Raw genomic sequence first — 53,920 nt, forward strand, 5'->3', positions numbered from 1 at the left:
TAGCGCCGATGGCGGGCACGTTCGCACCGGGCGAGGCCGGTGACCGGCGCTTCATGGCCGCAGCCATCCGCCTGTCGCGAAGCCATCTCGGCCTGACCGGCACCAATCCCTCCGTCGGCACGCTGATCGTGCGCGACGACGGCGCGGGACCCGTCATCGCCGGGTCGGGTGTCACAGCGATCGGCGGCCGGCCCCATGCCGAGCCGCAGGCCCTGGAAGAGGCCGCAGGCCGCGCGCGCGGCGCCACCGCCTATGTCACGCTGGAACCCTGCGCCCATCACGGGCGCACGCCGCCCTGCGCCAACGCCCTTGTCGATGCCGGCATCGCCCGCGTGGTGATCGCCGCCAGCGACCCCGACCCGCGCGTTTCCGGCAAGGGCTCGGCCATCCTGCGTGCCGCCGGCCTGGATGTGACGGAAGGCGTGCTGGCGCGCGAGGCGGCGGACCTGATGGCAGGCTACCTGACGCGTTCCTCCGCCATGCGGCCGGAAGTCACGCTGAAGATGGCCGTCTCCGCCGACGGCATGATCGGCCTGGAGGGCAGGGGACAGGTCGCGATCACGGGAGAGATTTCCCGTGCCCAGGTCCATGTCATGCGCGCCGAGGCCGACGCCATCCTCGTCGGCGCCGGCACCGTGGCCGCCGACGACCCGGAACTGACCTGCCGTCTGCCGGGCATGGAAGACCGTTCGCCCATCCGCATCGTGCTCGACAAGGGGCTGCGCACACCGGTTTCGTCGCGCATCGTCCAGTCGGCACGCACCGTTCCGGTCTGGATCGCGGCCGCAGCCGATGCCGGTCCGGACCGCCGTCAGGCGCTTGCCGATTGCGGCGTGGACTTCCTCGCCGTCGATCTGCTGGACGGCCGCATCTGCCTGCCCGAACTGCTGGAGGATCTGGCCGCGCGCGGCATCTCGACGCTGTTCGTCGAGGGCGGAGCCACGACCGCGCGCCGCTTCCTCGACGAAAACCTCGTCGACCGGATCTGCCTCTTCGAAAGCCGGATGCGGATCGGCAAATCCGGCGTGCCGGCGCCGCTGGTCCCGGCGGCAGTGCCGCCGGATTTCGCCTTGCAACGCCAGGCCACGTTCGGCCATGACACCTTTCGGGAATGGACGAGGACACACTGATGTTTACCGGGATTGTCACCGATGTCGCGAGGGTGGAGCGGATGGAGCCGCGCGCCGGGGGCGTGCGTATCCGCATGGCGACCGCCTACGATCCGGCCACCATCGCCATCGGCGCGTCCATCGCCCATGCCGGCGTCTGTCTGACCGTCGTGGCCCTGCCGCAGGCCGGTGACGACAAGCGCTGGTACGAGGTCGAGGCCTGGGAGGAGGCCCTGCGCCTGACCACCATCGGCGGCTGGAAGCCGGGCACGCGGGTCAACCTGGAGCGCGCGCTCAAGGTGGGCGACGAACTGGGCGGGCACATCGTTTCCGGCCATGTCGACGGCAAGGCCATGATCCTCGCGCGTCAGGCGGAAGGCGATGCGGTGCGCTTCACGCTGGAGGCGCCGCGCGAATTTGCCCGGTTCATCGCGCCCAAGGGATCGGTTGCGCTGGACGGCACCTCGCTGACGGTGAACGGCGTCGACGGCAACCGCTTCGACGTGCTGCTGATCGACCACACGCTGGGCGTGACCACATGGGGCGAGCGACAGCCCGGCGACGCGGTCAATCTCGAGGTCGACACCATGGCCCGCTACGCGGCGCGGCTTGCGGACGCGGACAAAGCGTCCTATTGACGCCTCGCGCTTGCGCGCCTGAAATTCTCGCATTCTTCGGAGCACCCGTCCCATGGCGAAAGCCCCCCATCTCCTCGTTGTCGAGGCCCGTTTCTACGACGACCTGTCCGACGCCTTGCTGGAAGGCGCCACCGCCGCGCTGCAAGAGGCCGGCGCTTCCTGGGATGTCGTGACGGTCATGGGCGCGCTGGAAGTGCCGGGCGCCATAGCGCTGGCCGCCAAGGGCAAGAAGACTTATGACGGTTATGTGGCGCTCGGCGTCGTCATCCGCGGCGAGACCTATCATTTCGACATTGTCGCCAACGAGTCCTGCCGCGCCATCATGGACCTGACCGTGGACAAGCGCCTGGCCATCGGCAACGGCATCCTGACCACCGAGAACGGTGACCAGGCCTGGGTCCGCGCCCGCAGGTCCGATCTCGACAAGGGCGGATTCGCCGCGCGCGCCGCGCTCGCCATGATCGACCTGAAAAAGACGTTTGGAGCCTGATCCCGTGACTGACGAGAACGGCAAGCCGGTGCGTGAGACAAAGCCAGCCAACAAGCGCGGCGCAGCCCGCCTCGCGGCGGTGCAGGCGCTCTACCAGATGGACGTGACCGGGGCCGGCCTGCTGGAGATCGCCTCTGAATACGAGACCTTCCGCCTCGGCAAGGAAGTCGACGGGGACCTCTACCGCGACGCCGATCCGCAATGGTTCCGCATGGTCATTGCCGGCGTGGTCGACAACCAGCGCCAGATCGACCCCGTCATTCATCAGAGCCTGCCGGAAAGCTGGCCGCTCTCGCGGGTCGATTCCACCCTTCGCGCCATCCTTCGCGCTGGCGTCTACGAACTGATGAAAAAGCAGGACATACCGGTCGCCGTCATCGTCACCGAATATGTCGATATCGCCAGGGCCTTCTACGACGCGGAGGAGCCCGGCCTCGTCAATGCGGTACTCGACCGGGTCGCCGGGCGGGTGAGACCTGACACGAAAGGACGGACGCGATGACAACGGCACTCGAGCGGGAAGCCCGGCGCACCGCGCTGATCCTGGCCGCGGCCCAGTCCGTCGTGGGGGCGGCCGCGCCGGTCGCCATTTCCATGGGCGCGCTGACCGGTGTCTACCTGCTCGGTCCCGACAAGTCGCTCGCCACCGCGCCGGTGACGGGCTACAACCTCGGCGTGGCGCTGGGTGCCCTGCCTGCGGCCGCCCTGATGCGCGCGGTCGGACGGCGCTACGGCTTCATGTCGGGTGCCGGCATCACGGCGCTGGGCGGCGCGCTGGCCGCGCTCGCCATCTTCCAGGGCTCCTTCTGGGCCTTTGCTGCCTGCCTGCTCCTCGTCGGCCTCGGCGGTTCCTTCGTCCAGCAATACCGTTTCGCCGCTGCCGACAACGCGCCCCACGCGTTCAAGCCGCGAGCCATTTCCTGGGTGCTCGGCGGTGGGGTGTTTGCCGCCATCATCGGCCCGCAGATGGTCATCTTTTCCCGCGATGCCTTCGCGCCCGTCAGCTTCGCCGGCGCCTATGCCGGAATCATAGCGCTCGGCCTCGTCGGCGTCGTCATCCTCTCCTTCCTGCGCCTTCCGCGCGACCAGGTGACGGACCCGGCGGTGCTGGACGACGCGCCGGCCCGCCCGCTTCCGGTCATCATGCGCCAGCCGCGTTTCGTCGTGGCGCTGATCTGCGCCATCGGCTCCTATGCGCTGATGAGCTTCGTCATGACCGGCGCGCCGCTGGCCATGGTCGGTTGCGGTTTCACGCCGGACGAGGCAACGCTTGGCATTTCCTGGCATGTCATGGCGATGTTTGCTCCCTCCTTCTTCACCGGCCGGCTGATCGCCCGTTTCGGCAAGGAGACCATCGTCGCCACCGGTCTGGCGCTGCTGATCGGCTGCGCCATCGTCGCCCTGTCCGGCATCGCCCTCTGGCAGTTCTGGCTGGCCCTGATCCTGCTTGGCGTCGGCTGGAACTTCGGTTTCATCGGCGCCACGGCCATGGTCGCCGAAACCTACACGGCCGCGGAGAAGAACAAGGTCCAGGGCGCGCATGATTTCGCGCTGTTCGGCACTGTCGCCTTCGCCTCGCTGATGTCGGGCCAGGTCTACAATGCCGGCGGCTGGGACATGCTCAACTGGATCATCTTCCCCGTCGCGCTGCTGTGCATCGGCGCGCTTGCGGCCTTGCTGATCCTGCGCGAGCGTGGCGGCGAAGCGGTCTCCTGACGCCTGTTTCACTTCGCCCATGCGAAAAAAGCGCGCGCTGCCACCTTTTCATGCCGAAAGCGGGGCATAGAGCCGCCCTGCGTTCTTGACGCGCCGGGGGGCGATAAGCATGATCCGCCCCGGTCCCGCAGGGGCAGGTTCCTCCTGCCCCGGGAATTTGTCACGGGCCGGCCTTGGGGGTATCGCAGGCCGGCCATGAGGAGGAAGTTTCTTCAATGACCATGCTTTACCTTGTCATCGCATGCGGACTCCTGTCCGTCGTATATGCGATCTGGGCAACCCAGTCGGTGATGGCTGCCGACCAGGGCAATGCCCGCATGCAGGAAATTGCTGGCTATGTGCGTGAGGGTGCGCAAGCCTACCTGACCCGCCAGTACACCACGATCGCCATGGTCGGCGCGGTGGTGTTTGTTCTCGCCTGGGTGCTCTTGTCCGGCACCGCCGCCATCGGCTTCCTGATCGGCGCCGTCCTGTCGGGCGCGGCCGGTTTCATCGGGATGCACGTTTCCGTGCGCGCCAATGTGCGCACCGCCCAGGCATCCGCCAATTCGCTGGCCGGCGGCCTCGACATCGCCTTCAAGTCGGGCGCCATCACGGGCATGCTGGTTGCCGGTCTCGCCCTGCTCGGCGTTGCCGTCTATTACTGGGTGCTGGTCGGTCCGATGGGCTATGCCCCCGGCGACCGCACGGTCATTGACGCGCTCGTCGCGCTCGGCTTCGGCGCTTCGCTCATCTCCATCTTCGCCCGTCTCGGCGGCGGCATCTTTACCAAGGGTGCCGACGTTGGCGGCGACCTCGTGGGCAAGGTCGAGGCCGGCATTCCGGAGGACGATCCGCGCAACCCGGCCACCATCGCCGACAATGTGGGCGACAATGTCGGCGACTGCGCCGGCATGGCCGCCGACCTGTTCGAGACCTATGCGGTGACGGTCGTCGCCACCATGGTGCTCGGCGCCATCTTCTTTGCCGGCAGCGAGATCCTCTCCTCGGTGATGATCTACCCGCTGCTCATCTGTGCAATGTCGATCATCACGTCCATCGTCGGCACCTTCTTCGTGAAGCTGGGCGCCAACGGCTCCATCATGGGCGCGCTCTACAAGGGCCTGATCGTGACCGGCCTTCTGTCGATCGTCGGTCTCGGCATCGCCAACCAGCTTTCCATCGGCTGGGGCGACCTGACGACCACCAACGGCACGGTACTGAACGGCACCAACCTGTTCATCTGCGGCATCGTCGGCCTCATCGTCACCGCGCTCATCGTGGTGATCACGGAATACTACACCGGCACCAACAAGCGCCCGGTCAATTCCATCGCCCAGGCCTCGGTCACCGGTCACGGCACCAACGTGATCCAGGGCCTTGCCGTGTCGCTGGAATCCACCGCCCTGCCGGCCATCGTCATCGTCGGCGGCATCATCGCCACCTTCCAGCTTGGCGGCCTGTTCGGCACCGGCATCGCGGTCACCGCCATGCTCGGCATTGCCGGCATGATCGTCGCGCTGGACGCTTTCGGTCCGGTCACCGACAACGCCGGCGGTATTGCCGAAATGTCCGACCTGCCGCCGGAGGTCCGCCAGACCACCGACGCGCTGGACGCCGTGGGCAACACCACCAAGGCGGTCACCAAGGGCTACGCCATCGGTTCGGCCGGTCTCGGTGCGCTCGTGCTGTTCGCGGCCTATTCCTACGATCTGCAGTTTTTCACCCAGAACGCGGAAAAGTATCCCTACTTTGCGGATATCGGCCAGGTCTCGTTCGAGCTGTCCAACCCCTATGTCGTCGCCGGCCTGATCTTCGGTGGCCTCATCCCCTACCTGTTCGGCGGCATCGCCATGACGGCCGTGGGCCGCGCCGGTGGCGCGGTGGTCGAGGAGGTTCGCAGGCAGTTCCGCGAGAAGCCCGGCATCATGGAAGGCAAGGAAAAGCCCGATTACGGCCGTGCCGTCGACATGCTCACCAAGGCAGCGATCAAGGAGATGATCATCCCCTCGATGCTGCCGGTGCTGGCGCCGCTGGTGGTCTATTTCGGCGTGCTGCTGATCTCCGGCTCCAAGGCATCCGCCTTCGCCGCGCTCGGCGCCTCGCTGCTCGGCGTGATCGTCAACGGCCTGTTCGTCGCCATCTCGATGACCTCGGGCGGCGGCGCCTGGGACAATGCCAAGAAGTCCTTCGAGGACGGCTTTGTCGACAAGGACGGCGTGAAGCACGTCAAGGGTTCGGAAGCCCACAAGGCCTCCGTCACCGGCGACACGGTGGGCGATCCCTACAAGGATACCGCCGGACCGGCCGTCAACCCGGCCATCAAGATCACCAACATCATGGCCCTGCTTCTGCTCGCCGTCCTGGCGCACTGATCGGGCCCATCCGGGAAAAGAAGAAACCCCGCGGAGCGATCCGCGGGGTTTTTGCATTCCGGGACCCTGGCAACGGCGGCGGCTTCCCGCCACGCCGCTGCCGGCGGTCCGCCGGGTCAGGTTCCGGGGAAGCGTCCCGGCCGCTTGCCAAGGCCGGTGAGCATCTGGCCGATGAACGAGGTTTCGCGGCTTGCGACCGGTGTTGTCCGCGACATGAAGTCGAACACCTTTCCGTCCTGCAGGCCGTAATTGGCGATGTTGGAGACGCGGCCGTCCTCGCCGAAGAAGATCGTCAGGATCCGCTGGTCCACCAGGCGCGCGTTCATGAAGGCGACGGGGCGCTGGCGTTTCTGGGAAATGTAGTAGAAGACCTCGTTCTCGAAGGTCGAGGTGGTCGATGGCGTGCCGAGCGCGAGCAGCACCTGTTCGCGCGAAGAGCCGACCGGCACCAGTTCGAGCGCCTGCTCATCCATCACGTAGCCCTGTGTCAGGGTTTCCGAGGGCGAAAGCGTTGCCGAGGCGTTGCAGCCGCCCAGCACGGCCAGCGTCGTCAATCCGGCCGCCATCGCGGCCGCGCGGGTGAAATGAAGGGTCTTGAATTCACAGGAACGCAACGCAATCTCCTTCGTTGGGGCCGCGGGATTGAAACTGCGGCTCGGGGCGTCTCTCTTGCTTGCGCCCGTGCCGAAACTCGGTAAACCAGCTTGAGCGCCGATGCAACCGCGCCCATCGGACCGCTGCGCGTCAACCAGGAGAGCAACCCATGTTCGCAAGGCTGTTCAGCCGCAAGGCCAAGGCCAACCACGAACTCACCGATGGCCTTTACGGGCAAATCGTGGCAGCCGCGCGGCAGCCGCGCTTCTATGCGCAATGGGATGTGCCGGATACGCCACTCGGCCGGTTCGAGATGATCGGCCTGCACATGTTCCTTTTCCTGCGTCGCGCCCGCGGCGAGCGGCTTGAGTCGCTGGCGCAGGATGTGACCGATGTCTTTTTCAGGGAGGTCGACCATTCGCTGCGCGAACTGGGCATCGGCGACACGTCCGTACCGAAACGCATGAAGAAGCTGGCACGCATGTATTTCGGGCGCCTCGATGCCTACGAGAAGGCGCTCGGCGAGGGCGATGCCGAGGGACTGGCCGTAGCGCTCCGCCGCAACATCCGCCCCGATGACACGTCATGGCCGCAGGCAAGCAGCCTTGCAGCCTATGTGCTGGCGGCCGATGAGGCGCTTGCCGGTCAGGGCGACGATGCCATCCTCGCCGGCCGGATAACCTTTCCCGACGTGGAAACGATGGAGGCAAGATCATGAACCAAGGTGAAGGAAGCCCCGTTTCCTGGCCCGTCCATGTTGCCCGGTTGCCGGAGAAGGGCTTGCCGGTCTCGTTTTCCGCAGATCGGGAAAGCAGGGAGGCCCTGGCGGCGCAGCACGGCCTTGAGGATGTGCTCGAATTCTCCGTCGATCTTCTCGTGACCCGCTGGAAGAAGGATGGCGTGAAGGTTTCCGGCAAGGTGAACGCACGGATCGTGCAGCAATGCGTCGTCACGCTGGAGCCGCTGGAGAGCCGGATCGAGGAGGAGATCGAGGCGCTGTTCGTGCCCGAAGGCTCCCGCCTTGCCCGCCCTCACGATCCTTCCGGCGAGATCCTCGTCGATGCCGAGGGCGAGGATGCGCCCGAACCGTTTCATGGCGACACGGTGGATGTCGGCGCCGTCGCCGAGGAGTATTTCGAACTGGCCATCGATCCCTATCCGCGAAAGCCCGGCGCGAAAATTCCGGCCGGACTGGAGCCGCAGCCGGAAGACAAGCCCAATCCCTTTGCGAAACTCGCGGCGCTGAAGGGCGGCAGCAAGGATTGAACGCCGCGACGGCGCAAAAACGAGCCCTGCCCATTGTGCGGGCGAGCAAAACCGCTATTTTCGCCGCACTTGCAAGACCGGTCCGCGAGGCCGGATCATGACGGGGAAGACGAACGCGTGATTCGCATTTCAATTGATGCCATGGGCGGGGATTTCGGTCCGTCCGTCGTTTTGCCCGGGCTTGAGCACGTGCTGGAACGGCGCGCCGACGTGACCTTTCTGCTCTATGGCCGGGAGGAGGCGATCCGCCCGGTTCTCGACGGATTGCCGCGCCTGAAGGCAAATGCCGAGGTCTTTCATTGCGAAGTGTCCGTCGCGATGGATGACAAGCCGAGCCAGGCCCTGCGCAACGGCCGCTGGAAGTCGTCCATGTGGCGGGCCATCGAGGCGGTCAAGAAGGGCGAGGCCGATGTCTGCGTTTCCGCCGGCAATACCGGCGCGCTGATGGCCATGTCCAAGTTCTGCCTGCGCACCATGGCCAATATCGAGCGGCCGGCCATCGCCGCGATCTGGCCGACCGTCCGCTCCGAAAGCGTGGTGCTCGATGTGGGCGCCACCATCGGCGCCGATGCCCAGCAACTCACCGATTTCGCCATTCTCGGCGCTGCCATGGCGCGCGCCCTGTTCGGTGTCGAGCGTCCGAGCGTCGGCCTGCTCAATGTCGGCGTTGAGGAGATCAAGGGCCAGGAGGAGGTCCGCGAGGCCGGACGGATGCTGCGCGACGCCGCCCTGCCGTCGATGACCTATCACGGCTTCGTGGAAGGCGACGATATCGGCAAGGGCACCACCGACGTGGTGGTGACCGAGGGTTTCTCCGGCAATATCGCGCTGAAGACGGCCGAAGGCACGGCAAAGCAGATCGGGGGGTACCTGCGTGCCGCCATGCAGCGCACCTTCATGGCCCGGCTTGGCTATGTCCTGGCGCGCGGCGCCTTCGCCTATCTTCGCGAGAAGATGGATGTGCGCAAGGCCAATGGCGGCGTCTTTCTGGGTCTCAACGGAATTGTCGTGAAAAGCCATGGGGGAACGGATGCTGAGGGCTTTGCCGCTGCCGTCGAACTTGGCTATGACATGGTCCGCAACCGGCTGCTCGAACAGATCGGACGCGACCTTGAGCATTTTCACGCCGGCCGGCCGGCCGCCGCGTCGGGGGAGAATACATGATTCGTTCGGTCATCCTGGGAGCAGGCTCGGCCTTGCCGCGCCGTGTCATGGCCAATACCGATTTCGAGAACATCGTCGAGACGACTGATGAGTGGATCGTGCAGCGCACCGGCATCCGCCAGCGCCACATCGCGTCCGAGGACGAGACCACGGCCTCGCTCGGCGAGGCGGCGGCCCGCGCCGCGCTGAAGGCGGCAGGGTTGCAGCCCGATGACATCGACCTCATCGTGCTGGCGTCCTCGACCCCGAACCACACCTTTCCGGCCACCGCGGTCGAGATCCAGGACCGGCTCGGGATCCGCCATGGCTATGCCTTCGACATGCAGGCGGTCTGCTCCGGCTTCGTCTACGCTATCAACACGGCCGACCTGCACCTGCGCGGCGGCATGGCGAAGCGTGCGCTCGTCATCGGCTCCGAGACCTTCTCGCGCATCCTCGACTGGAACGACCGCTCCACCTGCGTGCTGTTCGGCGACGGCGCCGGCGCGGTGGTCCTTGAGGCACAGGAAGGCGCGGGCACCATCGCCGACAGGGGCATCCTCGCCGCTTCGCTGCGCTCCGACGGCTGCCACAAGGACAAGCTCTATGTCGACGGCGGCGTATCGACCACCGGCACGGTCGGCCACCTGCGCATGCAGGGCCGCGAGGTCTTCAAGCACGCGGTCGGCATGATCACCGATGTCATCGAGGATGTCTTCAACCAGGCCGGCATCACCGCTGCCGACATCGACTGGTTCGTGCCGCATCAGGCCAACAAGCGCATCATCGACGGATCCGCGAGAAAGCTCGGCATCCCTGAGGAAAAGACGGTCGTGACCGTGGATCACCACGGCAACACATCGGCCGCTTCCGTGCCCCTGGCGCTGACCGAGGCCATCCAGGATGGCCGCATCCGGAAGGGCGACCTCGTCCTGCTGGAGGCCATGGGTGGCGGCTTCACCTGGGGCGCCGTGCTGGTGCGCATGTAGCGAATTTGCTTTTGCCTGCCAGCATTTGCAGGCGACTCTGTTGGCTTTGCACCTTGACCTTGGCTCCAAGACGCGGGTAGGTTTCAGGCTGTCAGGGAGAGGACGGGCTGGAAGCGGCGCATGAGCGGGAAAACGATAACTCGCGCTGATCTGGCGGAGGCGGTCTACCGGAAGGTGGGATTGTCCCGCACTGAATCGGCCCAACTTGTTGAAATGGTTCTTGATGAGATCTGCGACGCCATCGTGCGTGGCGAGACCGTCAAGCTGTCGTCCTTCGCCACCTTTCAGGTCCGATCGAAGAACGAGCGCATCGGGCGCAACCCGAAGACCGGGGAGGAAGTCCCCATCCTTCCGCGCAAGGTCATGACCTTCAAGGCATCCAATGTGCTGAAGAGCAAGATCATCCAGGCCCACAAGCTGTCGCGCGGCAAGGGCTGATTGTCCTGCCATGGCGCTTCGGGCGCTTGCATCCGGCCACCTCCGGCGGTCTGATGGGCAACCGTGATTCGTTGGCGGCTTCCGCCGCCTTCAAGGGAGAGCGAGCCCATGGAAAAGAGCCCGGACGCCTTCAGGACCATTTCGGAAGTGGCGGAGGATCTCGACCTGCCGCAGCATGTCCTGCGCTTCTGGGAAACGCGCTTTTCCCAGATCAAGCCGATGAAGCGCGGCGGCGGGCGCCGCTACTACCGGCCCCAGGACGTCGAACTCATCAAGGGCATCCGCCACCTGCTCTATGACCAGGGCTACACGATCAAGGGTGTCCAGCGTCTCATCAAGGAGAACGGCATCCCCTTCGTGGTGGCGCTGGGAACCGGCGACGTTTCCGCCATCGAGGCCATCGCGCAGAAGAAGCAGGCCGAAATCGAGGCGCAAAAACCCCATCCTGCACCTGAAGGGCCGGCCGATGACGACAAGCTCGTTGGCGAGGCGCGGCCCAAGCAGCCGCGCCGCTTCTTCGGGCTTGGCCGTCCGGACGACGACGGCCCCGTGGACGCCGGCCAGGCCAGCCTGTCGAGGGACAACCGGGCGCTTCTGCAGGAAGCGCTGTTCGATCTTCTGGAATGCAAGCGCCTGCTCGACCAGGTGCGCTGAGCCTTTCCCGATTCGCCTGACAGGGAGGAGTGACCCATGGCCGCCTTCATCATCGCCGACGTGGATATCCGCGACGCAGAAGCCTACAAGGACTACATGCCCAAGGCCAGGGCGCTGGCCGAGAAGCATGGTGGCCGCTACCGGGCGCGCGGCGGCGAACTGGATGTCGTGGACAGCGAGTTGTGGACGCCGACCCGCCTTGTCATCATCGAGTTTCCGGACATGAAAAGCGCACAGGCCTTCGCGCGCTCGGAGGACTACGCTCCGGTCGCGGCGATCCGTCATGCCAATTCGAAGAGCACGGTCGTCATCGTCGACGGAATGGATTGATCCACGTGGCAAGGCCGCGGGGCTGTCTGGCCTGCCTGTTGCTTCCGGTGAAATGGTCGGAGCGGCGGGATTCGAACCCACGACCCCTTGACCCCCAGTCAAGTGCGCTACCGGGCTGCGCTACGCTCCGACGGTTGGCCTTCTAGCTGGCATCGGGGCCTCTGGCAACCGGAATAATCGCACACGGCGGCAATTGGGATCAGGTTCCGGCCAGCGCCGGGTGCGCCCGCCCGGCCGCACGCGCCGCCTGGACACGGGCTTCCAGCGCGATGCCCCCCCACACCATGCCGAGCAGGATGTAGAAGTGGCGCCAGTGGTCGATGTCGATCACGGTTCCGAGCAGGATGTGGCCGAGGAAGGCGACATAGGCCGTCATGAAGAAGGGCTGCCACGGGCGCGGCCGGAACAGGATGCGCAGGCCCGCGCCGAGCGTCCAGACGGTGAGCAGGGCGAAGGATATGAAGCCGAGCCAGCCATAGTCCATCAGCGCCTTGAGCCAGATGTTATGCGTGTCCTCGCCGAAGATCAGGCCGAAATTCAGCGGGCCGATGCCGAGCGGTTTCTCCGTGGCCATGATGAAGCCGATGATGTGGCGGGCGAAGCGACCCAGCCGTGCGCCGTCGTATTCCTGCACGAGGCGCGCGCGGGTTTCGAAGAGTTCGGCGACCGACGGGATCTGGAGCGCGACGAGAATGGCGATGATCAGCAGAGCGATGGCGACGAGCGCCATGACCGCGATGCGAAGCCTGAACAGCGTCGACCTGCTCTGGATGAACATGAAGCCCACCAGCACGGTGATGCCGAGGCCATAGAGACCCCAGGCGCCGCGCGAGAACGACATGAACACGCCCAGCGTGATGAGGATGAGGGGAACGGCGACGCGGACCATGTCGTGAAAACGGCCGGCCACCAGCCGGTAGACAAGGTAGAAGCCGGGCGCGGCAAGGTAGGGGCCGAAGACGTTCGGATCCTGGAAGGCGCCGGCGGCGCGCCCGTAGAGCGTGAACACCTCGGCGCCCGGAAAGGCATGGAAGTAGCCGAGGATGCCGAGCAGCGACGTGCCCGAGGCGCCGATCACCCAGGCATGGAACATCGGCTTGAAATAGTGCGGCCGCGTTTCCAGGACCGCGGCGAAGAAGATGGCGGTGAAGCCGAGGAAGAGCGAGACCGCCAGGTAGAGCGGTGTGCCCCGGAGTTCGGCCATGGTCAGCATCGACAGGAAACCGCCGATGTTGAAGATGACGATCAGGACGATCAGCGGCGTGATTGCGCGCGAGAACGTGATGGCGCCGGCCAGCGCCCAGACGGCCATGAGTCCGACCAGATAGAGTTCATAGGGCGCGGGCTCGCGAATGACGAAGCCGGCCAGCAGCGGGCCGATGGCCACCGAGAAGGTGGCTGTCATGGCGGCGAGCCTGGCATGGACGGCGGCCCGCGGAATGTCCTGCGCGATGGCGCTCAATAGGCGTTTTCCGTTTTCAGCAGGCGGATCGGCGTGAGGAACAGGATCTTCAGGTCGAACAGCAGCGACCAGTTCTCGATGTAGTAGAGATCGAATTCCGTGCGCCGCTGGATCTTCTCGTCATTGTCCACCTCGCCGCGCCAGCCGTTGATCTGCGCCCACCCGGTCACGCCCGGCTTCACGCGGTGGCGCGCGAAATAGCCGTCCACGACCTCGTTGAACAGCAGGTTGTGGGCCTGGGCGGCCACCGCATGCGGGCGCGGGCCGACCAGCGACAGTGATCCGAACAATGCGTTGAAGAACTGCGGCAACTCGTCGATGGAGGTCTTGCGGATGAACCGGCCGACCTTCGTGACGCGCGGATCGTTCTTGGTCACGGCCTGCTTTGCCGTCGGATCGCACATCTCGGTATACATGGACCGGAACTTGAAGACCTCCACGGTCTCGTTGTTGAAGCCGTGCCGCTTCTGCTTGAAGATCACCGGTCCCTTGCTCTCCAGCTTGATGGCGATGGCTGTCGCCAGCATGATGGGCGAGAAGGCGACGATCGCGAACAGCGAGAAGACGATGTCGAAGATCCGCTTGGCGACCGAATCCCAGTCGGTGATCGGCTTGTCGAAGATGTCAAGCATCGGCACCGTTCCGACATAGGAATAGGAACGCGGACGGAACTGCAGCACGTTGGCATGGGCCGAGAGGCGGATATCGACCGGCAGCACCCAGAGCTTCTTCAACATGGTCAGGACGCGCCGTTCCGCCGTCAGCGGCAGCGCCACGATCATCATGTCGATGCGGGCGATGCGCGCGAAGTCGATCAGGTCGTCGATATTGCCGAGCTTCGGATAGCCGGCAACGATCGGCGGCGAACGGCTGTCGTCGCGGTCGTCGAAGATGCCGCAGATGCGCACGTCGTTGTAGGGCGAGCGTTCGATGGAACGGATGAGCTTTTCCGCCTCCTTGCCGCCGCCCACGATCACGGCGCGCCGCTCCATGCGTCCGTTGCGCGACCAGCGCACGATCAGGCGGGCAATGACGATGCGCAGCACGACGATGCCCGCAAATCCGGCAACCGCCCAGCCCGCGAACCAGACGCGCGAATAGTCGGCGGAGTTCTTCAGGAAGACCGAGGCGAGCGCCATGAGCGCGAAGGCGCCGGCATATGCAAGGATGGAGCGCCCGAACCGCAGGAAGGGACGGCGCAGGCGGCTGACGCGATAGCCCTCCGCGAATTCGAACGCCACGACCGTGAGAACGGAGCCGAACAGGATCGTCAGCGCATAGGCGGGTGCCGTTGCCGGTGCAAGGCCGACATAGTGGAAGAAGACGGCGAAGCCCGCAATGCTCATGGCGCAGAATTCAAGCAGCCGAACAATGCCGCTGATCATGGCCGGCGAAAGCGAATCGTCGCGGTATTGCGCCGCGACCGTCTTTGCCATGGCATTGAGCGCGCGCTTTTTCTCGCTCCGGTCGTTGTCTTCCGGCTGGAAGGCGCGAACGGAATCGGGCGAATAGGCGAGGGTCGGATCGGTCTTGCTCATCGTGGTCCCGCGAAACCGGCAGAGCCGGGATGTATGACGCGAGGGAACATATCAGCGGGGTGCTAAGAAACCCTTGACCCGGGTGAAAGGATGTCCCGGTAGATCGCGGTCACCTGGCTGGCCATCGCCGCCGCCGAGAAACGCGCCTTGAGACTGTCAATGTCCGGCATGGCCGCCTTGAATCCCGCCTCGTCGTCGAGCGCCGCCTGCATGACGGGCGCCAGGCTGTCCGGGTCCGGTGCGCAAAGTGCAGGCGAATCCGCGCCGAGGATTTCCGGAATGCCGCCGACCCGGCTTGCGATCATGATCTTGCCGGCGGCCAGCGTCTCCAGCACGGTATAGGGCAGGGCCTCGGCGCGCGACGAGAGAACCATGATGCGCCCGAGGCGAAAGGCATCGCGTGCGGGCATCGGCATGTGAAAGCGGATGCGCTCCTGGGCGCCCGTGCCGGTTACCCGCTGCATGAGCGCTTCACGGTCCTCGCCGTCGCCCACGATCGCGGCCGTCGCCGGAGATCCGTCCGGCCGCTTCACCCGAAGAACGGCATCCAGGAAGATGTCCGGCCCCTTCAGGAGCCGCAACATTCCCATGAAGAGAAAATCGGCGGCGTCCGCATCCGGGATCACCGGCTCGAACTCGTCCGGTGTCAGGCCGTTGTAGACCAGCGCCGAGCGGCAATGCGGCTGTCCGACCTTGGTCAGGAACGTCTGCCGTTCGTGGTCGGACACGAACAGGATGCAGTCGCTCGCCCTTGAAAGCTGCTTCTCCAGGGCGAAGAAGAACCTGCCCGTCGCGGTGTTCGGATCGTAGTGCAGGCTTCCGCCATGCGGTGAATAAAGGCGGGCTACGCAAGACCTTGAAACCCGCAGAAGTGAGCCGAAGACACGGGCATAGACGCCGCCCTTGGCGCCGTGCCCGTGCAGCACGTCCGGCTTCAATTCCTTGACAAGCTTGTATGTTCTGGCCGCGGCGGCAATGTCGCCAAGGCCGATATGACGTTGCATCGCCGTTCGCTGGACACCCAGTGACAGTTCCGGTTCCAGTTCGTCGAGCATGCGGTTCTCGAAGGCCCCGCCGGTCGTCGAATCGCAGATGATGCCGACGCGGTGCCCTTCCGCTTCCTGCGCGCGCGCCAGGTCCCGGACATGGCGGAAGATGCCGCCGACAGGGGAGCGGAAACAGTGCACGATGTTGAGCGGCGGCATCGGCGTCATCCGGGATCAGAAGAACCGTTCGCGCACGTAGATGGTATCGCCGGGCAGGAGCGGATCGGACAGGATGACGCGGCCGGTCATGACCTTGCCGTTGATTGTGCGCGTGACGTCGACGCTGCCCTGGCTGGCGCGCGGCGAGAAGCCGCCGGCCAGCGCCACCGCCTTCTGCACGGTCAGGCCCGGCACATAGGCATATTGCCCGGCCGCGCCCACCTCGCCCATGACGAAGATGGGCCGGTAACGGTCGACCTCGACAGAAACGTCGGGATCGCGGATGTAGCCCTGGCGCAAGGCCTGCGCCAGTGACAGTTCCAGGTCGGCGACGGTGTGGCCGCGCGCGGCAACCTGGCCGATGAGCGGGAAGGCGATATGGCCCGACTGGTCCACCGAATAGGTGTTGGTCAGCCCTTCCTGCTCGAACACGGTGACACGGACCCGGTCGCCCGCGTCCAGCCGGTAGGGCTGGTAGAGCGCCTCGTGGAAGGCCGGCGGGGTCGGCTTGTAGGAAGAGCAGCCCGAAACGCCGGCAACGGCAAGGGCAAGGGCGGAAAGGGCGAATGCGCGGCGGTTCATCAACGCTGACCTTCTTGGATCGGCGGGCCGCCCGGTCGCGGCACCGCTTTCGTCAGCCTTGTTTATCTGTCGTTAGGGTTAATGGCTGGTAAAGCCGCCGCGATATCCGCGCGCCCGTCTGCCGTTGCGGCGAAAGCGCGACCCGGCAGGAGGCTCCGGTATTAACTGCAGCTAAACCAAACCCGTTTACCATGATCGCCGTGCAGTATTCGGAGTAGACGCATGTCCGGCGTGAATGGAACGGCTCAAGATGTGGATATCGATTTCCCGGCGCTGGTGGCGGGACTGTGGCGCAGGAAGTTCCTGGTGCTTGCCGTCACGCTCCTGGTCACGGCCGCCGCCTTTGCCGTGTCGCTCTTCGTCAGTCCGAAATACATGGCCGAGACCCGCATCCTCATCGAGACCCGCGAATCCGTCTACACACGCCCCAACTTGGAAAACGGCCGCGCCGAGTCGCTCGATCAGGAAAGCGTCCAGTCGCAGGTCGAACTGATCGCCTCCACGGCGCTTCTGTCGCAGGTCGCCCGCCAACTGGAGCTTGCCGGACGCGACGAGTTCACCAAGAGCGCCGGCCTGTCGATTCCCTTCGTTTCCGAGCCTTCGCGCGGCACGCTCGAAGAGCGCGTCCTCCGCAACATGCGCGAACGCCTGAAGGTCTACCGCACCGAAGGCACGCGCGTGATCGTCATCCAGTTTTCCTCCAGCGATCCGAAGCTGGCCGCAGACGTTCCCAACGCCATAGCCGATGTCTACATGGATCTGCAGCGCAAGGCCCGGCTTGAGACCGACACGACCGCGACCGAATGGCTGGCCCCGGAAATCGCTGAATTGCGGGACCGTGTGAAGCAGGCCGAAAGCCGCGTGGCGGAATACCGCGCGGCAAACGACATTCCGGTCGGCCAGAACAATGCGGCGCTGGCCACGCAGCAACTCTCCGAGATTTCCACCGAACTGTCGCGGGTGCGCGCAAGCCGGGCCGCGTCCGAAGCCCGCGCCCAGTCGATCGAACGGGCGCTGGCCTCCGGCGGTGCCATCGACGCGATTCCCGAGGTTCAGACGTCCGGCCTTATCCAGCGGCTGATCGAGAAGAAGGTCGACCTGCGCGCCGAGATCGCCGACCTGTCAACCACGCTTCTCGACAACCATCCGCGCATCCGCTCACTGCGGGCGCAGCAGGACCAGCTTGACAGCCAGATCCGCGCCGAGGCCGCCAAGGTGCTGACCGGACTGAAGACGGAAGCCGAGACGGCCCGTCTGCGCGAGAGCGAACTGACCGCCGCCGTGAACCGCCTCAAGGCGGAATCGGCCCGTGTCTCGGAAGGCGAGGTGGAGTTGCGCGCGCTCGAGCGCGAGGCTGCCGCCCAGCGCGACCTGCTGGAATCCTACCTGGTGCGTTTCCGCGAGGCCAAGTCGCGAAAGGAAGCGTCCTACAGCCCGGTCAATGCCCGCATCTTCTCGCGTGCCATCGTCCCGTCGGACCCTTATTTCCCGAAAAAGGTACCGATCATCGGCGCCGCCTTCGCTGCCACGCTCCTGCTGATGACCATCTTCACGCTGCTGGCCGAACTGTTTTCCGGCCGCGCCATGCGCGCGGTGTCCGCGACGCCAGCGCCGGCGACGGAGATCGCCATGCCGGCAGTCGCACGGCAAGGGGCGCAAGGCACACCACCGCCTGCAGCCCATGGCGGCGGTGGCGGGACCGGAGATGCCGAAACCCGCGAAAGCCCGAAGTCCGGAGCCACGGCTGCGGCTGCGCGCGCTGCGGAACAGGCCATGTCGGCCGCGAACACGAGGGCTGCGGCGGCGGCAGCGCGGGAAGCGCGCAAGGCGACGACTGCCCGGCAGCATCCGGGCCTGTCCGGCGAGGATCTCGCGGTGCGGCTTGTCGAAGCCGGCGCCGCCCGTGCCGTCTTCGTGTCGCCCGAGGGCCGGGAAGCAGCCGCCTCGGCCATCCTGACCGCCCGTGCGCTCGCCGATTCCGGCCTGCGCATCATCCTGCTCGACCTCACTGCGGACAATGCCGCGTCCCGGCCGATGCTGGAACGCGATGCCCGCCCCGGCATCACCGATCTGCTTGCCGGCAATGCTTCCTTCTCCGAGATCATTCATGGCGATCATTTCTCCGATTGCCACGTGATCCCGACAGGCACGGGCGATCCGGAGCGTGTCGCCCGGTCCATCGAGCGCCTTCCCATCATCCTGGACGCGCTGGGCCAGGTCTATGACATGATCGTCATGGAATGCGGACCTGCCGATGCCGAGGGCATCGCCCGCGTGTGCAGCGCCACGGCGGAAGTGGTTCTGGCTGTCGTCGATCCCGAGGCTCCGGAAGTCCTGGCCGCGGCCGACGATCTGGTGTCAGCGGGTCATGGCAACCTGCTGATCGGGCGGGCCGACATGGCCGGCCGTCCATTGCCGCCGAAAGCCGGCCGCAGCGCCGCCTGACCGTGGGATGATGGGTGCGGCCCTGTCCGCGTGAACGGTGACCGGACGCCGCCCGCCGGTTCTGGCGCTTCAGCCTTCGGCGCGTGAGGCGCGGAGTTTGCGAAGCGACTTGTAGGCGGCCCAGAGCGGCGGCGTGTTCTTGATCTGGCGTTTCAGCGACGACGTCCCGGTGCGCATGGCCGCCAGCAGCCGCCCGCGCGCGTTCAGCGGGATCAGCGTGTCGCGCTGGACGGTCTCGATATCGCACCAGAGTCGCTTGTAGGGCTCGTCGCCGACGGAGAAATCGTAGATCAGGAAGCCCTTGTCGCAGGCTTCGCGGATGGCCTCGAAAAAGAGGTAATCGCCCGGGCTCGTGTTTTCCTTCTCGTCGGGCCGTATGGCGGAAAACTCGCAGATCATGCGCTTGCCCGACAGGCTCGACCCCGTGACGGCGCGTATCTCGCCGCCGACCTCCAGCGCATGCAAGATGAATTGCGGCTCCGCCCGGACCACCGCTTCGCCGAAAAGACCGTGGAAGAAGGCCTTGATCGCCGGATTGGCGAAGACGTCTTCAATGCCCATGCTGGCGAAGCGCTGCGACTTGAGATCGAAGAAGGCGTCCAGCAGGCGCCGCGCGGTCTCTCGGTCGCTGGCGGCATGGACGCGGATATCACCCTGTTCGCTGAACTTCCGTTCGTTGGTGCGGTGTTTCTTGCGCTTGCGCTTGCCCGAATGGCGCTGCAGCGTCGCATCGAAGCCGCCCGCCAGGTCCACCGCGAGCGCGAGGTTCGCGCTGGCAGGTGACGAAGGCAGGACCAGCGGGTTGGCAAGACCGCCGATTTCCGGCTGGAGGCGGGTCAGGGCGATGAGCGCGATGTCCGGCCGGGCAGCGCGAAGCGCCTCGGCCATCATGGCGCTGAGGTCGGCGGGCGGGGGAAGGGCGGCATCCGGCGTCATGGCCGGAAAGCAGCCATTGGCATGGCGTCCGCCGACCGGCACGGCAACGCGGCCAAGTCCCTCGTCAATCACTTCGAGCGGCAGGCAGAGATGCCGGCGGTCGCCCTCGGCCACGGTGATGAAGACAATGTCCGGATTGACGTGGCGCGCCCATTGCGCAACCCAGTCCGCATGTTGCGCCGGGCCGCAGGCCACGCGCGCGCAGAAGGCCGCGTGGCCTTCATGCGCCTTGGGACCCGTCTCCACCTGCACCGCCGGTCTCGCCGCGAGGGCGGACAGATCAGCGGCATCGCCCGATACATCAACCATCCTTCAATCCTTCGGTGCTATCCAGACCGGACATCCCGCCCGAACCATGCCCGTCTGGGTATCCGAAAAAGGTGAAGGAATGATCGACAGGGGCGAGGTGATCCGCAAGGTGATCCTCAATGGCGTCAAGTGGACAGGACTTTCGCGCATCTACCGCGCCATGACGCCTTGCGCCGGCGCCATCCTGATGCTGCATCGCGTGACGGAAGCGCGGACCTCGCCGCTCGGCTTCAACAGTCATCTGGCGATCACGCCGGCATTCCTCGACTGCCTGATCCGGGACCTGAAGCGGGATGGCTACCGCTTCGTATCGATGGACGAGATGGCAGATCGCCTGGAAAACGGCGAGACCGGTGGCTGCCTGCTGGCTTTGACCGCCGATGATGCCTATCGCGACAACCTGGCCGAGGCGCTGCCCGTTCTGGAGCGTCACCAGGCGCCGATCACCGTCTATGCCGCACCCGCACAGATCAGCCGCCGCATCGCGCTTTGGTGGATGGTGCTGGAGGACATCATCGCCCGCCGCGAAGGTCTCTATGCCCCGGTGCGCGGCGAAGCCGTGCATTTCGACTGTTCCACCCCGGCAGCCAAGCGGACGGCCTTCGTCGAACTGGAAAGCTGGCTGACGACAGGCATCGACGAGGCGGAACAGGACGGCCTGATCCGCGATCTCGCCGCGGTTTCCGGTATCGATGCGCTGAAGGCCGGAGACGACGCCCTGATGAACTGGCGGGAGCTCAGGTCCTTCGCCGCACATCCGCTGGTCACGGTCGGCGCCCATACCATGCATCATTACAACCTGCGCCGGCTCGATACGGAAACCGCTTTCTCCGAAATCCTCGATGCCGCCGACGTTCTGGAAAACGAACTGGGCGCCCGTCCGCGCCACATGGCCTTTCCCTATGGCTTCGAGGCGGCGGTGGGGCCGCGGGAGGCGGACCTGGCACGCAAGGCCGGGTTCCGGACAGCGGTGACCACCCGCCATGGCCTTCTCGATCCGGGGCACAGGAACCACATGCACACCCTGCCGCGCATCTCGGTCAATGGACGCTACCAGTCCGTGGCCTATCTGCGCACCATGCTGACAGGCATCACCACGCCGATCGCCAATCGCGGCAAGCGCCTCGTGACGGTTTGACCGCTCACCCCTTGCGCGGCGGACGGTTCATCCAGCTTATGATGAACATGGCCGGCACCACCCAGAGGATGCCGGTGAACAGGAAATAGGCCAGGTGCACCAGCGGACCGGATTCGGCGAGTCGAGCCACGGCCACGGTCGTGGCCACCAGGGCATAGACGACGACGAGCAGGACGAGCAGCACGGTGCCGACAAGTTTCTTGAGGCGGACTGGCATGGCGGTGTTCCGGTATCTTTCTTGCCGGTTGTCTATTGGAAACGGACGCGGAAGGGAACAGCCTTGCGGGCGCGACAGCCTGTCACGCGAAGCTGGCACTTGAAAGCCTCGCGCCATTGCGTCAGTTAGGAGCGGATTTCAGCAAGCCGGACCTGGATACGCCGATGACCGATGCCGCCGTGGCCGTTTCGCCTTCGCCGCGCCCCTACGAGATACTGGACCGCCAGGCGCGCAATCGCGCGGCTGTGCGCCGCTGGCTCTATGTCGTCCTGCTGTGGCTGCTGGCGCTCGTGGTGGTTGGCGGCGCGACCCGGCTGACCGATTCGGGCCTCTCGATCACCGAGTGGAAGCCGATCCACGGCATCGTTCCGCCGCTGTCGGAAGCCGAGTGGCAGGAGGAACTCGCCAAGTACCGCCAGATCCCCGAATACCAGCAGATCAACAAGGGCATGAGCCTTGAGGAGTTCAAGGTCATCTTCTGGTGGGAGTGGGGACATCGCTTCCTGGCCCGCATGGTCGGTTTCCTGTTCGCCCTGCCGCTCGCCTTCTTCTGGCTGACCGGACGGCTGGAAACCCGTCTCAAGCCGCGCCTCCTGGGCTTGCTGGCGCTGGGCGGCCTTCAGGGCTTTGTCGGCTGGTGGATGGTCGCCTCCGGCCTGACGGAGCGCACTGACGTCTCGCAATACCGTCTTGCCGTCCACCTGACGCTGGCTTCGGTGATCTTTGCCGCCATCATGTATGTCGCGCGCGGCCTGGCCGTGCACAGCGGCGGCCCTTCCTCCGCTGCCACGCGCAAGGGCGCCGGCTGGATGGTGCTTCTGGTCCTTGTCCAGATTTATCTCGGTGCGCTGGTGGCCGGTCTGGACGCCGGATTCACCTACAACACCTGGCCGCTGATGGACGGCGCGCTCGTGCCCGGCGGTCTCTGGCTGCAGGAACCCTGGTGGATCAACGCCTTCGAGAACCCGAAGACCGTGCAGTTCATCCACCGCTGCGGCGCCTATGCCGTGCTCGCGGCCGCCATCGTCCACATGCTGCGCACGATGAAGCGGGAAGCCGGGTCGACCCATGCCCGCCGTTCCGCGCTGCTGGCGGGGCTGGTCGTCGTGCAGGCGGTCTTCGGCATCGTCACGCTGCTCATGCAGGTGCCGCTGTTCTGGGGTCTCGTGCACCAGGCCACGGCGCTCGTCATCCTCGGCTTCGCCGTTGCCCATTGGCGGGGCACCATCGGCAGCTATCTGCCGGAGACGGACGTCGTCGTGCGGCATTGACCCGCCCGCTTGCCGGGCGGGCGCTGGCTCATGCGCCGATCATCAGGTTCAGGTTCTGCACCGCCGCGCCGGACGCGCCCTTGCCGAGATTGTCCAGCGAGGCGATCAGGTTGACCTGGCCCATGCCCTCCGTGCCGAGCACGTAGATCTTCAACCGGTCGGTCCCGCGCATTTCCTCCGCGTCGATGCGTGGCATCGCGATGCCTTCGTCCGGCGCCACCACCTCGACCACGTCCTGGCCCGCGTAGTGATCGGCAAGCGCCGCATGGATCGCCGCCATGGACGGGTTTCCGGACATCAGGTCGCAGAACAGCGGGACATTGACCAGCATGCCCTGGGCAAACCGGCCGACCGCCGGGGTGAACACCGGACGGCGGGTGATGCCGCTGCGTGCCATGATCTCGGGCACGTGCTTGTGGCCGAGTGTCAGCGCATAGGCGAAATGGTTTGCCGTGATGGCGTCGTCGCGCGAGGGGTCCTCCATCTGCGCGATCATCTGCTTGCCGCCGCCGCTATAGCCGGAGACGGCATTGATGGTCACCGGGTAATCGCCGGGCAGAAGGCCGGCACGGACGAGCGGCGCGAGAATGGCGATCGCGCCGGTGGAATAGCAGCCGGGATTGGAGACGAACTGCGCCCCGGCGATCCGTTCCGCCTGTCCCGGCTCCATTTCGGCAAAGCCGAAAACCCAGTCCGGATGGGTGCGGTGCGCGGTGGATGCATCGATGAACCGCGTACCGGCATCGGCGGCCAGCGCCACCGCCTGCCGCGCCGCATCGTCGGGAAGGCACAGGATCGCGATGTCGGCGTCCTTGAGCATCCTTTCGCGCATCGCCTCGTTGCGCCGCTCTTCCATCGGGATCGACATCAGCGTGATGTCCGAGCGCCCGGCCAGGCGCTCGCGGATCTGCAGGCCCGTGGTGCCGTGTTCGCCGTCGATGAAGATTTTCGCGCTCATGGATATTGCCTTGGCTTGGGGGGGGGGCTTCCGGGGCTGTTTACTTTGCGCCTCGCCGCTCGGCAAGCAGGCCGAGATAATGCATGGCTATGGTGGCGCCCGCGATCGCCGTGATGTCGCCATGGTCATAGGCCGGGGCCACTTCGACGATGTCGGCGCCCACGATGTCGATATCCTTCATGTGTCGCAGCACCGAGAGCATCTTCGCCGAGGACGGCCCGCCCGCCACCGGCGTGCCCGTGCCCGGCGCGAAGGCGGGATCGAGGCAATCGATGTCGAAGGTGACATACACATGCCCACCGCCGGTGCGCTGCGCGATGCGCCCGGCAATCGCCGCGGCACTCATCTCCTCCACGTCGTAGCCATGGATGATCTCGATGCCGCAATCCTCCGGCGCATGGGTGCGGATGCCAACCTGGATCGACCGGGCCGGATCGATCACGCCGTCGCGCACAGCGCGTCCGACAAAGGAACCGTGGTCGATGCGCTTGCCATCGTCGTCCCATGTGTCCTGATGGGCGTCGAACTGCACCAGGGCCAGCGGGCCGTATTTTGCCGCATGGGCTTTCAGGATTGGCCAGGTGACGAAATGGTCGCCGCCCAGCGACAACAGGAAGGCGCCGGATTTGAGAATCCTGGCCGCCTCCCGCTCGATGATGCCTGGCGTTTTCTGGTGGTTGCCGTAGTCGAGCAGGCAATCCCCGTAGTCGGTCACCGCCATCGCCTCGAACAGGTCGCGGTGAAAGGGATATTGCGGGTCATTGTCAAAGATCGCGGAAGCGCGGCGGATCGCCTGCGGCCCGAAACGCGCGCCCGGGCGGTTGGAGACCGCCGCGTCGAAAGGAATGCCCCAGACCACGGCGTCGGCCCCCTTGGCGGATTTCGAATAGGGCCGGCGCATGAAGGAAAGCGCGCCGGCATAGGTCGGATCGCTGGCGGCGCCTGTGCGCTTGCGGGCGGTAAAGGCGTGGTCGATGGATTTTGACGGCATGAAGGGCTCCCGGATTTTTCGCGGGCGACAATGCCTCATCCTTCGCCGGACCGGAAGGGGCAATGGCGGATCGCGCGGCCGCCGGGAGGAACAGAACTTGCTAATCAAATAATTAGTGGAAGCAACCGGGCCTTCCTGTCCGATAACGAGACGGACGGGCGGCCGGCGGGATCGCGAATGGCACAGGACACAACGGCCGCGGCCATAGTGGGACAGACATGCGGACCGGGACACCATGCGTTGTCCGGCGCGCCGGTGCAGCGCGTTCCCATGCTCGATTCCATCCAGTATCTGCGCGCCATCGCCGCCTGGCTGGTCGTTGTCTACCACGTCACCGCATCGGTGGCCGCCGAGACCGGCCAGCCGGTCACGTGGGCGCTCGGCGCGGTCGGCGTCGACATCTTCTTCGTGCTCTCCGGCTTCCTGATGGCGATGATCGTGGACCGCGGCGAACCGGTCGACGGCCGCTTCGTGGTCCGGCGTGTCATCCGCATAGCACCTCTTTATTATACCATGACGATCGTGCTCTTCGTCACGGCGCTCACCTGGCCATGGCTGCTGAACACCGTCAAGGCGGACTGGCGGCATCTGCTCACCTCCCTCCTTTTCCTGCCGAGTGGCGGGATCGGCGGCGGCAACCAGCCCATCCTCATGCTGGGATGGACCCTGAACTACGAGATGACCTTCTACCTGCTCGTCTTTGCCTTTGTCCGCTGGGGGGGAGACAGGCATTTGAACGGACTGGCCGTCTTTCTTGCGGCTGTCGTCCTGGCCGGTCGCTGGATTGGCGAAGCAGGGATGGTGCTGCGCTTCTACACCGATCCCGTCATCCTGGAATTTGCCCTCGGCATCATCGTCTACAACGCCACCTTTCGTGGCCGGTATGCCGCGCAGCAGGGGTGGCTTTACTGGGTCGCGCTGGCCGCCGGCGTGTTCCTGCTCTGGGCAGGCGCCGGGGGAGAGCCCCATGAATGGCGCTTTGTGGTCTGGGGCATGCCCGCGGCGCTGATCGTGGCGGGCGGAGTGCATGTCTTCACCGCGCATGTCGGCTGGCTGCGCCGGCTCGGCGACTGGTCCTATTCGACCTACCTGCTCCATGTCTACGTCATCCAGGCGCTTGTGAAGCTCGTCCTTCCGGCGGCCGGCCTGCCGGTTTCCTCGCCCTTGTGCGTCTTTCTCACCGTTGCGCCATTGGTCGCAGCCGGAAGCCTCGTCATGTACCGCTGGCTTGAAATGCCCGTCATGGCCTGGCTTGGCCGGCGCGTCGCGAAGCGACCGGAACGGTAATCCGCCCCCGGATAGAAGAAAGCCCGGCGCGATGGCCGGGCTCTCGGGGAATGCAGGCAGTTTCGCCGGCGCGTCAGCGCTTGGAGAACTGGAAGGACCGGCGGGCCTTTGCCTTGCCGTACTTCTTGCGCTCGACCACGCGGCTGTCGCGCGTCAGGAAGCCGCCCTTTTTCAGAACGCCGCGCAGTTCCGGCTCGTAATAGGTCAGGGCCTTGGAAATGCCGTGACGCACCGCGCCGGCCTGGCCGGACAGGCCGCCGCCCTTGACCGTGGCGACGATGTCGTACTGGCCGTCACGGGCAGCCGCGACGATCGGCTGGCGCAGCACCATCTGCAGGACCGGACGGGCGAAGTATTCCTCGTAGGTCTTGTCGTTGACGATGATCTTGCCGGAGCCGGGCTTCACCCAGACGCGAGCAATGGCGTCCTTGCGCTTGCCGGTGGCATAGGCGCGGCCGTGGGCGTCGAGCTTCTGCACGTGAACCGGGGCGGATGCCTCCTCGGTCACCATGCCGGTGGCTTCACCCAGAGCTTCAAGCGAATTCAGATCGGCCATGGAAATCAGCCCTTCGTGTTCTTGGACGACATGGCGGCCACGTCGAGCGTGACGGGCTGCTGCGCCTCATGGGGATGGGTGGCGCCGGCATAGACGCGCAGGTTCTTCATCTGGCGCCGTCCGAGCGGACCGCGGGGGATCATGCGCTCGACGGCCTTCTCGATGACGCGCTCCGGAAAGCGGCCCTCGATGATCTGGCGCGCGGTGCGCTCCTTGATGCCGCCGGGGTGGCCGGTGTGCCAGTAGTACATCTTGTCGGTGTACTTCTTGCCGGTCAGCTTCACCTTCTCGGCATTGACGATGATGACGTTGTCGCCGTCATCGACATGCGGGGTGAAGGTGGCCTTGTGCTTGCCGCGCAGGCGGTTTGCGACGATTGTGGCGAGGCGGCCGAGAACGAGCCCTTCGGCGTCGATCAGGATCCACTTCTTTTCCACTTCCGCCGGCTTCTGCGAAAAGGTTTTCATCGTGGTGTCTCTCAAATGGTCCGCCTTCGGGGCCAGGGCCCTTCCCGGCGGCGATTCTTGTTGCTTGCGTTCCGGCGCCATGCACCAAAACAAACGGCGGCCCGGACCCGGACCGCTGTCGGGGCGCTTATAGGCGAGGGCGCGCCAGGCGTCAAGCGGGTGTTTTCAGCCGCGTTGCCGGGAAAGTCATAAAAAACAGGGATTTAGATATGCGGTATTATTATACCGTATCCATGGAGCGCTTCGGGGGAATGGAATAGGTGCCCGTGGCATGGGCCACGACATGCCCGGCCGACACCATCTCGATGTCGAAGACCATCAGGCTGCGGCCCAGTTTCAGGATGCGGCACAGCCCGTCCACCGGCCCCGCCTCCGCCTTGCGCATGAAATTGATGTTGAGATTGGTGGTGACCGCCAGCGCCTCGCGCCCGATATGGGACAGCACGCAGGCATAGCCGCCGATGTCGGCCAATGTGAAGAGTGACGGCCCGGACACCGTGCCGCCGGGCCGCAGGTGCCGGTGGTCCGCGTTCAGGCGCACTCGCGCCGTTCCCGGTGCGATCTCGGTGACGACATAGGCGGCGAAGTCCTCGTTGAGCTGCGGGTAGACCTCCTTGAGGAAGGCGTTGAGTTCGTCGGCGTCCATCACGGGCGCAAGGGAGTGCTTGGTCATGATCCTGGGGTCTTGTGGTTGGCGAGAAGGGTGGGGAGGGGGCGCAGGCCGGCTCAGCCGCCGCCGCGCGGATTGACCGGGCGGTTTTCGGTCCAGTCGAACGTGCCGAGATCGCGCTCGCGCACCGCTTGTTTCCAGCCCTGGGACTCCGCCCGGGCCTTGAAGTTCAGGCCTTCGGGCGAATGGCGGGTGATCCCGTCGAAAACGGTGGCGAACATCTGCGTCTGTTTCAGGCCCATGGCCTCTATGGCCTGGTTGACGACGAGTTTCTGCATCATCAGCTGGTTGATCGGCACCGTGGCCATGCGTTCGGCCAGCCGCTCCACCTCCGAGTCAAGATCGGCGGCAGGCACGGCCTTGAGGACGAGGCCGAGGCGCTCGGCCTCCGTGCCCTTGATCCGGTCGCCGGTGAAGAGCATCCGCTTGGCCTTTTCCGGCCCGAGGCGGTAGACCCACATGGCGGTCGTCGGGCAGCCCCACACGCGCACCGGCATGTAGCCGATCTCCGCGTCCTCGGCCATCACGATCATGTCGGAACACAGCGCGATGTCGGAGCCGCCGGCCACGGCGAAACCATGCACCTTGCAGACGACCGGCCGGTAGGACCGCCACAGGCTCATGAACAGTTCCGTGTTGCGCATCATGAAGGCATAGTCCTTCATGGGGTCCCAAGGCATGTCCTGGGTCACCGCATTGCCGTCCCCCGCCGCCGCTTCCGCGTAATAGGTCAGGTCATAGCCCGCGCAAAAGGCCCGGCCGGCGCCTGAAAGCACGATCACATGGACGCCCGGATCGCCATTGGCCTCCTCGACGCAGGCTGCCAGTTCGCGCGGCAGTTCGTCGTCGATGGCGTTCAGGACGTCCGGCCGGTTGAGCGTGATCCGCCCGATCCGCCCGTCCTTCTCATACAGGACCTTCGCCATGATTCCTCCCTCCGGCAACGCGTCAACTGCCTTGCGTTGACGTATTGGTAACACGAAAATCACGCTTTCCAAGCCGGATGACAGCCGATAAGTCTGGGCACGGGCAGGAAGGCACGGCCGTTTCATGGGCCGCCAGAGGGGAGACGGGAAATGCGTTCATGCGTGATCAGGCTGGCGGCGGCATCGGCGCTGGCGCTGGCGCTGGCGGCTTTGCCGTCGGCTTCGTCCGCCTTGGCCGGGGGAGGCGGCGTGACCGTGGCGGCAGCGGCCGGGACCGTCGCCCAGGTGCCGTTGACGCCCGAGACGGTGCTCCGCTTCCTCGAAAGCTGGGAAAGCGTCGAGGCGGTGTTTGCGGAACTCGACGACCAGTACGAGCCGGGCGACCCCGATGCGGTGATGGATGAACTGGCCTATCTGGTCGAGAGCGCCGATGCCGTGGCGCGGCTGGAAAGCGAGGTAAGGGCAGCCGGATGGTCGGGCTTCGAGGACTGGTTCATGACGGCGCAGTCGATCATGCTGGCCCGCCAATGGATCATCGATCCGCCCAATTCCGAGGATATGGATGCCGCGGAGGCGGAGATCCGCGCCATGCAGGGCATTTCCGAGGATGTGCGCGCCGAATTGCTGGCCAATCTGGCGGACGCGCGAAGCCAGATCGACGGCCTGCGTCCCTCGCAAGCCAATCTCGACGCTGTCCGCCCCCATGTCGAGCGGCTGGATTCGGTGCTCGGCAACCGGTAGGGTCGGACGGAAGAAAAAGGGAGCAGCAACAATGACAGCGCATGTGAAACAGGCCGAAATCCCTGCACCCGAGCTTGTCCGCACAAGCCGTTCGGGCAAGGTGCTGACCATCGAACTGGACAATCCGCCTGCCCATTCCCTTTCCTCGGCGGCCATCGCGAAACTGCACGCCACGCTCGACGAGGCACGGCTCGACCGCGGCGTGAATGTCATCGTGCTGGCCTCCTCCGGCAAGATCTTCTGCGCCGGCCATGACCTGAAGGAAATGAAGGCCCATCGCACGAATGATGACGATGGCGGGCGCCTGTTCCTGGAACGCCTGTTCCATGCCTGCTCGGCCATGATGAAGGCGATCGTGCGCCATCCCAAGCCGGTCATCGCCAAGGTTGACGGCATCGCTACCGCCGCCGGCTGCCAGCTTGTCGCCTCCTGCGACCTGGCGATCGCCTCAGACCGGTCGACCTTCTGCACGCCGGGCGTCAATCTTGGCGGTTTCTGCTCCACGCCCATGGTGGCACTGTCGCGCAATGTCGGGCGCAAGCACGCCATGGAGATGCTGCTGACAGGCGAAATGATCGACGCGCAGACGGCGCGCGATTTCGGCCTCGTCAACCGGGTGGTGCCGGCCGATTATCTGGATCAGGTCGTGGAGAAATATGCCGCCGCCATCGCGTCGAAGTCGCCGGTCGCCATCGCGCGCGGCAAGCAGGCTTTCTACGAGCAGGCCGACATGCGGCTCTCCGAAGCCTATGACTATGCCAACAGGGTCATGGTCGACGGCTTCATGACGCATGATTCCGACGAGGGCCTCGCCGCCTTCTTCGAGAAGCGCGAAGCGGCGTGGAAAGGGGAGTGAGACCCTGAGTCAACGCCGCTCATAATGGTATCGGCACATGGCAATTTGCAGGATCTGTGTGTCGCCTGGACCGGTGACACGGTAAACCAGACGATGCTCGCGCGTGATCCGTCGTGACCAGAAGCCTTGCCATTCGCCTTTGAGCGGCTCCGGCTTGCCAATTCCGGAAAACGGATTACGGCGCGTGTCGCGGATGATTTCGCGCAGGCGTGCCAGCGTTTTCGGGTCGCTCTCGATCCAGTGGTAAAAATCGTCCCACCCGAGTGGGTCGAACTGGATCCGCATGCTTTACAGGCCGAGGTCGCTGTCGCTCTTGTCGATCGCCTCGCCGGTTCGCAACCGGTCCACGGCTTCGGAAAGGCGCACGGCATTGGCCTTGCTGCCCATCAGGTGCAGCGTTTCCTTCCAGCTTTCCAGTTCCTCCAGCGGCATGACCACAAGCGGGCTCTTCCCTTGCCGGGTTACGATGAGTTCCTTGTTGTCGCGCTCGACCTGGTCGAGATACTTTGCCAGATTGGCCCTGAATTCGGATTGACTGACAATACCCATCGACCTGATCCTTGTACAATAAACCGTACGAAAATTAGCACAGAAAGGACGTGGTGCCAATGGATGGACGATTCGCGCCCCGCCTGACCATGGTCACGCTGGGCGTGGCCGATGTCGCCGCCTCAACGGCCTTCTACGAGCGCCTCGGCTTCGTGAAATCCTCGGCCTCCAACGCCAACGTCACCTTCTTCCGGCTTGACGGAACGGTGCTCGGCCTGTTCGGCCGCGCCGACCTGGCCACCGATGCGGGCGTGGAAAATGGTGCTCCCGGCTTCTCCGGCGTTTCAATCGCCCAGAATTTCAACAGCGAAGCGGACGTCGATGCCGCTTTCGCCCATGCAATTGCCTGTGGCGCCAGGGCGACAAAGCCGCCGGAAAAGGTCTTCTGGGGCGGCTAATCCGGTTATTTCGCCGATCCCGACGGCCATTTGTGGGAAATGGCCTTCAATCCCTTCGCGCCCAACGGCGAAAACGGCTTCATGCAACTGCCGGCATGAAACCGGTGCTTGACCGCCCGCGTTCCCCTGTGCAGGTGTTGCACGATGCCAGCGGAAGGACCGAGATGAATCACGACCATTATGACGACGCCTACATCGCGGGCATCCTGAACGACGTGAAGACCGTGGCCATTGTCGGCGCTTCCGCCAACGAGGTTCGGCCGTCTTTTTTCGTGCTGAAATACCTGATCGACAAGGGCTATACGGTTCACGCCATCAATCCCGGTCACGCCGGAAAGACGATCGACCGTGCCATGACCCATGCCTCGCTGGCCGATCTGCCGGAACCGGTCGACATGATCGACATTTTCCGCGCTTCGGTCGCCGTGCCCGGGATCACCGACGAGATCCTGGCCCTGCCGTGGCGTCCGAAAGTGGTCTGGATGCAGTTGACGGTGCGCGATGACGAAAGTGCGGCCCGGCTGGAAGCGGAAGGCATTCGCGTCGTCATGAACCGTTGTCCCAAGATCGAATATGCCCGGCTTGCGCGCGAGATCGGCTGGAACGGCGTCAATTCCGGCCAGATTTCCTCGCGCCGCCCGGTCCTGCGCGAAGGGTTCCAGAGCTTCGGCATCCGCAAGGGCTGACGCGGCCCATGGGTGCATTTGTCCTTGCCGTCTTTTTCCTGTTGATAACGCCTGGCCCCGGCGTGCTGTCCGCCGCCGGTGTCGGCGCCGGTTACGGCTTCCGCCCGGGCCTTGCCTATGTCGCCGGCCTGTTCAGCGGCAACATGGTCGTCGCGCTGGCGGTGATTTCCGGCATGGCGGCGGTGCTGGAACTCTATCCTGCGCTGCGCTTTGCCCTGTTTGCCGTTTCAACGGCCTATCTGCTCTATCTGGCTGCCAAGATCGCCTTTGCCGGTTCGCGCATCGCCTTCATCCATTCCGAGCGCCCGCCGGGCTTTCTCGGTGGCTTCCTGCTCCAGTTCGTCAATCCCAAGGCCTATGTGGTCAACACGGCGCTGTTCACCGGCTTTCCCTTCATGCCGGACAGCCTGATGGCCGAGACGGCGATCAAGCTTGTCCTGTTCAATGCTTTCTGGATTCCGGTCCATCTGCTCTGGCTGTCGGCCGGCGTCTGGCTGCACCGTCTCGACCTGAAGCCACGTACGCACCGCATCATCAACATGGGCATGGCGGCAGCAATGTTGCTGGTCGTCGGCATCGCCGCCGTGGCGCGGCCATCTCCGGGCTGACAGGCAGGCAAACAAAAAGCGGGGCTGTTTCAAACCCCGCTTCCGCTGCCCGGATTTTCGGTCCGGGCGCCGATCTGCGCTGACTGCCAGTACATCCGTGGTTTGCCGCAGCAGATCGTCAGACCAGTGTCGGTCCGATTGATTAACAAGATATTAACGGCCGGGCATCTTTTCAAGGGGCGGCCGCAAGAAGCAAAAAAGCGGGGCTGAACCCCGCTTCCCCGCGGCCCGTATCCGTCGGGCCGGATGCCGGGCGGCTGCCAGTTCATCCGTGGCTGGCCGCGTCCGGCAGGAACACTCCTAGGGCGCGGACATGACAGCCGTGTGAAACCGGCTGCATCTGCGCAATCCGCCGGATTGGCGGCAAGATTTTGCCAGGATCGCCCGTTTTCGGGAATGGGATTGCGCAGGCAAGGCACCGCAGCCCGACAATCGCCTTTGACCTTGTCCGTTCTCTGTCGGATAAGGTGGCGACGCCTTTTTCACGACGCACCTTTCGGGAGGGATCATGTCTCAGCGTACACCAGGTTTCGAAACCCTTGCCGTCCATGCCGGCGCAGCCCCGGACCCGGCCACCGGCGCGCGCGCCACGCCGATCTACCAGACCACGTCCTATGTCTTCAATGACGCGGACCATGCGGCCTCGCTCTTCGGCCTCAAGGCCTTCGGCAACATCTATACCCGCATCATGAACCCCACCCAGGCGGTGCTGGAAGAGCGTGTCGCCGCGCTCGAAGGCGGCACGGCGGCGCTTGCCACCGCGTCCGGCCATGCAGCCCAGCTTCTGGTCTTCCACACCATCATGCAGCCGGGCGAGAACTTCGTCGCCGCGCGCCGCCTCTATGGCGGATCGATCAACCAGTTCGGACACTCCTTCAAGAACTTCGGCTGGGAGGTCCGCTGGGCCGATGCCATGGATCCGGCGGAGGTGGAGAAGCAGATCGATGACAAGACCAAGGCCGTCTTCATCGAGAGCCTTGCCAATCCGGGCGGCACCTTCACCGACATCGCGGCCATCGCCGAAGTGGCCCACAAGCACGGCCTGCCGCTCATCGTCGACAACACCATGGCGACGCCTTATCTCGTGCGCCCGCTGGAGCATGGCGCCGACATCGTCGTCCATTCGCTGACCAAGTTCATGGGCGGCCATGGCAATTCCATGGGCGGCATCATCGTCGATGGCGGCACGTTCGACTGGTCTGCCTCCGGCAAGTATCCGATGCTGTCGGGCCCGCGCCCCGAATATGGCGGCATGGTGCTGCACGAGACCTTCGGCAATTTCGCCTTCGCCATTGCCTGCCGCGTGCTCGGCCTGCGCGATTTCGGTCCCACCATCTCGCCGTTCAACGCCTTCCAGATCCTGACCGGCATCGAGACGCTGCCGTTGCGCATGGACCGCCATTGCGAGAACGCGCTCAAGGTCGCCACCTGGCTGACGAGGCAGGACAAGGTGGCCTGGGTCTCCTATCCCGGCCTTGCCGACGACCCGAACCACGCGCTGCAGAAGAAGTATTCGCCCAAGGGCGCCGGCGCGGTCTTCACCTTCGGCCTGAAGGACGGCTACGAGGCGGGCATCCGTTTTGTCGAAGGCCTCGACATGCTCTCGCACCTGGCCAATATCGGCGATACCCGCTCGCTCGTCATCCATCCGGCCTCCACCACGCACCGCCAGCTCTCCGAGGAACAGCGGGCGGCGGCCGGCGCCGGCAATGACGTCATCCGCCTGTCGATCGGCATCGAGAATGCGGACGACATCATCGCCGACATCGAACAGGCCCTCGCCAAGGCTTGATCTTCTGGCGTTTCGCGCCAGGTCGCTCGCATGGACAGTTTTCCCGCGGGCGGCCTGGCCGTCGTCACCGGATCGTCGGGCGCCTTAGGCGGCGCGCTTGCAGACCGCCTGGAGGCTTCCGGGCGGTTTTCGCGTGTCATGCGCCTCGGTCGAAAATCCGCGCCACCCCTCGACATCACCGATGAGGCAACCATCGAAGCCGCCGCCGCGCAGCTCAAGTCAACCGGCCTGCCGCTGCGCATTGTCCTCGATGCGACGGGCTTCCTCCATGACGCGGATTTCATGCCGGAAAAATCGCTCCGCCAGATCGATCCTGTGCATATGGCCCGCGCCTTCGCGATCAATGCCATCGGCCCGGCGCTGCTGATGAAACATTGCCTGCCGCTGCTGGCGCGCGAGGGAAAATCCGCCTTCGCCACGCTGTCGGCCCGCGTCGGTTCCATTTCGGACAACCGGCTGGGCGGATGGCATGCCTATCGCGCGTCGAAGGCGGCGCTGAACCAGCTCGTGCGCACCGCATCCATCGAACTGGCGCGGAAGAACCCCGGCGCCATCTGCGTGGCGCTGCATCCGGGCACGGTGGAAAGCCCGCTCTCCGCGCCCTTCGCGAGGGCCGGGCTCGACGTCCGGCCGCCGGATGTGGCGGCAGGCGATCTCCTTGCCGTCATCGACAGCTTGACGCCGGCGCAATCCGGCGGGCTCTATGATCATCGCGGTCTGACCATCGGCTGGTGATGACACGGCCAGGGCCGCGCGGAGGCATTTCATGACAGACCCGTTCATCATGCGCGTCGCGGCATCCGTGGAAGCGGAGGTCACGCGCCCGGACCCCGGCAAGGTGATCTCCGGCGATCCCGTTCACACGACCTGGAACCTGGAGGAGCGCGACGGCCTCTATTGCGGCATCTGGCAATCGACGCCGGGCAAATGGCGCATCGCCTATGACGAGTGGGAGTATTGCCACATCCTGGAAGGCGTCTCGGTGATCGCCGAGGATGGCGGCAGCGCGATCCGCGTCAAGGCTGGCGACAGTTTCATCCTGCGTCCCGGCTTCAAGGGCACCTGGGAAGTGCTTGAAACGACGCGCAAGGATTACGTCATAAGGTTGTAGGCCGGGAATAAAGTTCGCCGTTTGCATCAAAAGGTTGAATCGATGCATGACGAATATCAACCATAAAGTGTATTTGTCGATGTAACTGCCGGAAATTGCAGGGATTGGTCCGGTAGCCATTCGCGCATGACCGACCCACCGTCAGGCCTGGGGACGCCATTGGCCGCGTCAGCATTCAACGTTTGCATCAAGGGGTTGAATCATTTTGCGCTGAGAAAAAACCTTAAGTAGCAGAACACGTCGCAACATATTGCCGGGGTTGCGCAAGCCAGTCTTCGGTCAGCCCATCACCAGCCGGTCCAGTCCGTGGAAATGATAGGCGTCGCGATAGCGCGCCGGTTCGGCGAGGCGCAGGTCCGGATGACGGTGGAACAGCACGGCCAGCGCCTCCTTCAATTCCAGCCGCGCAAGCGGTGCGCCGATGCAGAAATGGATGCCGGCGCCGAAAGTGACGTTCTTCTGGTCGCTCCGGCCGGGCCGGAAGGCGTCCGGCGCTTCGAATGCGGCCGGGTCCCTGTTGGCGGCGCCCAGCATCAGGCCCACTTGCCGGCCGGGCTGAAGCGTCACCGGACCGATGTCGACCGGTTCATAGGCATGGCGCGTGAACATGTGCAGCGGCGCATCGAAGCGCAGGCATTCCTCCACGCTTTCGGCCACCTGCTCACCGGCTGCGAAGAATCGCCGCGGATCGCCACCCTGTTCAAGGATCGTGCGGATCGCATTGCCCATCTGGTGGACCGTTGCCTCATGGCCGGCATTGAGCAGCAGGATCACCGAGGTGACGAGTTCGTCCTCCGACAGCTTGTTGCCATGGTCGCGGGCCGCCATGAGAACCGAAAGCAGGTCGTCTCCTTCGCCGGCACGACGCCCTTCGATGAGGCTGCGCAGGAAGCCCGTGAATTCCGCCGCCGCCGCATTGGCGCTGTCCTCGTCCGCGCGCGTGCGGCCATGCATGTACATCGCCACCATGCGGTGCGACCAGGAAACCAGTTGCGGCCCCATCGCGCGCGGCACGCCCAGCATGTCGGCGATGACGGCGACCGGAACCGGCGTTGCGAAACATTCGATGATGTCGTCACCGGGTCGCAGCCCGTCGGCGAGTTCCGCGGCCAGCGCACGGATGGCGGGGCGAAGCCGCTCGACCTGCCGCGAGACGAAGGCCTTGTTGACCAGCGCCCGCAGACGCGTGTGCACCGGCGGTTCGCGCTCGAGCAGCGAATGACGTTCGACCGCGTCGAAGGCGGCCAGATGCGCCCTTTCCGGTCCGCAGGCCATGGGCGGACCCCAGCGGTTTTCGCGTCCGAGCCGCCGGTCGCGCAGCAGGGCGTTGACCTGAGCGTGCCCCGCCACGCACCACAGCCCGTAGTCCTCCCAGAAGAAGACCGGAGCTTCGGCGTGGAGCCGGCGGTAGGCGGCATAGGGGTCCTGCACGAAGACATCGTCGTGCGGGTCGAGATGCAAGCGGTGGCCATCAAGCCGGAAGGAGGGGGGGTGGGCGTTCATGCCCCCTCTTCAAGCCGTTTGCCGCGCGCCTTGAAACGGCTGCTGCGAAAGCGCTGCTGCACAAGCAAGGATCAATGGACGGTCGTTGCGGCGATGGACGCCCTTGCCTTCGCCATGATGAGACCGGTTACCGTGTCGCGGCTGACCGGGGTCAGCCATTGCCCGCAGGCTTTGAGCCGCAGGGCACAGTCCCCAGCCGCGCAAATCAGCGAACCGGCGAGCCTCGGGCAGGCAAGCGCCGTGGCGCAAAGAAAGGCGGTGTCTTCCATCCCGTACTGGAGCGCCGAGACGAGGGCGAGCACCAGCCCTTCATCATGGCAGGCCGGTTCGCCGGAGCCATCATTCACGTTGTCGTGAAATGCAAGCGGGCAGGTGGCGCAGTGACTGAGCGCATGAATGAAACCGGCCAGGCCGTCCGTCACCATGCGCCTGTCTGTCGCGTGCAAGACCAGCGACTGGAGGCCCGGACCTGCTTGCCCGCCGCCGCCTTCATCAGTTGTACCGGCCGCCATCCACGATCGATAGCCTTCGAGCACCAGCCTGTCGCCCGGAAAGCGCTGCGTCATGGCCGGAGGGGTCATCTGCAACGCCTTTCCAGGCGGATACGCTGCGGCGCCGGCAAGCAAGGGTCACGGCGCCAGGCCTTGACGCGTTCGCGCAGACGGGGAAATGCGGTCATGTCCACGGGTCGGTTGCTCCGGAAAAAAGGAAGGGCCTGTGCGGCCCTCCAGAGGGGGAACGGGATGAGGGTAGGATGCAAAAAAACACGAGTAAAGAAGTATAGTTTAAAATCCTTCCAGACTGGCCCTGCCGATCCGTCCCGCCGTTTTCTGCTCACGGCCATTCACGTTAAATTAGCTTTCCCGGACTTTCACTGTGGCATACGGCTTGGCAGGCGCGCTTGCGGCCTGTATTCGCCGTCCCGCTTTGCACCCGCCCTTGCGCCGCGGCGGGCCAAGCCCTTATTTAGGGCGAGAAACGAAGCACATTGATTCATGGCCCCGGGCGTCCGCCCGTCCGGCCCAGCCCGACAAAGGAAGATGATCGCGATGAGGGACCCCGTCGAAACCGCCATGAACCTCGTGCCCATGGTCGTGGAGCAGACCAACCGCGGCGAACGCGCCTATGACATCTTTTCGCGCCTCCTGAAGGAGCGGATCATCTTCATCACCGGCCCCATCGAGGACGGCATGGCGACGCTCGTCTGCGCCCAGCTCCTTTTCCTGGAGGCGGAGAACCCGAAGAAGGAAATCTCCCTCTACATCAATTCGCCGGGCGGCGTCGTGACCTCCGGCATGGCCATCTACGACACGATGCAGTTCATCAAGCCTGCGGTCTCCACGCTGTGCATCGGCCAGGCCGCCTCCATGGGGTCGCTGCTGCTCTGCGCGGGCCACAAGGACATGCGCTTTGCCACGCCGAACGCGCGCATCATGGTGCACCAGCCTTCCGGCGGCTTCTCCGGCCAGGCCTCCGACATCGAGCGCCATGCCCAGGACATCATCAAGCTGAAGCGGCGCCTGAACGAGGTGTATGTCACGCATACGGGCAATGACTACGAGACCGTCGAGAAGACGCTCGACCGCGACCACTTCATGACCGCCGATGAGGCGAAGGGATGGGGTCTCATCGATCGTGTCATCACCAACCGCGAGGCGGTGGAAGGCGCGGGCGCGTAAGCGCCAAGCCCGCCTTACGCGCGGGCCGCCGGCGCGGCACGGGCACAAAGCGAGGCCGGATGCTGGCAATTGCCACCAAACCGCCTACGTTAAGTATATGTTGAAACCGTGGGCATTAGGTTTCATGGTTGATTTGCGGGTCATTGCCGGGTTCCGGATTTTATGTTTGGCTCGCTGGAATGGTGATTCCGGATCGTGGTCTTGCCGTTCCGGTTTGTTGGCGGAATGGGCGGACATCCTGAAGGAACGCTCGGAAGGACAGGTGACATGAGCAAAGTCAGCGGCAACGGCGGCGATTCCAAGAACACGCTTTACTGCTCGTTCTGCGGCAAGAGCCAGCACGAGGTGCGCAAGCTGATCGCCGGGCCGACGGTGTTCATCTGCGATGAATGCGTCGAACTGTGCATGGACATCATCCGCGAGGAGAACAAGTCCTCGATGGTGAAGTCGTCCGAGGGCGTGCCGACGCCGCAGGAAATCCTCGACGTGCTAGACGATTACGTGATCGGCCAGAAGCATGCCAAGCGCGTTCTCTCGGTGGCCGTCCACAATCACTACAAGCGTCTCGCCCACGCCCAGAAGAACCAGGACGTGGAACTGGCCAAGTCCAACATCCTGCTGATCGGGCCCACCGGTTGCGGCAAGACGCTGCTGGCCCAGACGCTGGCGCGAATCATCGACGTTCCCTTCACCATGGCCGACGCCACCACGCTGACCGAGGCGGGCTATGTGGGCGAGGATGTCGAGAACATCATCCTGAAGCTGCTCCAGTCCGCCGACTACAATGTCGAGCGCGCCCAGCGCGGCATTGTCTATATCGACGAGATCGACAAGATCTCGCGCAAGTCGGACAACCCGTCCATCACGCGCGACGTGTCGGGCGAAGGCGTGCAGCAGGCGCTGCTCAAGATCATGGAAGGCACCGTCGCCTCCGTGCCGCCCCAGGGCGGGCGCAAGCATCCCCAGCAGGAATTCCTGCAGGTCGACACCTCCAACATCCTGTTCATCTGTGGCGGCGCGTTCGCCGGCCTGGACAAGATCATTTCCGATCGCGGCCGCAAGACGTCCATCGGTTTCGGCGCCAGCGTCGAGAACCCGGAGGACCGCCGCACCGGCGAACTGTTCCGTCTCGTGGAGCCGGAAGACCTGTTGAAGTTCGGTCTCATCCCCGAATTCGTCGGCCGCCTGCCGGTGCTTGCCACCCTGGAGGACCTCGACGAGGACGCGCTCATCCAGATCCTGTCGGAGCCGAAAAACGCCCTGGTCAAGCAGTATCAGCGCCTGTTCGAAATGGAGAACGTGGAACTGACCTTCCACGAGGACGCGCTGCGCGCCATCGCCCGCAAGGCCATCGACCGCAAGACCGGCGCCCGCGGCCTTCGCTCCATCATGGAGGCCATCCTGCTTGACACCATGTTCGAACTGCCCTCGCTGGAAGGCGTGCAGGAAGTGGTGATTTCCGACGAGGTCGTGGCCGGCAATGCCCGTCCGCTCTACATCTATGCCGAGCGCGAGGAGGCCAAGGGCAAGACCTCTGCCTGATGGCTGTCCAGCCGGCTGGAACGCGGAAGGCGGGCCGGGAAGGTCCGCCTTTTCCTGTGGTTTCGGCCACGAAACGGCAGCGGTCGGCCGTGCATGAATTGGCGCGTGAACCGCGCCGGGTTAGTGTCGGAAACCGTGCGTATGTGCGTTGCCTTGAAAACAGGGCGCGCGTTCTCCACCTAAGTCTCGAGGGCCGGATTTTCCCGGTCTCGATGGACGCAGGAAGCCCGCTGCCACAAATGAAGGGGCGGCTTGGAGCGTTGCAGCAAGGCCCGCAAGGAGCCAGGAAGGAAAAGACATGTCGGAATTGACGCACACCGGGGGTATCGAGGCCGCGAACGGCCGTTATGCCGTCCTGCCGCTGCGCGATATCGTGGTTTTCCCCCACATGATCGTGCCGCTTTTCGTGGGGCGCGAGAAGTCGATCCGTGCGCTTGAGGATGTGATGGGCGGCGACAAGCAGATCCTGCTTGCCACCCAGAAGGACGCCTCCGTTGACGATCCGGGTCCCGACGGGATCTACGACATCGGCACGCTGGCCACCGTTCTCCAGCTTCTGAAATTGCCCGATGGCACCGTGAAGGTGCTGGTGGAAGGCAGTGCCCGCGCCAGGGTGACGGCCTTTACCGGGCGCGAGGATTTCCACGAGGCCGATATCGAACTCCTCGACGAACCGGCCGAGGAAGAGATCGAGCTTGAGGCTCTCGCCCGCTCTGTCGTCGCCGACTTCGAGAACTATGTGAAGCTCAACAAGAAGATTTCGCCGGAGGTGGTGGGCGCCGCCTCGCAGATCGAGGACTTCTCCAAGCTCGCCGACACGGTGGCCTCGCACCTGGCCATCAAGATCAACGAGAAACAGGAGATGCTCGCCACGCTCTCCGTCAAGACGCGCCTCGAAAAGGCGATGGGCTACATGGAGGCGGAAATCTCCGTGCTGCAGGTGGAGAAGCGTATCCGCAGCCGCGTCAAGCGCCAGATGGAGAAGACGCAGCGCGAATACTATCTCAACGAGCAGATGAAGGCGATCCAGAAGGAACTCGGCGAGGGCGAGGACGGCCGCGACGAGGCGTCCGAGCTGGAAGAGCGCATCAACAAGACCAAGTTGTCGAAGGAGGCGCGCGAGAAGGCCCAGGCCGAACTCAAGAAGCTGCGCTCCATGTCGCCCATGTCGGCCGAGGCGACGGTCGTGCGCAACTATCTCGACACGCTGCTTTCGCTGCCCTGGGGCAAGAAGTCCAAGGTCAAGAAGGATCTGAACTACGCCCAGAAGGTTCTGGACGAGGATCATTTCGGCCTCGACAAGGTCAAGGACCGCATCGTCGAGTATCTCGCCGTCCAGTCGCGCCAGAACAAGCTGAAGGGTCCGATCCTGTGCCTCGTCGGCCCGCCCGGCGTCGGCAAGACCTCGCTGGCCAAGTCGATTGCCCGCGCGACGGGTCGCGAATACATCCGCATGGCCCTTGGTGGCGTGCGCGACGAGGCCGAGATCCGCGGCCACCGGCGCACCTATATCGGCTCCATGCCTGGCAAGGTCATGCAGTCGATGAAGAAGGCCGGCAAGGCCAATCCGCTCTTCCTGCTCGACGAGATCGACAAGATGGGCATGGATTTCCGTGGCGACCCGTCATCGGCCCTGCTGGAAGTGCTGGATCCGGAACAGAACTCCCACTTCATGGACCACTACCTGGAAGTGGAATACGACCTGTCGCCGGTCATGTTCATCACCACGGCCAACACGCTCAACATTCCCGGCCCGCTGATGGACCGCATGGAGATCATCCGCATCGCCGGCTACACCGAGGACGAGAAGGTTGAGATCGCCAAGCGGCACCTGCTGCCGAAGGCGGTGCGTGACCACGCGCTCCAGCCGAAGGAGTTCTCCGTCACCGACGAGGCGATCCGCTCCATCATCCGCACCTATACCCGGGAAGCCGGTGTGCGTAACCTCGAGCGCGAACTGATGACGCTGGCCCGCAAGGCCGTGACCACCATCCTCAAGGACAAGGTCAAGTCCGTGGAGGTGACCGACGCCAATATCCATGACTATCTCGGCGTGCCGCGCTACCGCTACGGCCAGGCCGAGGGCGAGGATCAGCTGGGCGTCGTGACCGGGCTGGCCTGGACCGAGGTCGGCGGCGAACTGCTGACGATCGAGGGTGTCATGATGCCCGGCAAGGGCAAGATGACCGTCACTGGCAACCTGCGCGACGTGATGAAGGAATCGATTTCGGCGGCGGCCTCCTATGTCCGCTCGCGGGCCATCGATTTCGGCATCGAACCGCCGCTCTTCGACAAGCGCGACATCCACGTCCACGTGCCGGAAGGTGCCACGCCGAAGGACGGCCCGTCGGCAGGCATCGCCATGATGACGGCCATTGTCTCGGTTCTCACCGGCATTCCGGTGCGAAAGGACGTGGCCATGACAGGCGAGATCACGCTGCGCGGCCGCGTCCTGCCCATCGGCGGTCTCAAGGAAAAACTCCTGGCGGCCCATCGCGGCGGCATCAAGAAGGTGCTGATCCCCGAGGACAACGCCAAGGACCTTCCCGAGATTCCAGACAACGTGAAGGAAGGCCTGGAGATCGTGCCGGTCAGCCGTGCCGGAGAGGTGCTCGAACATGCGCTGGTGCGCATGCCCGAAGCCATCGAATGGGTCGAGCCGGCCGAAGCGCCGCCGTCCAAGACCGAGGATCAGGGTGAACCCGTCGGGATCGCCCACTGAAGTTGGCTGCAAGGCCGATTTGACGAAAAGCCGGGTCCCTGACCCGGTTTTTTGTTTGAGAACCCCAGAAAACCGGGGATTTGCGGCACTGCTTATACGTTTTCTGCTTGTTTGGCGGCCACATCTGCCTAAGGTCCTGCGCAGCCGGTTGAGTCGTATTCCCGGTAGAGGACCACTAACGACAAAGGGACTTTCAATGAACAAGAACGAACTTGTTGCCGCGGTTGCGGAAAAAGCGGGTCTTTCCAAGGCTGACGCGCAGTCGGCGACCGATGCGGTTTTCGATGCCATCACCGCGGAACTGAAGAACGGCGGCGACGTGCGCCTCGTCGGCTTCGGCAATTTCTCCGTATCGCGCCGCGAGGCGACGACGGGCCGCAATCCGCAGACCGGCAAGGCTGTCGAGATTCCGGCACGCAACGTGCCGAAGTTCTCCGCCGGCAAGGGCCTCAAGGACGCTGTCAACTGACGTTCTTCCGTCACGGTCGACCTGAAAACCCGGCACTGCTTGCGCCGGGTTTTTTCTTGCCCGCAGGGAGGAACCTCCATTGCAAGCCTTGCCGCTTTTCGGTCCAATGGCGACGGAGCGGACAGGAAAGGCGGTGCTCGGAATGACGGGTGGTGAACTGGCGAGACGTATCAGGCAGGGGCAGGGCGCTGCCAGGGCCGATCTGGTTCTGAAGGGGGGCCGTCTGTTCGATCTCGTCTCGGGCGAATTGCTGGAGGGCGACATCGCCATCTGCGGCGACATGATCGTCGGCACCTGCGCGTCCTACGAGGGCGAGCGCGAGATCGACATTTCCGGGCGGATCGTCGTGCCCGGCTTCATCGACACCCATCTCCATGTTGAAAGCTCGCTCGTCACGCCCTTCGAATTCGACCGCTGCGTCCTGCCGCGCGGCGTGACGACGGCGATCTGCGATCCCCACGAGATTGCCAATGTCGCCGGCGCCGAGGGCATCCGCTACTTCCTGGAATGCGCCGGGCGCGTGGCCATGGACCTGCGCGTGCAACTGTCAAGCTGCGTGCCCTCCACGGAAATGGAAACGGCCGGTGCGCGGCTGGAGGCCGCCGATCTCGTGCCGTTCATGGATCATCCCAAGGTCATCGGCCTCGCCGAGTTCATGAACTATCCCGGAGTGCTTGCCTGCGATCCCGCCTGCATGGCCAAGTTGGAGGCTTTCGGCGATCGTCACAAGGACGGCCACGCGCCTCTGGTGCGCGGCCTTCCGCTCAATGGCTACCTGGCCGCGGGCATCCGAACCGACCATGAAACGACCACGGCCGCCGAAGCGCTGGAAAAACTGTCCAAGGGCATGCACATCCTCATTCGGGAAGGCTCCGTGTCGAGGGATCTCGATGCGCTGATGCCGGTCATCACGGAGCGGAACTCGCCCTTCATCGCCCTGTGCACCGATGACCGCAATCCGCTCGACATCGCCGAGCACGGCCATCTCGACTACATGATCCGCCACGCGATTGCCTGCGGCGCGCCGCCGCTTGCCGTCTATCGCGCCGCTTCCATCTCGGCCGCCCGCGCCTTCCGCATGCATGACCGGGGGCTGGTCGCGCCCGGCTGGCGGGCCGATCTCGTGGTGCTCGACAGCCTGGAGGGCTGCAACGCGCAGATCGTCCTCTCGGCGGGCCGCCTCGTCGATGATGCCCTGTTTGCCGCGCGCGACAATGTCGAACCGGTCGCCCGCTCGTCGGTCAAGGCGCGGCGCATCGGCGCCGATGATCTTGTCCACCGCGCCAATACGGCCGAAACCCATGTCATCGGCATCGAACCGGGCAAGATCATCACGCAGCATCTGGTCGAGGACATGGTCCCGGACGGCGGCGTGAAGCGGGCCGATCCCGGGCGCGACCTTGCCAAGATCGCGGTGATCGAACGCCATGGAAAGAATGGCAACCGGGCGACGGGTTTCGTGCGCGGCTTCGGCCTGAATCATGGCGCCATAGGTTCCACCATCTGCCACGATCACCACAATATCGCGGTCGTCGGGATCAATGACGGCGACATGGCGCTGGCCGCCAACCGGCTTGGCGAGATCGAGGGCGGTTTCGTCGTGGTGCGTGACGGTCATGTCATGGCGGAAGTGGCGCTGCCCGTCGCCGGCCTGATGAGCCTGAAGCCCTTCGAGGCGGTGCGCGACGAACTCGTCGTGCTTCGCGCGGCTGCCCGCGGCCTTGGCGTGACGCTGGAGGAGCCTTTCCTGCAACTGGCCTTTCTCGCGCTGCCGGTGATCCCGCATCTCAAGATCACCGATCGCGGGATGGTGGATGTCGACCGCTTCGAACTGATCGCCTCGCCGGGCCAATAGGGACATCGCGCGTGATGCAACGCATGGATCGAGCGGATGTGAACAGGCGATCAGAGACCTGTTTGCCGCCGTGCCCCTGACGGGCATTTCCGTGGCCGGGCCGGCTCGGCATGGTTCCGCGAGCCCTCCCGCAGCATGCCACCTCGTACTCCCGGAGACATCAGAGGCCGTATGGCACGTGGTTTTCCCGGTCGCCTCGGCGTGCAGTCGCATCTTGCTTTATCTATTTAATCGAGTATTCTCGATATATGGATATGAATCAGGCCCTCTTCGCCTTCTCCGCCTTGAGCCAGCAGACCCGGCTGGAGGTTTTCCGGCTGCTGATCCGCGCCGGGGCGGGTGGCATGGCTGCCGGCGAGATCGGCGAGGCGTTGGGCGTGCGCCAGAACACCATGTCGACCAACCTGAACATCCTGCTTCGCGCCGGGCTGGTGCGCACCGCCCGCGAAGGCCGGTCCGTTCGCTACTTCGCCGATTTCGAGGGGATCCGGGGCCTGCTCGCCTTCCTGATGGAAGATTGTTGCGGCGGTGCGCCGGAACTCTGCGAGCCTGTTCTGGAAGCCATTGCCTGCGATTGCTGAGGAGAGACCCATGTCCGGCAAGACCTTCAACGTGCTTTTCCTGTGCACCGGCAATTCGGCACGGTCGATCCTTGCCGAAGCCATACTCAACCGCGAGGGGGCAGGCCGGTTCCGGGCCTTCTCCGCCGGCTCCCATCCCAAGGGCGACGTCCATCCCCGGGCCATCAGGCTCCTTGACCAGATGAACCACGACACATCCTTCGCGCGCTCCAAGGACTGGGCGGAATTTGCCGCACCCGGCGCGCCGGTCATGGATTTCGTGTTCACCGTCTGCGACAACGCCGCGAAGGAGGCCTGCCCCGTGTGGCCCGGCCAGCCCATGTCGGCCCATTGGGGCGTGCCCGATCCGGCCGCCGTGGAGGGCACCGAAACCGAAGTCGCGCTGGCCTTCGCCGAAACCTACCGGATGCTGACCCAGCGCATCTCGATATTCTGTTCGCTGCCGCTTTCCAGCATCGACAGGCTGTCGCTGCAGAAACGGCTCGACCAGATCGGAAGGACCACGGCCCCGGAAGAAAACGCATGACGGTCGTCATCCACCACAACCCCGGCTGCGGCACGTCGCGCAACACGCTGGAGATGATCCGCGCCTCGGGCGTGGAACCGGTCGTCATCGAGTATCTGAAGACCGGTTGGACACGGCCGCAATTGCTGGCACTGTTTGCCGGCGCGGGCCTGACGCCGCGCACCGCCCTGCGGGTGAGCAAGTCGCCCGCCGAGGCGCTTGGCCTGACCGGCCCGGACGTGAGCGACGAGACCATCCTGCAGGCGATGCTGGAGCATCCGGTTCTCGTCAACCGGCCCATCGTGGTTTCCCGCAAGGGCATCCGGTTGTGCCGGCCGTCCGAGACGGTGCTTGAGATCCTCGACAACCCCGATATCGGCACCTTCGCCAAGGAAGATGGCGAGATCATCAGGACGAAAGGCGCGTAGGCCGTGACGAATAACATGCTTGAGCACGACCTGCCCAATGTCGATTTCTCGCAGATGCAGCCGGTGGACGCGGCCTGCCTGAAAAGCGCCGATGATCCCGGCCATGCGCCGCGCATCCTGCTGCTCTACGGGTCGCTGAGAACACGGTCCTTCTCCCGCCTCGTGGCGCTGGAGGCCGAACGGTTGCTCAGGTGGCATGGCTGCGAGACCCGCATCTTCGATCCGCGCGGCCTGCCGCTGCCCGATGCCGAGGAGCCCGACCACCCGAAGGTGAAGGAACTGCGTGATCTCGCCACCTGGGCGGAGGGCATGGTGTGGGTGTCGCCCGAGCGCCATGGCGCCATGACCGGCATCATGAAGGCGCAGATCGACTGGATCCCGCTGGCGCTGGGCGCTGTGCGCCCGACGCAGGGCAAGACGCTGGCCGTCATGCAGGTCTGCGGCGGTTCGCAGAGCTTCAATGCCGTCAACCAGATGCGGGTGCTGGGGCGCTGGATGCGCATGGTCACCATTCCCAACCAGTCCTCGGTGGCCAAGGCCTTCATGGAGTTCGACGCCAACGACCGCATGAAGCCGTCGGCCTACTACAACCGCATCGTCGACGTGATCGAGGAACTGGTGAAGTTCACCTGGATGGTGCGCGGCCGCTTGGCCTGTCTCGTCGACCGCTATTCCGAACGGGTGGAAAGCGCGGCCGAACTTTCCAGGCGGGTGAACCAGCGCTCGATATGACCCGGAAGCGGCTTTGCATCACGCCGCCTCGTTGCCATGGCTGGCCTGGAACGTTCGCGCGGCCCGTCCCGAACGCCTGCTCGTCCGGATGCAGGCGCGGAAGGTCCTGGATGGCCACCAAGGCAGGACGGCTGAGTGTCGCGGTTTCATGCGACCTGTTCTTCCCGCACATGGCATCCGGTGTGCAGCAGGAAAAATCGTGATGCACACAATGCGTGCAAGGAGTGATGCGACCTGGAAATCTGCGGCATCCGGCGGGTCGAAACATCTCGGCCTATGCCTTCATCAGGACGCGCCGCAGCAACTGCACCCGTCTGAGCGTCGGGGCGGGATCGAGGCTCAAGAATGGGAAAAACCCCTTTCAAGTCAACCGTTTTCAGCGATATCAAGGGGTTGGGTGGTGGGCGGTGAGAGACTCGAACTCGCTCGTAGTCTTTCCAAGTTATTGAAATAAAAAACTAATAAGTGAACGCTGATCCTCGACTTTGTAGCATTGGAATGGGCAGAAAAATGGGTTGAGGATCGGCTCCGGTAACCTTGGCTGCTGTCGGACGGGTGGCTGTCGCTTGGGGCTTAGAGCAAAATTCAATCCGGGTCATATCCGGTTGCCTCGAAATAGTCCCGGCATTCGTCGGGGTGGCGCGGGATATTCTTTTTTTTTTGAATGTTGCGCTCTGCCTTGAGCTTCGTGCCTTCCTTGGGCAGCCGGGCAAGTCCAATGCCCCGTATCAGGTGGCGGTCACCTATTCAGCGCTGTTGCCTAATCCCTTTGGCGGGGCATTCCCGAGTGCGTCCATTCGACGGCCTTGAGGTCCCGTTCCGCGCTCAAGGCGGCTTCTGTCAGGAACTTTGTCGATGACCAGCCACCGTCGACGGCCAGGACCTGGCCGTTGATCCAGCCGGATTCGGGGGAGGACAGGAACCAGACGGCCTGCGCCACGTCTTCAGGGGTACCCCAGCGGCCGGCCGGCGTCATGTCGTAGTTCATGCGGCGGAAGCCCTCGACCTCCAGACGGTGATAGGTCATAGGCGTCGGGATTACGCCTGGGGCGACAATGTTGGAACGGATTCCGGCGGAGCCATACTGGCAGGCCATGTGCGATGTCAGCCCGTGCAGGCCGGCCTTGGCCGCCGAATAGGCGCCGCCGCGCAAGCCGCCGACAAGGGCGTAGGTGGACGAGATGTTCACGATCGTGGCCTCGTCTCCAAAGACGGTCAGGGCCTCGCGCGCGAAGCGAAACGGGGCACGCAGCATCAGGTTGAGAAAACGGTCCAGCATCGCATCATCGGTGGAATGGACGGGTTCCGGGCTGCCTTCTCCGGCATTGTTGACCAGATGATCGAGCCTTCCAAAGACTTCGATGGCATGGGTCACGGCGCGCTTCGGCGCGTCATCATCCATGATGTCGAGCGCGATGGCGGAAAACGGCGCGCCGGTGTCCTTGCAGGTATCTGCCGCCGCAGCCAGCTTTTCCGGGTCGCGGCCGACCCCGACGACGGCAACGCCTTTGGAGAGGAAAAGCCGCGCGGTCGCGAGGCCGATACCGCTCGATGCTCCGGTGATCAGGGCTACACGCATCATCATTCCTTTCCGGTTGGCGTCAGGGGTGCAGGCAAGGACAGCAGGTCGCTTGCCGGAACGAGCGCGGTCAGCACATGGGCGTGCTTGAGATAGAGATGAGCGTCCGCCTCCGCCGAAAAGCCGATGCCGCCGTGGATCTGGATGCAGAGCCGGGCATTGCGCACAGCGATGCGTGGGGCAAGACGGGCGAGCGCCGCGATCTGGAAGGCTGCGTCGGGGCGCCTGTCACGCAGGGCGATTGCCGCTATGTCGCGCTGCGCCGAGAGCATCTCGATCCCGGTCGCCATGTTGGCACAATGGTGCTTGATTGCCTGGAAGCTGCCAATGCGACGGCCGAACTGTTCCCGGACTCCCGCATAGGATACGGCAAGTTCCAGCGCTCCCCTGGCGACACCCAGAAGCTGCGCCGAAACCAGGAGGGAGGCCAGGGGGACAAGGACGGGGAAGCGTTCGTCCGTCCCGCCGGGCGAAGGCAAACGGGCGCGGCCCAGCGGCTGGCCATGGCCCATCGACGTTTCCGTGACAAGCTCGATGCCGTCCAGGGCAGTCATGCAAATGCCTTCGTCCGATACGATTACGGCATGGGCCGCGCCCTCGGGTTCGAACAGAAGCGCTCCGCGCGGGGTATCGACGCTGGCGCAAACCGCCGTCCGCCCCGCTGCGATCGAAGCAGCAAGGCCGGTTTCGCCCGCCATCAACGCCATCCGAACGGCCAGCGGCGATGCAAGCGAAAACGGGCCGGCTAGGTGACGCCCGATGGCCTCGTGGAGCAAGGCTTCCTCAACAATGGTAAAGCCGGCGCCGCCGTCTTCCTCAGGCAATGCCAGTGTGAACGCACCGAATTCCGCCAGTGCGGTTCCCGGCGCCGCAGCTCGTCCGTCGCGGAACCGCTCGACGGGATAATTTGTTTCAAGCATGGTGTGTGCCGCATCCAGGATGTGGCGTTGATCCTCGCTCAAGGTCAGGTCGAAGCTCATCCCGCTGCCTCCCTCGGCAGGCCGAGGATGCGCTCGGCGATGATGTTGCGCTGGATCTCGGCCGTTCCGCCGGCGATGGTCTCGCTGTAGCTTTCCAGATAGTCGTGGGTCCAGGGACCGTTGACCAAGGCATCCGGGCCAAGAATGTCGATGGCTGCCTGGTGAATGCGTTGTGCCAGTTCCGCGAATACCAGACGCATGAGCGATCCGTCGAAGGGCGTGGCAGGGGGGCGCAAAAGGGTGCGATAGGTCATTGCCCGCAGCGCCGCGGCTTCGGCTCTCAGGTCCGCCAGCCGTTCCGCCGTGGCGCTTCCCTTGACCGCGCCTGCGAGCGCGATCACATCCTCGATCTTCACGGACAGTTCCAGTTGCAGCGCGATGGCGGCGGTGCGCCGTTCGAAGGCCAGCGTCGTCATCGCCACGCTCCAGCCGTCGTTTACCGCGCCGACAACGTCGGAAAGCGGGATGCGCACATTGTCGTAGAAGACCTCGGCGAAATGACTGACGCCGGCCATGTTGCAAATCGGTCTGACCGTGATCCCCGGCAGGCTCATGTCACAGATCGCCCAACTGAGGCCCTTGTGCCGGCGCGAGCCCGGCTCGGTGCGGATCAGAAGTTCCTGATAGTCGGCGATGTCGGCATAGCTCGACCAGATTTTCTGGCCGTTGACGACGAGATGGTCTCCCTCGATGCGGCCAAAGGTCCTCAGCGAAGCGAGGTCGGAGCCGGCGCCCGGCTCGGAAAACCCCTGGCACCAGATGGACCGGCCTTCCAGGATGCGCGGCAGATGAAACGATTTCTGCGCTTCGGTTCCGCAGGCAATCAGTGTCGGACCTGCATGGTTCAAGGCAACGAACGTGCAATCAAGCGCTGACGGCGCGCGGGCACGCACATATTCCTCATACCAGATCAGCAGCCTTTCCGGCGACAGTCCCTGACCGCCATGCGCTTCCGGCCAGGCCAATCCTGACCATCCGGCCTTGTGACAGCGGGCGAGCCAGGCCGTGGCGTAGTCGCGCGATGGCCGCCCTTCGTGCGGCGGCCGTTCTCGAGGGACATTCTCCGCTAGCCATTCGCGCGCCCGGAGCCGGAACGCCTCGTCGCCGGTGTTCGGCTCAAGCCGCATGACACACCCCGTCCCGAATGACTCCGGTATGCGCGAAATCATCCCAATTTATGGAACATCTGTCATTCATATTCCAGTCTCCTCCCTGCTGGAATTGCGAATGTCTCAGTCAGAATAGACCCTCGATCCGCGCTTGCGTCAACAACATCGTGGTTGACAGCTTGGAAATCCCAATTCATCCTCATTTCACGGATTCAAGAAATGTCCCATAATTTGGGAGGATGATGGGCATGGACTTCACCTGGACGGCAGAGGATGCCGCCTACCGGCAGCGTGTGAGATCGTTCCTGGAACGTGAATTGCCGTCCAACTGGCTCGATATCGCACGTCACGGTCCTGGCTCGGCCGAGCAGACTGCGTTCAGCCTCGAGTTCTGCCCCAAGCTTGCCGAGGCGGGGCTGCTGGTGCCGCATTGGCCCAGGGATTGGGGTGGCGCGGAACGGCCGGCCTGGGAGCATTTGATCCTCGGGGAGGAGATGTGGCGGGCTGGCGAGCCGCGCGGGGCGCAGTACATGAACGTCAACTGGATCGGCCCGGTCCTGATGCGCTTCGGAACGGAAGCGCAGAAGCAGCGATACATTCCCGAAATGGCCCAGGGCAAGGCGATCTGGTGCCAGGGGTTTTCCGAACCGGACGCCGGATCGGACCTTGCGGCGCTGCGCACCCGGGCCGTGCGCGACGGCGACCACTATGTCATCAATGGCCAGAAGATCTGGACATCCTATGCGGCCCATGCGCGACATTGCTTCCTGCTGGCCCAGACCGGCGGCGCGGAAGGCGGACGGTCCGGTATCGCGATCTTCCTTGTGCCGATGGAGACCCCCGGCATCGAGGTGCGGGCCATCCCGAGCCTGATCGGGCATGGCGACATACACGAGGTTTTCTTCACCGACGTTCGGGTGCCCGCTTCGACGCGGCTTGGTGGCGAGGGTGAGGGCTGGTCCATCATCACCTATGCGCTGGCCAACGAGCGGGTGGGCATTCCGCGCTACGAGATGGGTGCGGCCGAGGTAGATCGCATGGTCGGCCTGCTGAAGGAAAGGGGGCGCTTCTGCGATTCCGTGGTGCGGATGCGTGCCGCCGAAGCCGCCGCGGCCTGCGAAGCTGCCCGCCTCCTCGTCTACAAGGTCGTTGACCAGCGCGCTCGCGGCGCGGCGCCGGGCAATGAGGCGAACCTGGCGCGCTACGCCGTGGTGACGGCGGAACATCTCGTTACCGATTTCGGCATGGATTTCCTGCCCGACACGTTTTCCGGCGGCGAGCATGCGTCGTTCCTGTCGCATCACGAACGCGCAATCGTTACCGGCATCGCCGCCGGGGCGGCCGAAATCCAGCTCAACCTGGTCGCCCGGCGTGAATTGAACCTTCCGAAGGAGCCATGATCCGTGCGCCTCGAATTCAACGAAGATCAGACGACCTTTCTGACCTTCCTCGGCCTGATGCTCGATTCTCCCGATGCCGGCTTCCGCACAGTCGCCGATTGGGGCCGTTTCGAGTACGGGGCCGCGCTGGATGCTCGGCTGGCAGAGAACGGATTTTTCGAAGCCGCGGCGGAGAAGGAGCTAGGCGCCGTCGCCGCCGCAACCATGATCCACGAGATCGCGCAATCGCCCGTCACGCTGGAATGTGCGGCATCCGCCTTGCTGCGCCCCTTTCTCGGCAATGACTTGCCGCGGCCTGTCGCCGTCGTGGTCGATGACGCTCCCGGTGCGGTGCGTTTTCTTCCTGTCGCCCGCACACTGGTCTCGATCAACCAGGCCGGTGTTCGGATCGCGCAGCCTGAGGCGGACGCCGTTGAGGCGGTCGAAAGTCTCTATGCCTATCCGATGGGCCGGATCGACATGAAGGCCCAGGACTGGGTCCTGGCCACCCTCGATCCGGTACGGGCAAGGGTGCTGTGGCAGGTTGCCGTCGCTGCCGAGCTTGCCGGAACGCTGAAGGGGGCCCTGAAATCCGTTCTCGCCCATGTGCGCGACAGGCACCAGTTCGGGCGGCCAATCGGCAGCTTCCAGGCCGTTCAGCATCGGCTCGCGATCAACGGGATCGAGATCGAGGCGGCGCGCATGCAGATGCTGAAGGCCGCGCAGACCCAGTTGCCGCATGATTCCTGCCTGGCGCTTGGCTATGCCCAGGGACTGGCCCGGCGCGCCATCTACGATTTTCACCAGTTCATGGGCGCCATGGGCCTGACCCTGGAGCATCCTCTGCATCGCTGGACCTACAGGGCGCGGCTTCTGCGGGCCGAAATGGGTGGGCCGTCCGAGGCCTATGGACGCTATGCGACGCAACGATGGGGTGCCGCATGAGCACCTTGCCCCGCTTTGAAACCCTTCTCCTGGAACGCTCCGGCCGCCGGCTGACCATCACCATGAACCGGCCGGAGGTGCTGAACGCGTTCGGCGCCGTCATGCATCGCGAGATCGTTGCCGCGCTGGCTTTCGCGCAGACGGACGAGACGTCGGACATTGTCATCGTCACCGGGGCGGGGCGCGCCTTCTCTGCGGGCGGCGATATCGTTCGCATGCAGGAATTCACCACCGATCCGGGCCTGTTCGATGTCGAGGCCGCCGATGCCAAACGGCTCGTCTTCACCCTGCTGGACATCGACAAGCCGGTGATCGCGCGGGTCAACGGACCGGCAGTCGGGCTTGGCGCGACCATCGCGCTGCTCTGCGACGTCGCCATTGCGGCGGATACGGCGCGGATCGGCGATCCGCACGTCTCCATCGGGCTTGTGGCCGGTGACGGCGGCGCGGTCATCTGGCCGGCCCTCGTCGGGTTCCATCGGGCCAAGGAAT

58 protein-coding genes and 1 tRNA gene (2 of these 59 cut by a window edge) are annotated in these 53,920 nt (G+C 64.7%); 38 read left to right on the plus strand and 21 right to left on the minus strand.

Going from position 1 to position 53,920, the window contains the following annotated elements; genetic code table 11:
• The 7 genes from nrdR to ACLB6G_RS15460 all read left to right on the plus strand — a co-directional run.
• Positions 1–3 carry the 3' portion of a transcriptional regulator NrdR gene (nrdR, locus tag ACLB6G_RS15430; RefSeq protein ID WP_410357083.1) on the plus strand. Its footprint begins 480 nt before the window's first position, so only the last 3 of its 483 coding nucleotides appear in the window; its start codon lies off the left edge, out of view; its stop codon occupies positions 1–3.
• Positions 4–8: 5 nt separating this feature from the next.
• Positions 9–1,130 (plus strand): bifunctional diaminohydroxyphosphoribosylaminopyrimidine deaminase/5-amino-6-(5-phosphoribosylamino)uracil reductase RibD, encoded by a 1,122-nt coding sequence (ribD, locus tag ACLB6G_RS15435; RefSeq protein ID WP_410357084.1) that lies wholly within the window; start codon positions 9–11, stop codon positions 1,128–1,130.
• Complete coding sequence (locus ACLB6G_RS15440; protein ID WP_410357085.1) at positions 1,130–1,747, plus strand: riboflavin synthase; 618 nt, start codon at positions 1,130–1,132, stop codon at positions 1,745–1,747. Before ribD ends, ACLB6G_RS15440 begins: the two co-directional genes overlap by 1 nt.
• A 52-nt stretch (positions 1,748–1,799) precedes the next feature.
• The gene (gene ribH / locus ACLB6G_RS15445; protein ID WP_410357086.1) at positions 1,800–2,237 is read left to right on the plus strand and encodes a 6,7-dimethyl-8-ribityllumazine synthase; all 438 of its coding nucleotides are present in this window, start codon (positions 1,800–1,802) and stop codon (positions 2,235–2,237) included.
• 4 nt (positions 2,238–2,241) lie between these two features.
• Positions 2,242–2,739 carry a transcription antitermination factor NusB gene (nusB, locus tag ACLB6G_RS15450; protein ID WP_410357087.1) on the plus strand — a complete coding sequence of 166 codons (498 nt, stop codon included), beginning with the start codon at positions 2,242–2,244 and terminating at the stop codon, positions 2,737–2,739.
• Positions 2,736–3,953 carry an MFS transporter gene (locus ACLB6G_RS15455; RefSeq protein WP_410357088.1) on the plus strand — a complete coding sequence of 406 codons (1,218 nt, stop codon included), beginning with the start codon at positions 2,736–2,738 and terminating at the stop codon, positions 3,951–3,953. Before nusB ends, ACLB6G_RS15455 begins: the two co-directional genes overlap by 4 nt.
• 215 nt (positions 3,954–4,168) lie before the next feature.
• Complete coding sequence (locus tag ACLB6G_RS15460; protein ID WP_410357089.1) at positions 4,169–6,307, plus strand: sodium-translocating pyrophosphatase; 2,139 nt, start codon at positions 4,169–4,171, stop codon at positions 6,305–6,307.
• A gap of 116 nt (positions 6,308–6,423) precedes the next feature.
• On the opposite strand, the gene ACLB6G_RS15465 is transcribed toward ACLB6G_RS15460, so the two are convergent.
• Positions 6,424–6,873: an outer membrane protein assembly factor BamE gene (locus ACLB6G_RS15465; protein ID WP_410357167.1), complete on the minus strand. Its 450-nt coding sequence runs from the start codon at positions 6,871–6,873 to the stop codon at positions 6,424–6,426.
• 197 nt (positions 6,874–7,070) lie between these two features.
• Here ACLB6G_RS15465 and ACLB6G_RS15470 point away from each other — a divergent pair, with 197 nt between their 5' ends.
• The 7 genes from ACLB6G_RS15470 (at position 7,071) to ACLB6G_RS15500 (ending at position 11,721) form a co-directional block, all read left to right on the plus strand.
• Complete coding sequence (locus ACLB6G_RS15470; protein ID WP_410357090.1) at positions 7,071–7,619, plus strand: ubiquinol-cytochrome C chaperone family protein; 549 nt, start codon at positions 7,071–7,073, stop codon at positions 7,617–7,619.
• Complete coding sequence (locus ACLB6G_RS15475) at positions 7,616–8,167, plus strand: YceD family protein (RefSeq protein WP_410357091.1); 552 nt, start codon at positions 7,616–7,618, stop codon at positions 8,165–8,167. The genes ACLB6G_RS15470 and ACLB6G_RS15475 overlap by 4 nt, the downstream gene beginning before the upstream one ends.
• Before the next feature lie 117 nt (positions 8,168–8,284).
• Positions 8,285–9,331: a phosphate acyltransferase PlsX gene (gene plsX / locus ACLB6G_RS15480; protein WP_410357092.1), complete on the plus strand. Its 1,047-nt coding sequence runs from the start codon at positions 8,285–8,287 to the stop codon at positions 9,329–9,331.
• Positions 9,328–10,299, plus strand: coding sequence for a beta-ketoacyl-ACP synthase III (locus tag ACLB6G_RS15485; protein WP_410357093.1), 972 nt, complete (start codon positions 9,328–9,330; stop codon positions 10,297–10,299). The genes plsX and ACLB6G_RS15485 overlap by 4 nt, the downstream gene beginning before the upstream one ends.
• 120 nt (positions 10,300–10,419) lie before the next feature.
• The gene (locus ACLB6G_RS15490; RefSeq protein WP_410357094.1) at positions 10,420–10,737 is read left to right on the plus strand and encodes an integration host factor subunit alpha; all 318 of its coding nucleotides are present in this window, start codon (positions 10,420–10,422) and stop codon (positions 10,735–10,737) included.
• Between the two features lie 108 nt (positions 10,738–10,845).
• Positions 10,846–11,391 carry a MerR family transcriptional regulator gene (locus ACLB6G_RS15495; protein WP_410357095.1) on the plus strand — a complete coding sequence of 182 codons (546 nt, stop codon included), beginning with the start codon at positions 10,846–10,848 and terminating at the stop codon, positions 11,389–11,391.
• A 36-nt stretch (positions 11,392–11,427) separates the two neighbouring features.
• Positions 11,428–11,721: a DUF1330 domain-containing protein gene (locus ACLB6G_RS15500; protein ID WP_410357096.1), complete on the plus strand. Its 294-nt coding sequence runs from the start codon at positions 11,428–11,430 to the stop codon at positions 11,719–11,721.
• Between the two features lie 53 nt (positions 11,722–11,774).
• On the opposite strand, the gene ACLB6G_RS15505 is transcribed toward ACLB6G_RS15500, so the two are convergent.
• The 5 genes from ACLB6G_RS15505 to ACLB6G_RS15525 form a co-directional block, all read right to left on the minus strand.
• Positions 11,775–11,851: transfer RNA gene (locus ACLB6G_RS15505), tRNA-Pro, on the minus strand.
• 69 nt (positions 11,852–11,920) lie between these two features.
• On the minus strand, positions 11,921–13,183 hold the full coding sequence (locus ACLB6G_RS15510) for an O-antigen ligase family protein (protein WP_410357097.1): 1,263 nt from the start codon (positions 13,181–13,183) through the stop codon (positions 11,921–11,923).
• Complete coding sequence (locus ACLB6G_RS15515; protein ID WP_410357098.1) at positions 13,180–14,721, minus strand: undecaprenyl-phosphate glucose phosphotransferase; 1,542 nt, start codon at positions 14,719–14,721, stop codon at positions 13,180–13,182. The genes ACLB6G_RS15510 and ACLB6G_RS15515 overlap by 4 nt, the downstream gene beginning before the upstream one ends.
• Before the next feature lie 62 nt (positions 14,722–14,783).
• Positions 14,784–15,935 carry a glycosyltransferase family 4 protein gene (locus tag ACLB6G_RS15520; RefSeq protein WP_410357099.1) on the minus strand — a complete coding sequence of 384 codons (1,152 nt, stop codon included), beginning with the start codon at positions 15,933–15,935 and terminating at the stop codon, positions 14,784–14,786.
• A 6-nt stretch (positions 15,936–15,941) separates the two neighbouring features.
• Positions 15,942–16,508 carry a polysaccharide biosynthesis/export family protein gene (locus ACLB6G_RS15525; RefSeq protein WP_410357100.1) on the minus strand — a complete coding sequence of 189 codons (567 nt, stop codon included), beginning with the start codon at positions 16,506–16,508 and terminating at the stop codon, positions 15,942–15,944.
• Between the two features lie 222 nt (positions 16,509–16,730).
• Between ACLB6G_RS15525 and ACLB6G_RS15530 the strand changes: the two genes are divergently transcribed.
• Entirely contained in the window at positions 16,731–18,953 is a 2,223-nt protein-coding gene (locus ACLB6G_RS15530) for an exopolysaccharide transport family protein (RefSeq protein WP_410357101.1), read from the plus strand.
• A gap of 69 nt (positions 18,954–19,022) precedes the next feature.
• Here ACLB6G_RS15530 and ACLB6G_RS15535 read toward each other — a convergent pair whose 3' ends face one another.
• The gene (locus ACLB6G_RS15535) at positions 19,023–20,198 is read right to left on the minus strand and encodes a GNAT family N-acetyltransferase (protein WP_410357102.1); all 1,176 of its coding nucleotides are present in this window, start codon (positions 20,196–20,198) and stop codon (positions 19,023–19,025) included.
• Between the two features lie 79 nt (positions 20,199–20,277).
• On the opposite strand from ACLB6G_RS15535, the gene ACLB6G_RS15540 reads away from it, so the two are divergent.
• Positions 20,278–21,336, plus strand: coding sequence for a polysaccharide deacetylase family protein (locus ACLB6G_RS15540; protein WP_410357103.1), 1,059 nt, complete (start codon positions 20,278–20,280; stop codon positions 21,334–21,336).
• Positions 21,337–21,340: 4 nt separating this feature from the next.
• Here ACLB6G_RS15540 and ACLB6G_RS15545 read toward each other — a convergent pair whose 3' ends face one another.
• Complete coding sequence (locus tag ACLB6G_RS15545; RefSeq protein WP_410357104.1) at positions 21,341–21,553, minus strand: DUF2842 domain-containing protein; 213 nt, start codon at positions 21,551–21,553, stop codon at positions 21,341–21,343.
• A 164-nt stretch (positions 21,554–21,717) separates the two neighbouring features.
• Between ACLB6G_RS15545 and ACLB6G_RS15550 the strand changes: the two genes are divergently transcribed.
• Positions 21,718–22,824: a COX15/CtaA family protein gene (locus ACLB6G_RS15550; RefSeq protein ID WP_410357105.1), complete on the plus strand. Its 1,107-nt coding sequence runs from the start codon at positions 21,718–21,720 to the stop codon at positions 22,822–22,824.
• 28 nt (positions 22,825–22,852) lie between these two features.
• Here ACLB6G_RS15550 and argC read toward each other — a convergent pair whose 3' ends face one another.
• Both argC and speB read right to left on the minus strand, forming a co-directional pair.
• The gene (gene argC / locus ACLB6G_RS15555; protein ID WP_410357106.1) at positions 22,853–23,782 is read right to left on the minus strand and encodes an N-acetyl-gamma-glutamyl-phosphate reductase; all 930 of its coding nucleotides are present in this window, start codon (positions 23,780–23,782) and stop codon (positions 22,853–22,855) included.
• Between the two features lie 40 nt (positions 23,783–23,822).
• The gene (gene speB, locus ACLB6G_RS15560) at positions 23,823–24,773 is read right to left on the minus strand and encodes an agmatinase (RefSeq protein WP_410357107.1); all 951 of its coding nucleotides are present in this window, start codon (positions 24,771–24,773) and stop codon (positions 23,823–23,825) included.
• A gap of 177 nt (positions 24,774–24,950) precedes the next feature.
• On the opposite strand from speB, the gene ACLB6G_RS15565 reads away from it, so the two are divergent.
• Positions 24,951–26,060, plus strand: coding sequence for an acyltransferase family protein (locus ACLB6G_RS15565; RefSeq protein WP_410357108.1), 1,110 nt, complete (start codon positions 24,951–24,953; stop codon positions 26,058–26,060).
• A gap of 73 nt (positions 26,061–26,133) precedes the next feature.
• On the opposite strand, the gene rpsI is transcribed toward ACLB6G_RS15565, so the two are convergent.
• The 4 genes from rpsI to ACLB6G_RS15585 form a co-directional block, all read right to left on the minus strand.
• The gene (rpsI, locus tag ACLB6G_RS15570) at positions 26,134–26,616 is read right to left on the minus strand and encodes a 30S ribosomal protein S9 (RefSeq protein WP_410357109.1); all 483 of its coding nucleotides are present in this window, start codon (positions 26,614–26,616) and stop codon (positions 26,134–26,136) included.
• Positions 26,617–26,621: 5 nt separating this feature from the next.
• Entirely contained in the window at positions 26,622–27,083 is a 462-nt protein-coding gene (rplM, locus tag ACLB6G_RS15575) for a 50S ribosomal protein L13 (protein ID WP_410357110.1), read from the minus strand.
• 220 nt (positions 27,084–27,303) lie between these two features.
• Positions 27,304–27,759: a PaaI family thioesterase gene (locus ACLB6G_RS15580; protein WP_410357168.1), complete on the minus strand. Its 456-nt coding sequence runs from the start codon at positions 27,757–27,759 to the stop codon at positions 27,304–27,306.
• Between the two features lie 50 nt (positions 27,760–27,809).
• Positions 27,810–28,679, minus strand: coding sequence for a crotonase/enoyl-CoA hydratase family protein (locus ACLB6G_RS15585; protein WP_410357111.1), 870 nt, complete (start codon positions 28,677–28,679; stop codon positions 27,810–27,812).
• Between the two features lie 150 nt (positions 28,680–28,829).
• Here ACLB6G_RS15585 and ACLB6G_RS15590 point away from each other — a divergent pair, with 150 nt between their 5' ends.
• Positions 28,830–29,420: a hypothetical protein gene (locus ACLB6G_RS15590; protein ID WP_410357112.1), complete on the plus strand. Its 591-nt coding sequence runs from the start codon at positions 28,830–28,832 to the stop codon at positions 29,418–29,420.
• 31 nt (positions 29,421–29,451) lie between these two features.
• Complete coding sequence (locus ACLB6G_RS15595; protein ID WP_410357113.1) at positions 29,452–30,276, plus strand: enoyl-CoA hydratase; 825 nt, start codon at positions 29,452–29,454, stop codon at positions 30,274–30,276.
• A gap of 9 nt (positions 30,277–30,285) precedes the next feature.
• On the opposite strand, the gene ACLB6G_RS15600 is transcribed toward ACLB6G_RS15595, so the two are convergent.
• Together ACLB6G_RS15600 and ACLB6G_RS15605 are read right to left on the minus strand one after the other, a co-directional pair.
• The gene (locus ACLB6G_RS15600; RefSeq protein WP_410357114.1) at positions 30,286–30,561 is read right to left on the minus strand and encodes a Txe/YoeB family addiction module toxin; all 276 of its coding nucleotides are present in this window, start codon (positions 30,559–30,561) and stop codon (positions 30,286–30,288) included.
• A 3-nt stretch (positions 30,562–30,564) separates the two neighbouring features.
• A complete protein-coding gene (locus ACLB6G_RS15605; protein ID WP_410357115.1) occupies positions 30,565–30,825 on the minus strand; it encodes a type II toxin-antitoxin system Phd/YefM family antitoxin in 261 nt (86 codons plus the stop codon).
• Between the two features lie 59 nt (positions 30,826–30,884).
• Here ACLB6G_RS15605 and ACLB6G_RS15610 point away from each other — a divergent pair, with 59 nt between their 5' ends.
• From ACLB6G_RS15610 to ACLB6G_RS15635, 6 genes are all read left to right on the plus strand, one after another.
• On the plus strand, positions 30,885–31,223 hold the full coding sequence (locus ACLB6G_RS15610) for a VOC family protein (RefSeq protein ID WP_410357116.1): 339 nt from the start codon (positions 30,885–30,887) through the stop codon (positions 31,221–31,223).
• A gap of 164 nt (positions 31,224–31,387) precedes the next feature.
• Positions 31,388–31,909, plus strand: a complete 522-nt coding sequence (locus ACLB6G_RS15615) for a CoA-binding protein (RefSeq protein ID WP_410357117.1) — start codon at positions 31,388–31,390, stop codon at positions 31,907–31,909.
• Positions 31,910–31,917: 8 nt separating this feature from the next.
• Positions 31,918–32,517: a LysE family translocator gene (locus ACLB6G_RS15620; RefSeq protein ID WP_410357118.1), complete on the plus strand. Its 600-nt coding sequence runs from the start codon at positions 31,918–31,920 to the stop codon at positions 32,515–32,517.
• A 508-nt stretch (positions 32,518–33,025) separates the two neighbouring features.
• A complete protein-coding gene (locus ACLB6G_RS15625) occupies positions 33,026–34,309 on the plus strand; it encodes an O-acetylhomoserine aminocarboxypropyltransferase (protein WP_410357119.1) in 1,284 nt (427 codons plus the stop codon).
• 30 nt (positions 34,310–34,339) lie between these two features.
• Positions 34,340–35,044 (plus strand): SDR family oxidoreductase, encoded by a 705-nt coding sequence (locus ACLB6G_RS15630; RefSeq protein WP_410357120.1) that lies wholly within the window; start codon positions 34,340–34,342, stop codon positions 35,042–35,044.
• Positions 35,045–35,093: 49 nt separating this feature from the next.
• Positions 35,094–35,420, plus strand: coding sequence for a cupin domain-containing protein (locus ACLB6G_RS15635; RefSeq protein ID WP_410357169.1), 327 nt, complete (start codon positions 35,094–35,096; stop codon positions 35,418–35,420).
• Positions 35,421–35,699: 279 nt separating this feature from the next.
• Here ACLB6G_RS15635 and ACLB6G_RS15640 read toward each other — a convergent pair whose 3' ends face one another.
• Both ACLB6G_RS15640 and ACLB6G_RS15645 read right to left on the minus strand, forming a co-directional pair.
• A complete protein-coding gene (locus ACLB6G_RS15640) occupies positions 35,700–36,923 on the minus strand; it encodes a cytochrome P450 (RefSeq protein WP_410357121.1) in 1,224 nt (407 codons plus the stop codon).
• Positions 36,924–36,994: 71 nt separating this feature from the next.
• Complete coding sequence (locus ACLB6G_RS15645) at positions 36,995–37,504, minus strand: hypothetical protein (RefSeq protein ID WP_410357122.1); 510 nt, start codon at positions 37,502–37,504, stop codon at positions 36,995–36,997.
• Positions 37,505–37,972: 468 nt separating this feature from the next.
• On the opposite strand from ACLB6G_RS15645, the gene ACLB6G_RS15650 reads away from it, so the two are divergent.
• The 9 genes from ACLB6G_RS15650 (at position 37,973) to arsH (ending at position 47,436) form a co-directional block, all read left to right on the plus strand.
• Positions 37,973–38,602, plus strand: a complete 630-nt coding sequence (locus ACLB6G_RS15650) for an ATP-dependent Clp protease proteolytic subunit (RefSeq protein ID WP_410357123.1) — start codon at positions 37,973–37,975, stop codon at positions 38,600–38,602.
• 267 nt (positions 38,603–38,869) lie between these two features.
• On the plus strand, positions 38,870–40,144 hold the full coding sequence (gene clpX / locus ACLB6G_RS15655) for an ATP-dependent Clp protease ATP-binding subunit ClpX (protein ID WP_410357124.1): 1,275 nt from the start codon (positions 38,870–38,872) through the stop codon (positions 40,142–40,144).
• 298 nt (positions 40,145–40,442) lie between these two features.
• A complete protein-coding gene (gene lon, locus ACLB6G_RS15660) occupies positions 40,443–42,866 on the plus strand; it encodes an endopeptidase La (protein WP_410357125.1) in 2,424 nt (807 codons plus the stop codon).
• A gap of 196 nt (positions 42,867–43,062) precedes the next feature.
• Positions 43,063–43,335 (plus strand): DNA-binding protein HupB, encoded by a 273-nt coding sequence (gene hupB, locus ACLB6G_RS15665; RefSeq protein WP_410357126.1) that lies wholly within the window; start codon positions 43,063–43,065, stop codon positions 43,333–43,335.
• Between the two features lie 142 nt (positions 43,336–43,477).
• Positions 43,478–45,190, plus strand: coding sequence for an adenine deaminase (gene ade, locus ACLB6G_RS15670; RefSeq protein WP_410357170.1), 1,713 nt, complete (start codon positions 43,478–43,480; stop codon positions 45,188–45,190).
• Between the two features lie 248 nt (positions 45,191–45,438).
• Positions 45,439–45,771, plus strand: coding sequence for an ArsR/SmtB family transcription factor (locus tag ACLB6G_RS15675; protein ID WP_410357127.1), 333 nt, complete (start codon positions 45,439–45,441; stop codon positions 45,769–45,771).
• A 10-nt stretch (positions 45,772–45,781) separates the two neighbouring features.
• Positions 45,782–46,297: an arsenate reductase ArsC gene (locus tag ACLB6G_RS15680; RefSeq protein ID WP_410357128.1), complete on the plus strand. Its 516-nt coding sequence runs from the start codon at positions 45,782–45,784 to the stop codon at positions 46,295–46,297.
• Complete coding sequence (gene arsC / locus ACLB6G_RS15685) at positions 46,294–46,704, plus strand: arsenate reductase (glutaredoxin) (protein WP_410357129.1); 411 nt, start codon at positions 46,294–46,296, stop codon at positions 46,702–46,704. The genes ACLB6G_RS15680 and arsC overlap by 4 nt, the downstream gene beginning before the upstream one ends.
• 15 nt (positions 46,705–46,719) lie before the next feature.
• Positions 46,720–47,436, plus strand: coding sequence for an arsenical resistance protein ArsH (arsH, locus tag ACLB6G_RS15690; protein ID WP_410357130.1), 717 nt, complete (start codon positions 46,720–46,722; stop codon positions 47,434–47,436).
• 760 nt (positions 47,437–48,196) lie between these two features.
• On the opposite strand, the gene ACLB6G_RS15695 is transcribed toward arsH, so the two are convergent.
• From ACLB6G_RS15695 to ACLB6G_RS15705, 3 genes are read right to left on the minus strand one after another with little or no spacing between them, the layout of a single operon-like run.
• Positions 48,197–49,021: an SDR family NAD(P)-dependent oxidoreductase gene (locus ACLB6G_RS15695; protein ID WP_410357131.1), complete on the minus strand. Its 825-nt coding sequence runs from the start codon at positions 49,019–49,021 to the stop codon at positions 48,197–48,199.
• Positions 49,018–49,995 (minus strand): acyl-CoA dehydrogenase family protein, encoded by a 978-nt coding sequence (locus ACLB6G_RS15700; RefSeq protein ID WP_410357132.1) that lies wholly within the window; start codon positions 49,993–49,995, stop codon positions 49,018–49,020. Before ACLB6G_RS15700 ends, ACLB6G_RS15695 begins: the two co-directional genes overlap by 4 nt.
• The gene (locus tag ACLB6G_RS15705; RefSeq protein ID WP_410357133.1) at positions 49,992–51,122 is read right to left on the minus strand and encodes an acyl-CoA dehydrogenase family protein; all 1,131 of its coding nucleotides are present in this window, start codon (positions 51,120–51,122) and stop codon (positions 49,992–49,994) included. Before ACLB6G_RS15705 ends, ACLB6G_RS15700 begins: the two co-directional genes overlap by 4 nt.
• Positions 51,123–51,352: 230 nt before the next feature.
• Here ACLB6G_RS15705 and ACLB6G_RS15710 point away from each other — a divergent pair, with 230 nt between their 5' ends.
• The 3 genes in view from ACLB6G_RS15710 to ACLB6G_RS15720 are tightly spaced (at most 3 nt apart) and all read left to right on the plus strand, a layout consistent with a single transcriptional unit that may run on beyond the window.
• Positions 51,353–52,504 carry an acyl-CoA dehydrogenase family protein gene (locus ACLB6G_RS15710; protein ID WP_410357134.1) on the plus strand — a complete coding sequence of 384 codons (1,152 nt, stop codon included), beginning with the start codon at positions 51,353–51,355 and terminating at the stop codon, positions 52,502–52,504.
• Positions 52,505–52,507: 3 nt separating this feature from the next.
• Complete coding sequence (locus ACLB6G_RS15715) at positions 52,508–53,428, plus strand: acyl-CoA dehydrogenase family protein (RefSeq protein ID WP_410357135.1); 921 nt, start codon at positions 52,508–52,510, stop codon at positions 53,426–53,428.
• Positions 53,425–53,920: the 5' portion of an enoyl-CoA hydratase/isomerase family protein gene (locus ACLB6G_RS15720; RefSeq protein ID WP_410357136.1), read on the plus strand. It continues 299 nt past the right edge of the window; only the first 496 of its 795 coding nucleotides appear in the window; the start codon lies at positions 53,425–53,427; its stop codon lies off the right edge, out of view. Before ACLB6G_RS15715 ends, ACLB6G_RS15720 begins: the two co-directional genes overlap by 4 nt.

This window comes from Zhengella sedimenti (assembly GCF_046506625.1).
Lineage (GTDB): Bacteria > Pseudomonadota > Alphaproteobacteria > Rhizobiales > Rhizobiaceae > Zhengella > Zhengella sedimenti.

Excerpts from the sequence above, each read along its gene's own strand:
- ACLB6G_RS15465 (WP_410357167.1), bottom strand. The coding sequence starts at position 6,873 with ATGGCGGCCGGATTGACGACGCTGGCCGTGCTGGGCGGCTGCAACGCC.
- ACLB6G_RS15495 (WP_410357095.1), top strand. The coding sequence starts at position 10,846 with ATGGAAAAGAGCCCGGACGCCTTCAGGACCATTTCGGAAGTGGCGGAG.
- ACLB6G_RS15615 (WP_410357117.1), top strand. The coding sequence starts at position 31,388 with ATGAATCACGACCATTATGACGACGCCTACATCGCGGGCATCCTGAAC.
- speB (WP_410357107.1), bottom strand. The coding sequence starts at position 24,773 with ATGCCGTCAAAATCCATCGACCACGCCTTTACCGCCCGCAAGCGCACA.
- ACLB6G_RS15565 (WP_410357108.1), top strand. The coding sequence starts at position 24,951 with ATGGCACAGGACACAACGGCCGCGGCCATAGTGGGACAGACATGCGGA.
- ACLB6G_RS15545 (WP_410357104.1), bottom strand. The coding sequence starts at position 21,553 with ATGCCAGTCCGCCTCAAGAAACTTGTCGGCACCGTGCTGCTCGTCCTG.
- ACLB6G_RS15700 (WP_410357132.1), bottom strand. The coding sequence starts at position 49,995 with ATGAGCTTCGACCTGACCTTGAGCGAGGATCAACGCCACATCCTGGAT.
- ACLB6G_RS15500 (WP_410357096.1), top strand. The coding sequence starts at position 11,428 with ATGGCCGCCTTCATCATCGCCGACGTGGATATCCGCGACGCAGAAGCC.
- arsC (WP_410357129.1), top strand. The coding sequence starts at position 46,294 with ATGACGGTCGTCATCCACCACAACCCCGGCTGCGGCACGTCGCGCAAC.
- ACLB6G_RS15625 (WP_410357119.1), top strand. The coding sequence starts at position 33,026 with ATGTCTCAGCGTACACCAGGTTTCGAAACCCTTGCCGTCCATGCCGGC.
- lon (WP_410357125.1), top strand. The coding sequence starts at position 40,443 with ATGTCGGAATTGACGCACACCGGGGGTATCGAGGCCGCGAACGGCCGT.
- ACLB6G_RS15710 (WP_410357134.1), top strand. The coding sequence starts at position 51,353 with ATGGACTTCACCTGGACGGCAGAGGATGCCGCCTACCGGCAGCGTGTG.
- ACLB6G_RS15695 (WP_410357131.1), bottom strand. The coding sequence starts at position 49,021 with ATGATGATGCGTGTAGCCCTGATCACCGGAGCATCGAGCGGTATCGGC.
- ACLB6G_RS15650 (WP_410357123.1), top strand. The coding sequence starts at position 37,973 with ATGAGGGACCCCGTCGAAACCGCCATGAACCTCGTGCCCATGGTCGTG.
- ACLB6G_RS15590 (WP_410357112.1), top strand. The coding sequence starts at position 28,830 with ATGCGTTCATGCGTGATCAGGCTGGCGGCGGCATCGGCGCTGGCGCTG.
- ACLB6G_RS15610 (WP_410357116.1), top strand. The coding sequence starts at position 30,885 with ATGGATGGACGATTCGCGCCCCGCCTGACCATGGTCACGCTGGGCGTG.
- ACLB6G_RS15640 (WP_410357121.1), bottom strand. The coding sequence starts at position 36,923 with ATGAACGCCCACCCCCCCTCCTTCCGGCTTGATGGCCACCGCTTGCAT.
- ACLB6G_RS15675 (WP_410357127.1), top strand. The coding sequence starts at position 45,439 with ATGGATATGAATCAGGCCCTCTTCGCCTTCTCCGCCTTGAGCCAGCAG.
- ACLB6G_RS15595 (WP_410357113.1), top strand. The coding sequence starts at position 29,452 with ATGACAGCGCATGTGAAACAGGCCGAAATCCCTGCACCCGAGCTTGTC.
- ACLB6G_RS15490 (WP_410357094.1), top strand. The coding sequence starts at position 10,420 with ATGAGCGGGAAAACGATAACTCGCGCTGATCTGGCGGAGGCGGTCTAC.
- ACLB6G_RS15635 (WP_410357169.1), top strand. The coding sequence starts at position 35,094 with ATGCGCGTCGCGGCATCCGTGGAAGCGGAGGTCACGCGCCCGGACCCC.
- ACLB6G_RS15705 (WP_410357133.1), bottom strand. The coding sequence starts at position 51,122 with ATGCGGCTTGAGCCGAACACCGGCGACGAGGCGTTCCGGCTCCGGGCG.
- ACLB6G_RS15455 (WP_410357088.1), top strand. The coding sequence starts at position 2,736 with ATGACAACGGCACTCGAGCGGGAAGCCCGGCGCACCGCGCTGATCCTG.
- ACLB6G_RS15470 (WP_410357090.1), top strand. The coding sequence starts at position 7,071 with ATGTTCGCAAGGCTGTTCAGCCGCAAGGCCAAGGCCAACCACGAACTC.
- ACLB6G_RS15440 (WP_410357085.1), top strand. The coding sequence starts at position 1,130 with ATGTTTACCGGGATTGTCACCGATGTCGCGAGGGTGGAGCGGATGGAG.
- ACLB6G_RS15605 (WP_410357115.1), bottom strand. The coding sequence starts at position 30,825 with ATGGGTATTGTCAGTCAATCCGAATTCAGGGCCAATCTGGCAAAGTAT.
- ACLB6G_RS15485 (WP_410357093.1), top strand. The coding sequence starts at position 9,328 with ATGATTCGTTCGGTCATCCTGGGAGCAGGCTCGGCCTTGCCGCGCCGT.
- hupB (WP_410357126.1), top strand. The coding sequence starts at position 43,063 with ATGAACAAGAACGAACTTGTTGCCGCGGTTGCGGAAAAAGCGGGTCTT.
- clpX (WP_410357124.1), top strand. The coding sequence starts at position 38,870 with ATGAGCAAAGTCAGCGGCAACGGCGGCGATTCCAAGAACACGCTTTAC.
- ade (WP_410357170.1), top strand. The coding sequence starts at position 43,478 with ATGACGGGTGGTGAACTGGCGAGACGTATCAGGCAGGGGCAGGGCGCT.
- ACLB6G_RS15460 (WP_410357089.1), top strand. The coding sequence starts at position 4,169 with ATGACCATGCTTTACCTTGTCATCGCATGCGGACTCCTGTCCGTCGTA.
- ACLB6G_RS15525 (WP_410357100.1), bottom strand. The coding sequence starts at position 16,508 with ATGAACCGCCGCGCATTCGCCCTTTCCGCCCTTGCCCTTGCCGTTGCC.
- ACLB6G_RS15630 (WP_410357120.1), top strand. The coding sequence starts at position 34,340 with ATGGACAGTTTTCCCGCGGGCGGCCTGGCCGTCGTCACCGGATCGTCG.
- ACLB6G_RS15515 (WP_410357098.1), bottom strand. The coding sequence starts at position 14,721 with ATGAGCAAGACCGATCCGACCCTCGCCTATTCGCCCGATTCCGTTCGC.
- ACLB6G_RS15530 (WP_410357101.1), top strand. The coding sequence starts at position 16,731 with ATGTCCGGCGTGAATGGAACGGCTCAAGATGTGGATATCGATTTCCCG.
- ACLB6G_RS15475 (WP_410357091.1), top strand. The coding sequence starts at position 7,616 with ATGAACCAAGGTGAAGGAAGCCCCGTTTCCTGGCCCGTCCATGTTGCC.
- ACLB6G_RS15680 (WP_410357128.1), top strand. The coding sequence starts at position 45,782 with ATGTCCGGCAAGACCTTCAACGTGCTTTTCCTGTGCACCGGCAATTCG.
- ACLB6G_RS15620 (WP_410357118.1), top strand. The coding sequence starts at position 31,918 with ATGGGTGCATTTGTCCTTGCCGTCTTTTTCCTGTTGATAACGCCTGGC.
- argC (WP_410357106.1), bottom strand. The coding sequence starts at position 23,782 with ATGAGCGCGAAAATCTTCATCGACGGCGAACACGGCACCACGGGCCTG.
- ribD (WP_410357084.1), top strand. The coding sequence starts at position 9 with ATGGCGGGCACGTTCGCACCGGGCGAGGCCGGTGACCGGCGCTTCATG.
- arsH (WP_410357130.1), top strand. The coding sequence starts at position 46,720 with ATGCTTGAGCACGACCTGCCCAATGTCGATTTCTCGCAGATGCAGCCG.
- ACLB6G_RS15550 (WP_410357105.1), top strand. The coding sequence starts at position 21,718 with ATGACCGATGCCGCCGTGGCCGTTTCGCCTTCGCCGCGCCCCTACGAG.
- rplM (WP_410357110.1), bottom strand. The coding sequence starts at position 27,083 with ATGAAAACCTTTTCGCAGAAGCCGGCGGAAGTGGAAAAGAAGTGGATC.
- ribH (WP_410357086.1), top strand. The coding sequence starts at position 1,800 with ATGGCGAAAGCCCCCCATCTCCTCGTTGTCGAGGCCCGTTTCTACGAC.
- ACLB6G_RS15585 (WP_410357111.1), bottom strand. The coding sequence starts at position 28,679 with ATGGCGAAGGTCCTGTATGAGAAGGACGGGCGGATCGGGCGGATCACG.
- ACLB6G_RS15520 (WP_410357099.1), bottom strand. The coding sequence starts at position 15,935 with ATGACGCCGATGCCGCCGCTCAACATCGTGCACTGTTTCCGCTCCCCT.
- ACLB6G_RS15535 (WP_410357102.1), bottom strand. The coding sequence starts at position 20,198 with ATGGTTGATGTATCGGGCGATGCCGCTGATCTGTCCGCCCTCGCGGCG.
- rpsI (WP_410357109.1), bottom strand. The coding sequence starts at position 26,616 with ATGGCCGATCTGAATTCGCTTGAAGCTCTGGGTGAAGCCACCGGCATG.
- ACLB6G_RS15540 (WP_410357103.1), top strand. The coding sequence starts at position 20,278 with ATGATCGACAGGGGCGAGGTGATCCGCAAGGTGATCCTCAATGGCGTC.
- ACLB6G_RS15600 (WP_410357114.1), bottom strand. The coding sequence starts at position 30,561 with ATGCGGATCCAGTTCGACCCACTCGGGTGGGACGATTTTTACCACTGG.
- ACLB6G_RS15645 (WP_410357122.1), bottom strand. The coding sequence starts at position 37,504 with ATGACCCCTCCGGCCATGACGCAGCGCTTTCCGGGCGACAGGCTGGTG.